We start from the raw sequence: 57,474 nt of genomic DNA on the forward strand, positions 1-57,474 counted from the left end.
CAACCTTCAATTCAGACAGGAACTTCCCCTGTCAACTTGGATGTAAAGTTAGACATCGATTGTACTGATGTCCTCCGGCTTTGTCAGACGTTACCGCCTGGGTTGAGCCGGAAACAAGTCACACTTCTCCATACCATTTTTGCATAGATGCCACTGCTCTGCCTGGATCTACAGATTTAGGGACATTGGCCGTAGGCCCAATCAAAGTCCGTACCCGCTGTGCTAGATCCAGCAAACCGTATGAGCCGATAGTATTCTTCTTTCCTGCTTGTTTCATGAAATCGGTAAAGCCATACGTCGCCACGTATTTCGCTGTATTAGTCAGCTCCGTTGAAGGGACGTTCCGCATCCGGCTATTCAGGACCATGCTGCGGGTCACCGTATCCTGACTCGAACCGATCTTCACGAACTTTTGCCCCGTGGTCTGATTGTGATAGTACAGATCGACCTTTTGCCGTTTGGCTCCGTCTTTACTCACGAAATAGAATGTCGGTACAACCTTCACATGGTCCTTAGGACCGAACATATTGCCCTTTGTCTTAAAGTCGAATTTGAAATGATAGCCGGTCTTAATAGCCACATTTTTATAGCCTTCATTCGGATGGCTGCCAGGCAGAATCGGAAGAATGAAGGGCGGTGTATTCCCGCGGGCTGTGCCGTCAAGGGAATGGGGTCCGACCCAATAGGCTGCGCCGGTTGGCTCCGAGCTGCCCTTTTTCGTCCGGAAAACAGTCTCCCAGTCGTAGTCCACAATGTCTGTCACTTTGAAGTCATACAGGCGCCCGATCACTTCCACAGGAATCGTATTCACCGCGACGTGATTGACTAAATTCAGGTTGGCCATGCTCTCCCACGTGAAGCTTTCCGGTGCATTCTCGGCGATGGAGCGGAAGTGTACGGTGTACTTTCCTTCATTCACCCACACCGGCATCCTGAAGGTCGTCTCCAACTGTGTGATTGGAATATCGATCCAGGTATTGGCCGGAATGTATTTGCCCATATCCTCGTTGTAGACATCGAACTCGAACAATACCTGCTTGTACGCGGTATACTTGGCATAATCTCGGTTGCCATACCCTTTAATGTCCCGATGCGGGCCACTGGTCGGGATGGTGACGGTGAATGGCCTGTCCAGTACCAAAGCAGCGGTGCCTGCGGTCGGGTATACCTTCTGGTTATGCTCCTTGTCATTCGTGACGCTTGGGTACATAACCACCGGCGTATGGACCGTCACATTATTCAAATCATCGATCGGCTGCCGCATCTTTTCTGGATTGCCCAAGCTGCCGTCTAACGGTGAATATTCAATGGTGCCAGTGCTTTCGTTATCTGCCTTGTTGGTCTTGCTGACCGGAATAACGTTCTCCGGACGGTACAGGGCGTTTTCGTCAATACTGAGCGGCGTTTTGATGGCTCCAGGATCCTTGGTCTTGGTTTTTACCATGGAACCGTCCATCACAGTCTCTCCGTTAAAAATGAGCTTGTCGTTTCGCACATCAAGCTCCGGCGTCTCTTCCTCCGCATAGCTTTCAAGATCCTCATCCGGAACATCCGGCTCGCTGCTGCCGCCATCAATCGTCTCGCTTGGAGCGGAAGCCGATACCGGTGACGGCTCCAACAGATTTACCACTTCCGTTTCCACATCCATCGTCGGCACGTTGTAGGAGCTGCCTGGCTCGATGACGATGCCGTTGCCCTGGAAGGCATAATTATAGAGCTTGGCATTGTCGATTTTAAACACCTGCAGGCCAGGAATCGTCCAATAGGAATAATGCCGTATAATGTCATAGGATGGGGTCACGGTAACGCTGCGTGACTTGTTAACATCACGCGACTTCGTTTCGCCCTTGCTGTTTTCATAATCTTCTTTTTCCGTCCATTTCAGTTTGTAAGTCTTGCTCACCGGAACCGTAAACGTACACGTGCCGGTGAACTTCTCGAATTTGTTGTTATACAGATATTCCTTCGCCAAGACGTTTCCGTATAAGCTTTCCGAAGTTGGGATGCCTTTGGACACTTCAAACTTTTCAGATCCCCGCGTGTCCGCCTTGATCTTTCCAACCGCACTGCTGTTCAACAGGCTGCCGGTCTTGACTCCTGCCGATTGTGGAGGGGTGCAAACCACGGCTGGTTCTTCTGGCTCCTCCGGAAGTGGGACGCCGCCTACTGCTACGGCAACGGTATCCGTAAGCCAATACGTTTCGTTTTTCCATTGCACGGTGATCTTGGCGATCCCAGGGTTTACCGCTTTGACAAGACCCGTCTCCGGATTTACGGATGCTACTCCATTGTTATCCGAAGACCATTCAGTTTGTCCTGGGCGTTGAGTAACGTCTACCAAGTCCCCATAAGCCGTCTCCCCCGGAGCTTGGGTAGCTACTTCTCCTTTGAATTGCGCTTCCTGTCCGACCTCCATTTGTTGCACGCCCGTTGCAAGTATTTTCTTTTTTTCAACAATCGTACCGCGCCATTCTAAATTTAATGGAGTAAGATACATCGCCGTCTTTTTGGGATATCCATTAGGGCGAGTAGATAACTTACCGTTAACTTCTTGCTGATCGTTATACTCTTCTCTATATAGTCCAGTGCCACTTTCTCCAGGGGTCACTTCACCTGTTTCTGAAGTAATGGAAATAAAATATAAATCCTTAACTTCAAGTTCAGTGATATCTGAATTTCTCCCTTGATAGGTAGGAATAGTCTCTGTTTTAGCAATATGGGCATTAGTCACAAGTTTCGAATGCCTCGTGTTATCACTGGCGTCTTTATATCCATCAGGTTTATAAGCATCCTTATTCATATCGATTTTGTCAGAAACTTCACCTACTCCTGGCCAAGGATGCTGATCAGACCCAACATTAGGTACTTCTTTTTTGCCATTGGGAGCTCGATAGGAAGTGGCCGTCCACTTCCCATCATCCCTTTGAACCCAGTAAACTCCAGGGTTTGCATCCTTGTATCCTCTCACAGGGATCACATACTTCTGCTCTTGTACAGGCCCTTCTGGTGTAACATATGGGGTCTTGAGTTCTAATTGATCCTCAATATTCCCACTCACTGCTGTTACCTGCCCAGCAGCCTTTACTTGCAGATTCCCATAAAAAAGGAAAGGGAGCAAACCGAGAAGAAGAAGGGATACCTTCATAATTTTTTCCAAGCATCATCCCATCCTCTCAGTGTTTGTTACTTCAATACTATAAGTGTAGATTTACCGTTTATTGTAATTTGTTCAGATGCTTTACCACTACTAGCAATTGATGTATACATCCAAAACTTTCTTTTTACGCCTTCCTTAAAAAATCCAGAGGAAAGATAATTGGCATGAGGTAAATTTGTAATTCCGTATGTTTTGACTGTACCCGTCTCAAAGTTTGAACCACTCAAAAAACGGTTCCCTGTTGCATTTGCAAAAGCAAGGTTCGACAGATTATCTCCATTAGGGATAAGTGTTGTTTCTGTAAACACATGGTAAGCGTCCCCATTAATCGGCCAATCAAAATCTTTATCTATAAACATTTTTCCGTAGAGATTTGTCGGCTTCTTATCACTTCCAGACTTGATCACAATTATGCGATGAATAGTCTGTGTCCCTAGATTATTACGAAGCTTGAATTCTCTATCTCTAATTTGGCTAAAGTCTGCCGGCTTTCCGGTAGCTCCATCGGTTCCAAACTTATACGGTGTCAGCGAGGTCATGTTTGTCCCAGTCAGCCCTACCTCTCTCATCTCATTCAAATCCCGAAAATCCGTAGCCTTTTTTTTCTGTACAGATTCATATCGACTCAAAATAGCAGCCACCTCAGCACGGGTTGTCGTCTTGGCCGGGCCGAACGCTCCATCCTCATAACCCGTCATCAATCCCGTTCCCAAAGCGACTGACACAAACGGATAATCCGCCTTGTTCAGCCCACCCTTGTAATACTCAGCGACGGGAACCAGTGTATCCCCCGTATCAGACAAAGCAGTCTGAAAATCCTCTTGTGCCGTAGCCAGACCGGACGCCATCCACTTTGCCATTTCGCGGCGGGTCAAAGATGTCGAAGCCTTAAATCCATTAGTATAGTCACTTGGAGCAATGAACCCCATCCCGATCGCTTTGGTGACTTCCTCCTCACTCCAGTTGCCTGTCAAATCTGCAAAATTTCCTTTACCTTCGACAACTTCATTGCTAGAAACGCGAGACAAAATGGCAGCAAATTCTGCTCGTGTGACCGGAGCACTAGGGCGGAACGTTCCATCTGCATACCCTTTCAAATATCCGTTGTTAACCGCATCATCAATGGAAGCCTTTGCCCAATGGCTTGCCGGTACATCCTTGAACGCCGCAGCAGCAGAAACTTCTGAGCCTCCTCCCGGACCCCAAACCGCAGCCACAGCGAGCATACCCGTAAACACCGAAACTATCACTTTTTTCATCACCATTTTTTAACCCCCCAAATATTCTCTCTTCTCCTTTAGTTTAACCTCACCTTCCCATTCCTCCAAAAAATTACACTATTATTTGTCAGATTATTTTGAGAATATAGAATTTATACATTTTCAGCGGAGTTGAACCATTCTATAATCCGGGAAATAACCGGAAAAAGCACCTTTTTCTCACTTATGGATTTTCCAATGATTTCACCTGGATAATTGTCAGTAGCGCGGTATCTCATGTATCCCCGTTCGGACTCAGAACACCGCCCTACTCCGATCCTCAATAAATGTTAAATGCTTAAGTAAACGTAAGCGCTGATCACTCCGGGAATAACCGCCACCATAAAAGGAAAGCGCATCTGCGATTCCCGGCCCGCCAGTAACGAACTCCCGCTACGAAATAAAAGAAATCCCCCAATGCTGAACAGCATCCTGCGCAAACGGAGAAGAGCTTCGCGCTTCCATAGCACGATCATGAGGCCGATCAAACCAGCGAACAAAACGGAATACACGGCGGACTGAAGTACAAAAACCGAGCCCAACCAGGCGCCAATTCCTGCAAACAGCTTCACATCGCCTGCACCTACCGCCCCCATCCAGTACATAACAAGCAGTAAACCAAATCCCGTTCCAAGGCCTGCGCAGGCAAATAGCAGTCCTTCCCAACCGCCGCTGACCCCATGAACCGCCAAGCCGCTAAGGACAGCCGGCAGAGTGAGTTTGTTTGGAATTTTCATAGACCGCAAATCTGTAACAAGCGCTGCCGCCAGAAATACGGCACAGCCGATATACATAATCCCCATCATACACCCTCCCTGGCCGTATTTTTTTCTACAACTTCGAACTGCACCTCAATGTGCTGTCCACTCTCTGTTTCAATGACAAACGTCCAAATACCCGGTGTTGTATTGGTACCCACAAACCAATTCCATTCAACCATTCCCTGGGCGTCGGCTTGTGTCCATCCGATATGCTTGGCTGTACTGGAGCCTGATTTGTAGATAATCGACAAATTTGCAGACTCACCCGGAGCAATCTGAGCCTTAATGGTGTTGTAAATCCCTTTGATCGCAGGCTCGGGCTTGGAAATAATCTGTATGCCGTCGCTCGCAGCCCCCGGATCCGTACTGCTTCCGTCACCAGCTCCCTCACCCGTATCCCCGATCCACAATCTTTCTTCTGCCGCTGCCTGCAATACCGTGTCCCTATAGATGAACGGAACCTTCATCGGCAGCACATAAGACAGCTCAATTTTGAAGTATGGGCCGCCACCGTCTTCAAAGCCAGGGACAACGACACCTGTAATATGTATCCGTTCATAGTCCAAAATAGTGTCTTCGATAAAAGGCTTCAGCAGAGGCTTCATAACCGGGTCCATAACTGCTTCGCTGACCTCACCCCGAAGCTGTTCCAAGGGTTTCTTCCCTGCGACAATGGCTTCCTCAACCCAGGTTGCCGCAGGCTCTGGCAGTGTACTGCCAAACTCTGCGGCAAGCTCCTCGATCGTCAGACTTGGCACGATCTCCACCTGACCGATCGTGCCCGCTGCACCTTCAGCAGCCCCAATCGCAAGTGATACCGGGTATATACTGGATGCCACCTGTTTGGCCATTTCAGAAGCCGCATTTTGCAGAGCTGTCGATATCAGCGTCATCTGTACCATGTAAATAAAAAATAGGATAAAGAACAAAAATACAGGCAGCACCAGTGACGCTTCCAGAACGATGCTCCCATGTTCCTGCCCTGCCCTGCAACCGCGCATCCTGCTTCTCAAACGTTATACCGCCCCCCCTCTCATGCCATTCGCAATGGTTTAATAAGAAAAGACCGCTTGTTTGGTAACATAAAAAACACCCTTCTCGATCTCTTCTCCCTTGCCAGAAGCCGTACCCAGCATTTTCATCACACCGGGTAAAAACCACAGACGTATGCCGCTGCGTACTTCTCCGGAAGCGTAAGTGTCCCTTTCCGCCGGATTAACTCCCGTGTTGAAGCGAATGAGCGCCAGCATGCGGGACATTTTACGTTCGTTATTGCTGTGCAGCATCAGGAACAGCCGCAAATGGTCCTTATAGGTCATGTTGAAATTTATGTACTCCGACAACGGTACAAATCCTTTCTGCGCAAGTGCAATCATATCCGCGATCGCTTTTTCCACACCGTATACTACAGCTGCCGCCAGCACCAGCAGCGGGTTTCCTTTGGAACTGTTTTTGACCAGCCCCTCCATCGTCCGGATGGCAAGCCTCATACTGAATATTTCCCCGTATGCCGCGGCAAGATTGCCTGCAGGATTATGAAAACCGTATAAAATGTACTCAACCTCCTGTCCATTCACCTGTAACTGATCCCCCAATACTTCAGCCGCGTTGCCCGCCGTTTTGTTGGGACCAATCAAGCTTCCGAAACGGCTGAAATCAACGTGCTCAAATCGGGAAAGCGCATATTCGTTTTGAAAAAATTCATCACCCAGCTTGCTCATCATACCCGCCGCCGAACCATACATTCCGTCCATTCCGTCCATGGCGCCGCCGACAGCATCGTAAGAATCGTAGGATATCCCCGGAGTTGTCCCCGTTTCGGCGGATGCTTCATTAAATTGTAGGTTTTCGAGATAATATTGTTCGAGTTCGTTAAATTCCTCGCTTCCCTGTGCCAGACTGGATAGCATGTCAACAATTTGGTAAGCCTCTTTCAGTTTGTCTTGCGACCGCTTCTCCAACGCCTTGCGTTCTGCATCGGACCCTCGCCTGCTCTGCAGCAGGTTTGCCGTCTGCGTTAGCTTGTTATTGTCCCCCTGGCGAACATATGCCTTCAAATAAACGTCCAGCGCATTCCGTGCGCGGATGACCTGATTCTTCAAGGTGTCCGACTCCGCTGTTCTGTCCGAAATACTTGACAACCCCGAAGTCAAAACCCTAACCTGGCTGTTCACCGCATGGATCGCCTGCTCCTGCCCTCGTATACCAGATCTCAACGCATTAAATACAGAATCAGGTGTAAGCAGATCCTCGGCCTGCTGTCTGGCACTTGCAATGGTACCGTCGGCAGACGCAGCGCTTCCGCCGGATGTCTGCGCGCGCGCCACCTCGTCATATGCGGCATTGGCGGCACGCTCTTTGTATTCAGCGATAACCTGTTTCATTTCAGCGTTGATCTTCTCCGCTTCATTCAGCATCGTTTCTGCCTCCTGCAGCAGACTGCTTTGCTTCTGTAAAATCTTGTCCATCTCTTTCGTAATGTTGGTTCTCAGCTTGCTGACCTTCGTGCGGTAAGCCTGCAGATCTCGCTCCTTTCTGGCGCTTGGGTTATCTTCATTCTCCTCATACAGTTCCAAATAAGGGTTGTATTGCGCAGCAGCTTCTTCGGCGGTTTCAGGCTTATCGACATACCGTGCATCGTCAATATCATTGTAGCCGTTATCCATAATCAGCTTGCGCAGATTACCTGCGCTTTCACCCGCTTCCTTCTGCTTCTGCAGCATACTGTCGAGCTTCGCTTCCCGCTTTTCATACAGCTTCTGCAGTCTCTTCAGCAGATCAACGGTATGGGCCGCCTCCTTCATGTTCTGAGAAATCGGCTTCAGCTTCTCCAGAATTTCAAAGGTAAAATCCACGGGCGCTTTATATTTCATTTCCTCGCGCACCTGATTATTAAAAATTTCATAGGTGCCCAGCTTGCGTTCCATACTGAGGGAACTGCTGTCCAAGCGACTGTACATTAAAGGAAGAGCCCCTTCCCGTGGGGTTCTTTTGGCGCTGTCGTTCAGCACCTTCGCCATGATCCGGTCACCCGTCCCCTCTCCATAAGCAAACAGGCCATATCTACGCTGAAGCGCCGGATCATAAGCAGACATCACCGATCTGAGCGCAGCGTGAACGACCTTCTCAGTCTGTACATGAAGCGCCGCAACGCGTGCATAATCAATGAAAATGGCGACAAATGCAAATATAAAGGCCAGAACCATGATCAAAAAGACGGTAACTGCTCCTTCTTCATCCTTTCCTTTACGAAACATGCCTCAGCTCCTTTCAGCAATACTGATCCATATAGAATAGAATACACAGGATGGTCTACATGCCTGATTGCCCATACTGCTGCAGGACGTTTCCGGCTGCTGCCGGCGTCACCCGTGCTCCCCCGCCTCTGCCCGAAAATTTCGCGCCATAATAACCCAGCAGATCGACTGTCCGGATAAACTCAACCGGATCGACAATGCTTGTCCAAATTGATGATTTCATTTCAGGCTTAGTCATTATTGAATTCAACAATGGAATTTTCGCCATATTCTCCAGCTCCGTCGTAATTGTACGTTTGATCAAGCTATTACGATAGCTCATCTCTCCATTAAGCTCTGACGGGAGGCCTTCAGCGGCCTGCTGCATTTTTTGCACCGTTAGCGGACCGTCCTCACCAGCAGCACCCGATATGGAAATCTTCACCTCATTTTCAGCGCCTGCCCAGCCAAACAGTGCCCCAAGAGCAGCATCGTCTTTCAACCTCCAATACAAGGAATCCCGCTCACCTTGTGCGAACGCGCCGTTTACCGGATGTTTGTGGCTGTTGTCCCAGTTGTATGCGGAACGTTCCGACGCAGTGGAGGCCAACTGGACAAGGATTGTTTTTTGGTACAGATAAATACAGAAAAAAAGAAGCACAAAGATAAGCAGCAAAATAACCGGCATGACCAGGGAAGCTTCAAGCGAGAAGCTTCCCTCCTCTTCTTTTTGCAGAGGCTCGATCATTAGGAATCCATAAAATCGTTACTTTTTTGATCCGCTTTGTCCAAGAGGCCAGAGATAATCTTTGTAATCTGCTCTCTGAAGATAATCGCCACTGCAATGAGAATGGCAATAATCAAAATCATCTCCAAGGTCCCCAAACCGTCTTCTTCTTCCCATAATTGCTTCAATCCGTGATTAACGTTCATTATCACCTTGTTTTCCCCCTCACATATTCATCATCATAAATGCTGGAGCACCAACCAGCACAATAACAGTCAGCAAAATAACCGCCATCGGAAAAACCAGCTTGGACGAGGCCTGCTCGCCAAGCGTCCGGCTAATTGCCGTCCTCTTGTTCCACAGTGATTGCGAAAGCTCGCCCAATGCCATTACAAAATCACTCCCGCCCCGCCGCATGTTGAGCAGTACGGCGGTTGTAAACACGCTCACTTCCTGAATCCCGCACCGGCGGCTCAACTGCTCAAAGGCTTGTTGGAAGGAATACCCGCTCTCCCATTCTGCAATCGTCTGCGTCAATTCTCGATACAACGGGTGTTCCAACTGATCCTTTTTCCGTTCCGTACAATGGATGATGGCCCGCTGTACCGTCTCTCCGGCTCCCACAAGCAGCATAATTTTACCCAGCAGCTCGGGCAGCTCCATAATAATTTGCTGATCCCGCTTACTGACCTTCGCATGAAGGTCCTTGACCAGCGCGGCGGGTACGAGAATGCCAAGCCCCAATCCAAGCATCAGTCCCGACGCGTCTCCTCCCATGGCCAGCGTTAACAGACAGCCTCCCCCCAGCAGCAGAAAAAAGTACCCCGCCATTTCGGCGAGAAATAGCATTGTCTTCTCCTGGCTGCTGCGCATTCCGTACAGCTTTTGCACAGACCTCTGCAGCCTAAACATAAGCAAGGGGAACTTTTGAAAGATACGGAATTTATACAGAATATACAGAAAGGGAGCGGCCATTTTTTGCAAACGTAGTCCTTCAACCCGCACCGTTTTAAAATCTTCATACTGCTTGCCGTGCCGCCGGTACAAAAGCAGCCAGCCGCCGGTTTGCAAAGCCAGTATGAAACAACTGATAAGCAACACCATTGGCTCCCCCTACACGTTAATTTTCATGATTTTGTTGATCCATAAGAGACAGCAACCCAGCAGCAGCAGACACACTGTTGAAATCATTCTTCCGGTGCCAGTATAAAGCGGAGTCATATAATCCGCCGCCGAGATATTCATGAACAGCACGAATAAAAAGGGGGCAGCAAACATGACACGTGCCTCAAAACGCTTTTGCGCGATCATAACACTGATTTCCTGCTGGATATCCATTTTCTCACCGATTACGGCCGAGGATCTCCGCACCACTTCGATGAGGTCTCCTCCGGTACGCTTACAGGTTGCAAATACGTCGGAAAAATTAATAATATCCTCCATATCCGCACGCCGGGCAAAATCCTGCAGCGCCTCCTCTACCGGCTGGCCGTACTCCATCTTGGCACTGATCATACTGAACTCACGAATCAGATCATGATCTCCGTCAGGGCTAAGCAGCTTCATGTCCGCTACCGCTTCGCGAAACCCGTTCTCTACGGATTTCCCTGCAGCCAGAGACGAGGAAAGAGAATAAAGCGCCTGCTTAAACTGCATGCTTAGAGCAGCCCTCCGCCGCCTGAGCAGGAACCTGCTGTAATACCGGGGAACCAGCAATCCGGTAAGCGATACAAAGCTTGCAACGATCCAATGATGATAAAAAAGAAAGCCAACACTGTAAAAGACCAGCCCGCTAAGCACGATGCAGATTAGTTTTTGACCTGTCGGCAAGCGGTAAACGTTATAGCCCTGTACCTGTCCCCCGGTTGCCTTCTCCTGAGTAGGGGAATCTGCTGCCGATCCTCGTTTTGCCGGGCGAATGGATATTCGCTGCCGAGTACGAGAATGCGCACGCTTTTCACCCTTGTTATGAGCTGTTCTTCCTGGTGATCTTGACCTTATCTCTGTCCTCGAAACGATGTGCGGATGCTCTTCCGGACGAAATTCCATGTTATTCTTCTGGTCTCTGTTCATTGTTTTCACCTCCTTCACCCCACGTAAACAGTTCTTGCCGAATACCGGCCATCCGCAGTTTGTCCCTGTGATACAGACCTGATCCGGCCCGCTCCAGACTCCCCTCAATCCGGCCCTCCTTTTCGGCATATTCTTTAAATCGAAATAATGGATTAAGCACGACTTCTCCGTCCTGGTATCCGATAACCTCACTAATCTCTAGAACACGCCGTGATCGGTCACGCAGCCTGGACAAGTGGACAAAAATATCTATGGCCGAACTGATCTGCTGCCGCACAACACCCAGAGGAAGCTCCGCACCGCTGAGCACCATCGTTTCCAGCCTGCTAACCATGTCGGCAATGCTGTTAGCGTGCCCTGTTGATAACGAGCCCTCGTGTCCTGTATTCATAGCCTGCAGCATATCAAGGGCCTCGCTGCCCCTTACCTCGCCGACGATAATCCTGTTCGGTCTCATCCGCAGTGCGGACCGGATCAGATCACGTATCGATACTTCACCCTTTCCCTCTGTGTTCCGATTTCTCGTCTCCAGCGAAACCAGATTGGGAACGGTCGTAATTTGCAATTCTGCCGAATCCTCAATCGTGATCACACGCTCTGATGTCGGAATGAATTGGGAAAGAGCATTCAGGAAGGTCGTCTTGCCTGATCCTGTACCGCCGCTTATAAAAATGTTGTATTTGCTCCGCACAAGCTGCTGCAGCAGCTCGCCTGCCTCTGCACTCAAAGCATCCTTTCGAATCAGATCCTCCATCGCCATCGGTGCTGCCGGGAATTTTCGGATCGTCATGGTAGGACCTTTAAGCGCAATCGGCGGCAGTACAATGTTTACCCTGGAACCATCCTTCAAGCGTGCATCCACGATAGGGGAGGATTCGTTAACAATCCGGTTCACGCCAGCGACGATCATCTGGATAATATCCTCCAGCCGCTCACGGGACTCAAAGGCGGTCGGCAGGCGTACGACATCCCCCTCTCGTTCTACAAATAGTTCAGTGTGGCTGTTAATCATGATTTCACTAATGTCCGGGTCGTCCACAAGCGGCTGCAGAACATCCAGTCCCCGGAATGAGTCAAAGATGCGGCGGACAAGTGTATACCTTTCCCGCGAGGTCAATTCGTCAAGCCTTGCATCAAACAGCACCCTGTTCTCGATTTGCCGAATCAACTCCTCATCGGTAACAGATGAAGTAAGGTCCAATCCCGCTCGGATCTTCTGTCGCAGCTCCTGAAATAATCCGTTGTCCATTCAGTCCTCCTTATGCACGGACAGGTTCCTCCAATGCCACGGCATCTTCATTCAGAAGCATCCTGCATAGCTTGCGGATCTCCCGCTGATAAATGGGAGAGTTCAGCATCAGTTCTTCCCTGTCCATCTGTTTCCATGAAGGAATGTACGGCAATATACCGTGCAAAGTCATCCCCTCATATGGCAGATCATTCACCTGTTCACCGGCACATCTGTTCAACACAAACAGGGTTTTGTCCAGCAGCATGTCATAACCGTCTTTATTGGAAATCTGAAGTTGATTCAGCCGTAGCCTGCATTTATGCATGCTGATCAAATCGTCGGACAACAGCCAGATCAAACGGCTTCCGGTCTTCAGTACGGCCTCTGTCCGGGCGTTCAGCTCGGCGTCGGTATCCACGATAATCACGTCGTACTGACCGGTTCGGGCCAGCACATGGATCAACTCACAGGATTCCGTATAGCTCATCTCGGCAATTTCCTTACGGTTGGCCAGCGGCTGGAATATATCAGCTTTGAAATCGTGCTGCCGTATACTGTAAGCGGCGGCTGACCCAAGATCATAGGTCCCTTGAGTCTTCATGTCATAAAGAAGACGTGAAAGCCCCGTCATTCCTTCGACTGTTGGTGTGAACAGTGAACTCGAGTCTGCCGTTTCCATGTTCAAATAGAACACAGAGTAACCTGCGCCGCCGAGCTGCTTGGCCGCGTTAAGGGCTGCTGTAGTTTTGCCCGCGCCACCGGAAGCGGAGACAAAGCCCACTACCATCGTCTCCTCACGGCTGCTCATGCGTATATCTCCATCTAACCGGCGTCTGCACTCGTCCCATATGGTTTCCAGTAAATGGGAAACAGGCTGATATTTCCGCAAGGGCACCACTCCTGGCTCCGAACGCCCCTCTTCACTCAACAGGAAACAGCTTACGCGCGATTCCTCCCGCTGCCTCCAGCCTTCGAAGAACACCGCTTCGCCCACCACTGCATCCGGCATTTTGCCATCGATCGGTTCCCGCATATACTGGTAAAAAGCATCCGGCTGCGAAAAAGCCGTCACCCTGATCCGCTTGGCATATTCGCTCCCGTGCAAATAGTCTAGCAGCGGTTCAATATATTCCCTGCTTTGCACAGCCAAAACTACCCTCAACGCCTTCATGCCCTTCCCCTTCCTACCAGAAACGCAAAAAAAGCACCGTTCATCAGCCGCTGTCATGCGGCTGGTGAACGGTGCTTCCGTCACGTCCTATATTTTTACGGTTAGAATATCACAGTCCTGCAATCCAGGCAAGCTGTTTCTGTAAAAATCTTGCGGCTCCTAGTTTCAACAGGCTCGCGGTATTAGGGAACTTGTGCTCAAATTTCTACTTTCTGATATCATTAAGAATGGCCAGATTGGATCGGCAGCAGGAAAGGTGGGCTAGTATGAGCTTATATAAAAGCCGCTCTATTCGGTTCAGCATTGCAGCAGCATTGCTGCTGCTTCTCTGCTCCTGCGCCAGAGGGGATGCGCATGCGACCGTACATATAGACCGAAGCATCGATTTGGACGTTGAGGTCAGCGTAAACAAAAACGCATTAAATTCGCTGTATTTGCAGAAATCTTTAGAGGAATACGTACGCCCTCTTGAACAATACGGGATTCGGATTGAACCGCTTCAGGAAAGCGGCCGAGAAGGCTTCCGTTTTCACCATACCTTCACGGCTCCCAAGTCCAGCGGCAGTACAGGTGCCGCTGATGCGCTGGATAAACTGCCACAGCGGCTGCCCAAGGGCTTGACGTTATCCTCTATGGTTGAGAAGCATTTCTTCACCACGGAATATCAGTTGCAGTTGACTGCCGATTTTCTGCAAATGCTTCCGAACGGCGGTAGCACAGTGACGGATAAATTGGAGAATATGAATTTCATTTCCAAGAGGCTGCTGTCAGAGCAGTTGGATTTCAACTTCAGTCTGACGCTCCCTATCCGTCCGCAGGCCCATAATGCGGATCGGGTGTCGGATGACGGCAAAACCATGACCTGGAACATCTCCCCGCTGAACGAGAACCACCTTGAGTTTTCCGTCGGGGTGCCAAATATGGGACGTGTTGCCGCGGCTGTGGCTGCGGTACTGCTGATTGTAATGGCCTTTGTGCTGTTCTGGCTGCGGTGTAGGAGCAGACGCTCAAGCTCAAGCGATTAACCTGGCCCGGAACAGCCTGACACTTGCTGGTCCGATCTTAAATTCAACCATCAACAACATGCAGACAGGAGAACAAATGAACACAAAGAACACAATGCCAAGGCTGATTTCATCCATCATTGGACTGCTCGCGCTCTTGCTGATTGCAGGATGCGGCACCACTTCCCGGATCCAGGTAAACAGCACCACACCCGCTACTATTGAGGAAACCAGCCAAGCGGAGTATCCCCGGGTAAAGGTCAAACTGGACAAAGCCGTAGACGGCGATACGCTACGCGTGATTTATGACGGCAAACAGGAATCGGTTAGAATGCTGTTGATCGACACGCCTGAGACGTCGCATCCACGCCTGGGGGTGCAGCCTTTCGGCCCTGAAGCCAAAGCTTATACCAAGCAACTCCTCGAACAGGCACATTCAATTGAACTCGAATTTGATGTCGGACAGCAGCGGGACAAGTACGGACGCTTGCTTGCCTATGTATATGCGGACGATGTCATGGTGCAGGAAACTTTGCTTAAAGAAGGCTTAGCTCGTGTAGCCTATATCTATCCGCCGAATGTCCGTTATGTGGACCCATTTGAAGAATTGCAGAAAGCCAGCATGCAGAAGGGAATCGGGATCTGGAGTGTTGAGAATTACGCCCGGGAGGACGGTTTTCACCCTGCTACAGCCGAAAATAGTTCAGAAAGCTCTGCCGGAAACAAAACGTCCGCTGATACAGCAGCGAAGTCAGGGACAGAAGAGGCCCCTCCCTCTGCAGCTTGTGCTATCAAAGGAAATATCAGCTCCAAGGGGGATAAAATATACCACACCCCGGAATCGCCCTCTTATGAGCGCACTCAGCCGGAGCAGTGGTTCTGTACAGTTGCCGAAGCAGAAAAAGAAGGTTTCCGTGCTCCAAGGTAACTAGATAGTGCAGCGTAAGACAGGAAGCCCATTCCGAAATTGCAGATTGGGGTTATGTTACACTCCTGTTTGGGGTGTGCAATGACACACAGAAAAAAACGCCGAGGCGCAGGCGCAGCCTCTGGCGTTCTTTTGCTTCTTCCATCCTGATCTGCCGTTACAGAAACCTTTTCCTTACCTCGGGTGAAGGAATCCGGCATTGCACCCCGTCGCCGTCATCCTTTCCGAACCAGCGGTACCGGTTGCGGGCGATGTACCGATATAGAGCATCCCTTATTGGACGGGGAACCAGAATAAACATATAAGCAAGCGGGTACGGAAAACGCAGATGTCTGGCAATCCGCAGAACCGCTGTAGACATGGTGTAATATACGCCGTCTTCTACTAATACAAGCGTATCGAGTCGATCCATCGACATACGACCTGCCTTCAGCAGTCGCTTCCCCTCCTCGGATTGGAGGGAGCCGAAGTGGTGTCTACCTCCCGGGTCACGTTCAATGATGAATTTGGTGGCTCCCTGACAAAAGTGACACACACCGTCCACCAGGACAATGGGATGCCCCTCATGCTTCTTATCCAGACTTACGGTCGCCTCTCCTCCAGTCAATTGAACCACCTCCTTCTAAAGCCTATCATATACCTGTTCAAGCTCACCTGTCCCGTTGTATGCACAAAAAAAGCGCCGGAATTTTACAAATCCGCCGCTTATCCATGTCCCCCAAAAAAATCCTGCTTACTCGGCCGCTGCCTTCTCCAGCCAATTATTGTCATGCAACTGCTGCTCCAGATCACTTTTATACTGATCCATACACTTGCAGATGTAGTCCTTGCGACACACAGGGCAAGGCGTCTTTTGCAAACGGCTGATGTTCGTCATTGTCCATTCCGGATACCGTTGGTAGAATACGCGACACTCCGTGCCATCCGCCAAATGCATCGTAAATTCATAGAGTCCATCCTTTTCACTGCTACTGGCTTTTTTAAAGTTCACAATATTCGGTTTGTAAGAAGACATAACATCACCTGTATTTTCAAATTTGGTTCGTACCTTTGTCGAATCCAGCCGGAATTTCGATTCTGAATCACCTAAGTATATTAAAGAATTTTTACTTTCATGTCAAATGTACATTCATCCATGTGAAATGTACATTTGGAAGGAAGCTACTTTTCATGGATATGCAAACGGACATCACCGCGCCTGCCTTTTTCAGATATTGAACTGCTTCTGGCGCAGACTGTTCAATAGTATAAAACTCTTAACCAAAAAAGAGCCCTGTAACGTATACAGGACCCTTCTTCTTTGTTATGTATGCGGTCGAGAGGACTCGAACCTCCACGGGCGTACGCCCACTACCCCCTCAAGATAGCGTGTCTGCCATTCCACCACGACCGCTCATTCAGGCAACAGATTTATTATACTCTCTCCTGCCGCTTTTGTAAACATTAAATCAACAAAAAAATAAATAAGTACAAATGTAATAATATATAACATTAATAAATTTGATTTCATTAAAAATCGGCAAAACAATTGACAATACGCTTGTATAAATGTAAAAATAAATTACACAATCAACATGTTTAACAATTCCTGCAACACAAATAATGTTAACAAACATAACGCATATATTGCATTTTGTTTTAAGGAGGCGGACCATAATGAGCAAGAGCAGCCGATTGCTCCATTATGCGTATGTATTAGATCCCTGTTTGCCCGTCGGCAGCTTCCCTTTTGTTTCCGAATTGAAACAGCATATTGCTGAAGGAAGCATAAAGGCACTGGAAGATGTCGAAGCCTATATGAAGTGTCACATGCACTGCCATCTGGTCAGTACGGATGGAATGGCCATAAAGGGCATTTATGCCGCCTCCAAGCAATACGACGGGTGGCGGATCGCTCTGATCGATAAAATGCTGCATGCGCAGCGGACACCCCGTGATCAGTTGAGCAGCGCCCGCACGTCAGGCCAGCGGCTTCTCAAACTCGGCCAAGCCTTATACCCTTGGATCGACTTTAAGGAGTTAGAAAAAATACTGCAGCGCTACAAAGCAATTGGCTCGCTTCCCACAGTCCATGCCTGGATCAATTTTCAATTGGGTGTGGATATGGAACAGGCAGTCAGCGGTTATTTAAATACAGCCGTCAATGCCTGCGTTGAGGAAGCCGCCAAACAGCTAAACGAAACACAGCCTTCGAAAAAAGCAGTGCTCCAGAGAATACTAAAGGATATGGAGCAGGAATGGGGAAATTCCAAAGACGCGGAGCCCGTTCATTTCATCAAGCCTTTTCCTGCCTGGAATGTAAGAGAAGCCTATGTTATGAATCCATTACACCTTAACAAGCGTATGCTACCAATCCATCCGTGATCCCCAAATTTTATATATATTCCTCACATGAAAAAACACTTCAATCGCTGTTTCCCCCTGCGATCGAAGTGTTTTTTTCATTTTTTTAAATAAGATATCAGGATTCGGATTTGCCCTTATCATGCCGATATGACACAAATTCAATGTACTCCCTTATAAACCACTGCTCATCCTTCGACAACTCTCGTTTCTGACCATAAATGTTGGCCAGGAAGGATTCTGAGTGATTTTCCAACGTTCCTTTTCCTAAAACGAGCCAATCAAGGCTAACGTCAAAAAAAGCGGCAATTTCAATCAACTTGCTGGTGCCAGGTTTGGATTTCCCCCTTTTCCAATCTCCCAGATTTCCCGTACTGATAGAGAGCTGCTCGCAAAATGCCTTTTTCGTCATTCCTCTTCGATGAATCAGCGTCTCAATGCGCTCATAAATGGGCTGCATATACACCCGCCTTCCTAAAAAAATCCAAGCAAGACGACGCACGTAAGTAATTATCGATTGTAAAATGACGTAAATAAGTATATAATGAGCTTCAGATGGTTCATTATAGCATGTTTCAAGACGAATTACAGCACAGCTAGTATCGGAAAAGCGGTTAGGAGTGAAACTTCTTGAAGAATAAAAAGCCGATCACTCCATTCGGGTGGGCAATTAAACAGAGACTTACCGAGCTACAGATGGATCAGAAAAGCTTTTGCGAGTTGCACGGGATACCTCCATCCCGTCTCTCCAATCTGATTCACGGCACCCGGAAAGCCGCCCGCCACAGACATCTGGTTGCCAGACTTCTCGATATACACCCGAATGAAGTAAAATGACTTACCTCACCCGCCTCAAACTGCAGGAAACAAGGGTTACTCAAGCGTCGAATCAAAATCATTCACGGCATGCTGCCGCTCTATGCCGTATGCAAGGACGAGCGCAATTCATAAAGACTTGTCAGCGGCGATCCGTTGCAAGCCTTTATGAACCTTTAGTCTGTCTCCTCTTCCTTCATCATCTTTTTGCGGTAAGCAGTAAATTCAATATAGTCCCGTATAAATGCTTTTTCCTGCTGTGTAAGCTGATCAACTTGGCAATTCAATTGCCCTAAATCGTCAAAAAAATATGACTCCTTCTCCTCATTTACCATTTCACGCTGTGGATTTCTGCCCATCATTAGCCAGTCCAAGCTTGTATCAAAAAAAGTGGCAATCTCAATCAGCTTATTGGTGCCAGGGGTTGTTTTCCCTCTTTTCCAGTCGCCAAAATTCCCGGTACTAATCCCTAACTGTTGGCAAAAAGCTTTTTTCGTCATTCCCCTTTCAGCGATGAGCGCCTCAATCCGTTGATAAATCGATTCCATAGAATACCGCCTTTCATCTAAACTTTACATACATTTTTTCGAAATTCGGATATGTATACGCAAAACATTATAGCACACGATATGGCAAGACCGTTCATTTTCCATAATGAACGGTCTTTTTTCGCGGCATATTATTCAGCCGGATGATCCACCTTCAGCAAAATACACTTCAGCTCATCCAAACACTTATTCATTCTCATGAGATCTGCCTCAGATAAGTTTGACAGCTTCTCCTTAATTTGCAACGCCATCCTCTTACCTAGCTCCTGAACCAATTCATCACCCTGGGGAGTGATCTCGACCTCTACCACCCGCCGATCCGTCTCGCCTGTCTTCCGCGAAACTAGATCATATTTAACCAGCTTATCGAGCAACGGTGTCATATTGGGACGTGAAATATTTAACTGTCTGGAAAGCTCGGACACTGTCGAATGACGCATTTCGTGCAAAAGAAATAATGCATGATAATTACTATTTGATAACGGCAACGAAGAATCATTAATTGGGGATGGAGCTAATTTTTTTCTCACTAATGGAAAAAGTCCCAACAATCCCTGTGATATATTATTCAAAAGATGGGGCTTCATACACTTTCACCATCATTCCTTCATTATTTAGCCTTATTAGCAACCCGACGATTGTTCACTGTTTATTTATTTTATAGCATTTAATCGTATGATTATACTCCGTGATCTGTTTTTTTGTAAACATGCATGCCTTTCAAAGCCAGTTTTCAAGCACCTCTTAACTAGAAAGAGTCCGGCGCAATCGCAAGTGATTGTACCGGACTCTTTGTGCTGTTATGCGGTAGAGAGGACTCGAACCTCCACGAGCGTACGCCCACTACCCCCTCAAGATAGCGTGTCTGCCATTCCACCACTACCGCATATAAAATAAATTGTAAAAGCTATGACCCGTAGGGGATTCGAACCCCTGTTACCTCCGTGAAAGGGAGGTGTCTTAACCCCTTGACCAACGGGCCCTATCAGCATATCGTTCTCGTGACGACAAGATAGAGTATACCAAATAGAATTCCAAATGGCAACTATTATTTTTATTTTTTAGTTTATAGAAACAGAAAGTCAGAAAGTATTGCCTTTTCACTTATAATCACTTAAAATAAATCCATAATCACTTATTTAACTTAAGTATTTATCTGTCAGGAGGTCCTTAATGTATCAAGAAGAACGGATGCAGCTGATTTTGGATCATCTTCATAGCAAGAAGCGGATTTCCATCGAAGAGATTTGCTCCTTGTTCGACGTGTCCCGAGACACTGCACGCAGGGATCTTGTCAAACTGGACGAACAAGGGTCCATTATCCGCACCCGTGGCGGTGCTCTCCTGCCCAACCCTCTTCAGGATAAAATCGGAAACTACAATGAACGGCTTATGACCGTATCTGAAGAAAAGAAAGCTATCGGCCGGATGGCCGCGCATTTTATACGTAATGGAGAGCATGTCATTCTCGATTCCTCCACCACGGTTCAAGCATGCGCCGAATTCATCGAGCAGCAGAACTGCTTTATCATTACCAACTCGATTAACCAGGCAGACGTCTTATCGGACAAAAAAGGGGTATCTATTCACCTGCTCGGCGGTCAATTGGAGAAGGAACACAGATATGTGTACGGATCAGCGGTTATTTCCACCCTGTCCAACTATTTTGTTGATAAAGCATTTATTGGCGTCGGCGGCATATCCGCTAACGGCTTTACTTCCGTTCATGATGAGGAAGGCTTATTAAAGCATCAAATGATGAAACAGGCCCGCCAGGTATTTGTGTTGGCCGACCATTCCAAGTTCGACAAGGATTTCCCTTTCCGTTTTGCCGGGCTCTCCGAAGTCGATTTCATCGTAACCGACCGCCTGCCTGACCCCAACATGCTGGAAATGCTGCAGCGTCATGGAATCGAAGTGCTGATTCCCGATCTTAAAGATGAAGAGGAGTTGGAAGTATGAAATTAATTGCTGTGGATTTAGACGGAACTCTTTTGAACGCAGACAGCCGTATCAGCGCAGTGAATGCCGCGGCCGTACGAAAGGCACAGGAATGTGGAATTATCGTGGCTATAGCTACGGGGAGGGCGGTATATGACGTGCAGGAGAAGTTGAAGGAAGCAGGACTGACCATGCCTATCATCTCTGCGAACGGCGCAGCCGTGCATGATGAGCAGAACCGCCTGCTGGCATCCTATCCAATGGACCGCAGCCAGGGCTTCTCCGTCCTGGATTGGCTTGAGCAGAACGACTACTATTATGAGGTAATGACAGACCAGGCCATCTTTTCACCGCAGCAAGGGCATCAGATTTTAACGATCGAAATGGATCGTGTACTAAGCGCCAATCCTGAGATCACCTTGAAGGAGCTTATTTACGCTACTGAAAAACAATACTCGCAGGCCGGCATTGTACCGGTCGCTTCTTATCTGCACATTCCGAAGGAGGCTGAAATCTATAACATTCTCGCGTTCTCCTTTGAAGAGCATAAGCTTGAAAAAGGACGCAGCCGCTTCCGTCATGATTCCTCATTGACCATGGTGATATCCTCGGATCGTAACTTTGAGGTTGAGGATATCCGGGCATCCAAAGGCAACGCCCTCTCCTATCTAGCCAACCATCTGGGTGTCTCAATGGAGGAGACGGTCGCCATAGGAGACAGCTATAATGATATATCCATGCTGACCTCTGCAGGCAAAGGAATCGCCATGGGAAATGCGCACGATGAGATCAAGCTCCTCTGTGATGAGGTGACTTTAACCAATACAGAGAACGGGGTTGCCCATGCCATTGAGCACCTGCTGAAAGAGGCATGTCCATCTCCGTCGAACCTCTAAGCGGTGACAAAGTTGCAAATTAGGCCAGCCAGAAATTTCTCTGGCTGACCTTTTTGCAGGTGCCTCAAGATGGTACGTTACGATGGTACACTACCAAATACAAGGCTGCAGTACGAGCGAAGCTATGGGGTAAGTAGGGGCATGCACGGAGCAGCGGAGAGAACGAAGCAATTCCGGACAAGCGGCAGCGTTCGCCTTTGGCCCGGAGGGTCAACAGCGATGGGAGGAATGCTTCGTTCTCGGAGCGTCTCACAACAACAAAGCAGCGCCCAGATCAGCCTCCATCTCGAACCGGAATCCCGAAGTCAGGTGTTCCGTCCTCCTTCCAATGAAAAACCTGAGCACGAGTATGACGGTTCGGATCATACAGCGGATCCCCGGTAACTTCCTTATAGTTCCGCGCATGGTAAATGAGAACGTCCTCCCCGTCTTCATTCACGGTGAAGCTGTTATGGCCCGGCCCGTACTGCCCCGTCTCTTCGTTGGTTTGCAATACCGACTCAGGCTCCTTGATCCAGGAGGCGGCGTCCAACAAATCGGCGTTTTCATCCGCCCACAGCAATCCCATGCAGTAGTTAAAGTCAGTGGCACTGGCCGAATACGTAATGAATATCCGCCCGTTCCGCTTGAGAACTGCTGGTCCTTCGTTTACGCTGAATCCGATCACCTCCCAGTCATGCTCGGGCGTGGCAATCATCGTTTGCGGCCCGGTTAAAGTCCAGGCATTACTCATTTCCGATATGTAGAGATTCGAATTGCCCGGAATGTCCAGGTCTTTTTGCGCCCATACATAATACCGGATACCCCGATGCTCAAAGGAAGTGGCATCCAAAGCAAAGGATTCCCACGCTGTCTTAACCTGCCCCTTCTCGATCCACTCCCCTTCCAGCGGGTTTGCAGATTCATTTTCCAGCACATACATCCGGTGATCGAATAAACCCTCCTTCGTTTCCGTCGTGCGGGCAGCCGCGAAATAGATATACCACTTACCGTCGATAAAATGGATTTCCGGAGCCCAAATATTCGCGCTGAGCGGTCCTGTATCGTATTTACGCCAAACCACAACCGGTTCAGCCAGGGACAAGCCTTCAATTGTGGCTGCGCGGCGCACCTCAATCCTGTCGTATTCCGGCACGGAGGCCGTGAAATAGTAGTAGCCGTCCGTATGTTTGTACACCCACGGGTCCGCACGCTGTTCGATCAGCGGATTTTGATAACTTTTAACGGTTTGCATGTCCTATAACCCCTTTCCATTGCCAACATATAGATCCTAGATCCGGTCTAACCTTTGACAGCCCCAGCCGTCATCCCGTCAATAAAGTATTTCTGGAAGGCCACAAATAAAATGAAGATCGGCAAGATGGAGAAAAACGAGCCTACAATCAGTAAATCATAGTTATTTCCATACGGGGTGAGCAGCGTTTTCAAGCCGATGGGCAGCGTGTACTTGCTTTCATCACTCAGAACCATGAACGGCCACAGAAAGTTGTTCCAGCTATTCATCCCGTTCAGGATGGCCATCGCTGCAAATGACGGCTTCATGATCGGCAAAATAAGACGGAGGTAGATGCCGTACTCGCTAGCTCCATCAACCCGGCCTGCAGCGATAATCTCCTTGGGCACTCCGCTCAGGTACTGACGGAAGAAGAAAATGGTGGCCGCGCTCGCGATCCCCGGCAGAATAATGGCCGAATAGGTGTTCATCATGCCCAGATTGTTAATCAGCGTGTACAGCGGCAGCAGCAAAATTTCAAACGGCACCATCATAATCAGCAGCACGCATACAAAGAGAAAATTTTTACCTTTAAACTCATAAGCCGAGAAGCCATAAGCGACCGTTGCACTGACGAACAGGGTCAAGACGACCTGCACAATCGTAAGCAGCAGCGAATTAAAAAACCAGCCGAAATAAGCATGATTGCCAGTAAACAAATAGATGTAGTTGTCAAAGCTCATGACAGACAAATCAAATTTCAAATTCAATCCGTATCGGATCAACTCCTGCCCCGGCTTGAAGGAGGAAATGGCGATCGCATAAAACGGAAGCAAAATAAGGACACAGACGGCAATGAAAAATACAAGCAGAATGATTCTTGCAGCGAGTCCTTTCCCCACACGAGCCTCACTTTCGCGGACAGACGCATGTACACCTGTGGCAAGCTCCTTTTTCATTACCGGTCCTCCTTCTTAAACAGCCCGGAAAACGCCAGCTGCGTCAAGTTAATCAGCATCGTAATCGCCAGGAGCACAATGCCAACTGCCGCTGCGTAGCCAAGATTGTTCTTCTCAATGCCCTGGCGGTACAGATAACCGACGATGGTAAGACCGATATTTTTGGGTGAGTTGTTGCCGTTCCACAGCATCATGCTTTCAATAAACATGGCCAAACCGGCATATATACTGATCGTCACCACATAAATCGTCGTTGGCTTCAACAGCGGCATCGTAATCAATCTGAATTTTTGAAAAGCGGAAGCTCCGTCAATCGAAGCGGCTTCATAATAATCGTCAGGAATATTTTTGAGGCCTGACAGGAAATACAGCATGTTCACACCGGTCCATCTCCAGGCAGCAAGCGCCAGCAGAGCGATAAACCCGGTGACCTGGCCCTTCAAAAACTTGACAGGCTCTATGCCAAACCAGCCTAAAATGCTATTGATGAGCGAGCCATCCATTTCCCCGAACATGAGGCGGAAAATCGTGCCTGCCACCACGACCGAGGTGAGCGCCGGGAAGAAGAAGGAGGATTTGAAAAATTCTCTCCCCCACATGAATTTATTGTTAATCAGAACCGCAAACAGCATCGGGAAAGGAATCAGAATCACCAACGTGAGAACCATATAGATGGCGCTGTTCAGCACAGCCTTTAGAAAGATACCGTCCCCCATGAGCTTTGTATAATTATCAAACCCTACCCAGCTGGCTTCCTGTCCGAGCGAAATTTTCTGGAAGCTCATTTCGAAGGAGCTCAGCAGCGGATAAACCCAGAACACGGCGAAAATGATAACAAACGGCAGCACAAATACATAAGGAGCAACCTTTTGCGAGTACAGGAAATTTTTAATCATCTCTCTCACTCCTTTCTTCAAAACCGAGCTGCCCCTGTGCAGAGCAGCCCACTTTTCCATCCTTCCGGTTATTGCAGCTCTTGTTCGATTTGCGCCTGCGCGTCATTCAATGCTTCCGTAATATCCCTTCCGTCCTCGAAAATTTCGTTCAAGGTTACGGTAGTGAACACATTACTGATAGTAGGAGTAGCGGAGGTCGATTTGATCAACTGAATTTCATCCTTGATTTCATTCAAGACATCGAACGGATTGTTGACAAAATATTTCACAAACTGGTTATCAGGATTATGGGTAACATCCTTCATTTCCCAAATATCCATGTTAACCGGATCAAACCCAAGCGTATTCCAGATTTCGATATTGGCATCCTCCGACAATTTAGCGAAAGCAACGAATTCCTTGGCCAACTGTACATCCTTCGCTGTTTTAGTAACCACAGTTCCGGTTCCGCCGCCACCCAACGACCTCGGCATTCCCTCTTCCATGACCGGAAGGGGAGCCAAAGCAATTTTCCCTGCCAAATCCGGCATATAGTTCGTATAACGCGACATCATCCAAAGCGGCATAAAAGCGGTGGCATAATTTCCGGAGTTAAACTCCCCGTAAGCTTCCTCGGTATCCGGTTGTCCTCCGGCAACTGTTGCAATGACATTGTTATCCTGCAAATCCTTCAAAACGGTGAGTCCCTTGATCATTTCCGGAGAGTTCACCACAGGCTTGGCGCTGTCATCCGTAAAATCCGCTCCCTGCTGGGCAAGCATCATTCCCGCCTGCCAAGTCGCACTGGTGTCGGCTGTGGCCATATACTTGCCGGTCTTTTCATAAACCTGGATGCCGGCTTTCTTGAAATCGTCCCAGGTTTTGATGGTGGTATAATCCACACCGGCTTCCTTGAGGATTTCCGTGTTATAAAAAGCTACCGTTGCGCCTACATGAGTCGGAGCGCCGTAGTTCACACCGTCTTTGCTGTACAAATCGAGCCTTGACTTCACGATCGTATCCCGGTATGGATCCACGACATCGTTAAGCTGCTCCAGTTGGGGGGTTCCGGCCAGGAAGTCCGGAAACTTGCCAAGCTCAATATCCGAAATGTCCGGAGCGCCCGTCCCCGTCTGCAGGGCGATCGACAGCTTGTTGTGCATGTCATCATACGGCATGACATTAACATTCAGCTTGATCTGCCGATCCGGGTTGGCCTCGTTCCACTTGGTCAGCATTTTCTCAAAATGCTGACCATGCAGCTCAACAAAGGTCCAATAAGAAAGCTCCGTAGCATTTTCACCTGCACCGCCATCAAGAACTTTGGTTTCCCCTCCTGCACCCTTATTGCTGGAAGAGTTACCACAGCCCCAAAGGAAGAAAACCATCGACACCACCGTGAGTACAACAAACCATTTTTTCTTCATGCTTGACCCTCCCTATCTGTAATTAAAAAATTCAATTGATTGTATCCGCTTACAGGAATAAAATAGCATAGAAAAGAATCAGTTGTAAACATTAAAATATAAAATGATTTATAAAAACATAAAATTGTTATACTTTTTGTATTGTAAAGACAAAATTTCAGTAAAAAAAGCATAAAACACGGTATTATATTTTATGTTTTTTTAAATTAAATATTTATTACCGGCTTTAACACCCGATATTTTTATTGTTTTTCATAAAAACAGGTTTGTTTATTTCTTTTTTTATCGATTAAGTTTATACTTGTTTGAAATAAAAGAATTGTGGAAGAGGGTACTGTAAAATGATCTACATTAAGGATCTGATGAGCGGTATTGATATTTTCAAGGCGCTCAGCTCCGAAATTCGCATACAGATTCTGGAGTTGCTTGCCAGCAATCAAGAGCTGAATTTAAATGAAATTGCGCGGAGGCTGAACCTCAGCAACGGGGCCATCACCATGCATATCAAAAAATTGGAGGACAGCGGACTTATTGAAATTAACACCTCTGTCGGCAAGCACGGCATTCAAAAGGTCTGTTATTTAAACAAGGATAAGCTGATGGTCGATCTGCGCAGCAAGGACACGGACAATTTGTATGAGGTGGAAATTCAGGTAGGTCATTACAGCAACTATCAGGCCTTCCCGACTTGTGGTCTTGCGACCAAGGACAGCATTATTGGTGACTTTGATGACCCTCGTTATTTCGCCGATCCGCAGCGGATCGACTCAGGGGTTATTTGGATGAGTGAGGGTTTTCTGGAATACCGCATCCCCAATTACCTGAAGCCAAACCAGTCCTTCCGTGAAATCCAGTTTTCTCTGGAGCTGGGCAGCGAAGCACCCGGTTATGCCGATAATTATCCTTCCGACCTTTATTTTTACATAAATGGTACGGAAATCGGCTATTGGACCAGTCCCGGGGATTTCGGGGATATGCGCGGAACCTTCAATCCAGATTGGTGGCCACCCCACCTGAACCAATACGGGATGCTGAAGCTGATCCGCATCAACAAGGATGGCAGTTTCATTGATGGCTGCCGCATTTCAGATGTAACTTTGCAGGATATTGAGCTGAATTATAAAAGTGAGCTTACGTTCCGGATTGCCGTTACCGACAAATCGGTCAACAAGCGCGGAATGACGATTTACGGAAAGCATTTTGGCAACTATAATCAGGACTTGCTTGCCCGTGTGCTGTACGATGAGCATGAGGTTAAGGAGACACGGAACACTTCGTTGAGGGTGAATGCAGAATAAATAACAGAAAGACCGTTCATTGACTCTGGCCAACGAACGGTCTTTCTTATGCTCTGACGAACCCAGTGGGTTCAATCCCATGCAGGGATGTTATCCTAAACGGAGAGAGAGGGATTCGAACCCTCGCACCACTTACGCAGTCTAACCCCTTAGCAGAGGGTCCCCTTGAGCCACTTGGGTATCTCTCCATGCTGGCTCCCCGAACAGGACTCGAACCTGTGACAACTCGATTAACAGTCGAGTGCTCTACCGACTGAGCTATCAGGGAAAATTCATTTATTATATCGTTTAATTTATCATGATTGAGTTACAGCGTCAAGATGGAGGAGCTGCAGCTGACCGGAGCATTTGCCGCAGCGGTAGCGCGCCGGATCCATCTTCCGTTTGCGTAGATATTCCTGGCCGCAGGAGCGGCATAACAGCTTGTAGCGGAAAGGCAGCTTCCGCGCCTTCTCCCTCCCTGGCAGCGTACGGCAGTGTCTGCTCCCTCCTACCTGCGCAAGCAGCCGTTTGAAGTCCTCGTCCCGGTGCTTGTATCCTCTGCCGCTCAAATGAAGATGGTAATGGCACAGCTCATGCTTGATAATGCTCTCCACCTCGTCATGCCCGTAAGCGGTCAGCTGATGAGGGTTGATTTCGATGTCGTGGCTCTTCAGAAAATACCTGCCTCCCGTCGCTGTCAAACGGGCGTTAAATACGGCCCGATGACGGAAAGGAACGCCGAAATAATCAACGGATATACGCTCTACCCAGCTCTGAAGCTCTTCGTTGCTCATTGACTGCATGACTTCCGGCCCACTCCTTCCCATGTCATCCTGTTCTGTTGTATCACTACATTTGAATCATAACCTCCGCCCACACCGTTCTGTCAAGCACACCTTTCTGGAACACATCACGGTATTCGCCCATATGCTAACCATACATATGATCGAATGGGGAGGGGATTGCGTTGCCTCAATGGCTCAGGAAGCAGTTAATGCGCGCCTTCAACAAAAGAGACCGCAGTCAGGTTCGCTTGCTGAATGATTGCTGGTTTTTCTACCTCAAAAATCCCGGTAAACCACTGGATTCTCGGAACGACAAGTCACTCTGACTTACAAAGCAAAATAACCGGTGCCCCAAGCAGGAGCACCGGCAGTATATCATGATGAAATATTAGGCGTGTGCCTGCTCTTCAGACGGATCTTTCATGGTCAAACCGACTCTTCCCTTTTTCAAGTCCACATTCATCACCCAGACCGTTACGTTATCACCTACGGATACTACATCCATCGGATGTTTGACAAATCCGTTCTTGAGCTGTGAAATATGCACAAGGCCGTCACTTTTGATCCCGATATCGACGAATGCACCGAAGTCAATAACATTCCGTACCGTTCCCTGCAGCTTCATGCCTGGAGTCAGGTCTTCGATCTTTAATACATCCTTACGGAAAACAGGCAACGGCAGCTCATCTCGCGGATCTCTGCCAGGACGCTGTAAACTTTCCAAAATATCACGAAGCGTAGGAACACCTACACCCAGCCTCTCCGCCAGCTCGTTTGGATTCTGTGAAGTCAGTAGGTCTGCAACCTGTTTGGAACCAAGCTCCTGCTTGTCGATCTTCAGTTCCTTGAACAGGCGATCCACCACCTCGTAGGATTCCGGGTGAATCGGCGTTCGGTCAAGCGTGGTGTCTCCGCCCGTGATTCGCATGAAGCCGACGCATTGCTCATAGGTTTTGGCTCCGAGACGGGGCACCTTCTGCAATTGACGGCGGTTGACGAATTTCCCGTTCTCTTCACGGAATTTTACGATATTTTTGGCGATGGTCGCATTAATGCCCGCTACATAGGACAACAGCGAAGGCGAAGCTGTATTCACGTCAACGCCAACATGGTTCACGGCCGATTCGACCACGGCTTTGAGGCTTTCTTCCAAATGCTTTTGCGATACATCATGCTGATATTGTCCGACACCAATCGCTTTCGGATCGATTTTGACCAGCTCTGCCAACGGGTCCTGTACACGACGGGCAATGGAAGCCGCGCTCCGCTCCGCCACATCCAGATTCGGGAACTCCTCCTGGGCTAGCTTGGACGCCGAGTACACACTGGCACCCGCTTCATTTACGATCAGGTAAGACAGCTTGTCGTTGCTCAGCTCGGCGATCAGATCGGCAACGAATTGCTCCGTTTCCCGGGAAGCCGTGCCGTTGCCGATAACGATCAGTTCCAGATCGTATTTGGCGATCAGCTCCTTGAACTTCTCAGCGGCTTCTTTCTTCTTGTTATTGGGGGGAGTCGGGTAGGTAACCGCCACTTCAAGCAGCTTGCCGGTGTCGTCCACCGCGGCCAGCTTGCAGCCTGTACGGTATGCAGGATCCACCCCGAGAACGCGCTGCCCCTTAATCGGAGCCTGCAGCAGCAGGCTGCGCAGGTTGCCGGAGAAAATGGAGATCGCCTGGTTCTCCCCTTTTTCCGTCATTTCCGCTCTGACCTCACGCTCAATAGACGGGGCGATCAGCCTTTTATACGCATCTTCAATAACAGCAGTCATTAAATGGTCAACCACCGATGGACTTTTCTGAATTTGCCCTGCAATATAGCGGTGAACCGGCTCCGACGCTATATCAAGGCCAACCTTCAGCATGCCTTCACGTTCCCCGCGGTTAATCGCCAATATCCGGTGCGGCGGCATTTTCTTGGCCAGTTCACGGTAGCTGTAGTAATTTTCATAAACCGATTCCACTTCCGCGTCCTTCGCTTCGGAGGTCAGCATGCCGTGATCCAGCGTGTAACGGCGCACCCATTTGCGAATGGTCGCATCATCGGCAATATTCTCAGCCAAAATATCAAGCGCTCCCTGGACTGCTCCTGCAGCAGTATCCACACCCTTTTCCGCGTCGATATAACGCTCGGCCTCCTGGAGCACATCCCCTTGCTTAGGCTGATTCCAGATCCATACAGACAACGGCTCAAGCCCTTTTTCCTTGGCAACACTGGCCCGTGTTTTGCGCTTCTGGCGATAAGGGCGGTACAAGTCCTCTACTTCCTGCAGCTTAATCGCATTTTCGATAGATCTCTGGAGCTCCTCCGTCAGCTTGCCCTGCTCCTCAATAATCCGGATGACTTCCAGCTTACGGTCCTCCAGATTGCGCAGGTACTGCACCCGCTCTTCGATTTGACGCAACTGGTTCTCATCCAGCTCTCCCGTCATTTCTTTGCGGTAACGGGCAATAAAAGGGATCGTGTTTCCCTCATCCAGCAAACCGGTTGTTGTACGCACCTGCTTCAGGGACAGCGATAATTCCTCCGCCACCTGCTTAATAATGCGCTCCTGGCGCTTCTGTTGTACTTCGTCAACTACATTAGACATGTTACTAAAACTCCTTCCAGTCCCATAATGAAGCTTATTCTTCATGCAAAAGTCGTTTCTAATTCGTCAGTTCAGCTTCATTTTCCTGCCCTAAAAATCGTATGGATTCTATTATAAGAGAAACATCTATCGACGTACACCTCAAAGATGACAGACCGCACTTAGCGGAAGTTTCTCTTGCGATTATAGAATCGTTCAGCTCCGCTGAAAATTTATAAATTCTATAATCTTAAGAGAAACATCTATCGTCGTACACCTCAAAGATGCCAGATCGCACTTAGCAGAAGTTTCTCTTGCGAGGTAAGGAAGCTATTCCGCCTCAGTTATAAAGACGCAAAAAGAGCCGCACTTGTCAGTACGGCCTCTTGCCATTCTTCATCCGTTCGATGCTAAAAATCAATCAATCCAAGACTGATTTGAAGCGCATCGCTTACTTTGCGCATGGTTTCCTCATCCAGGTGGGTTATTTTGTCGGTGAGCCTTTGCTTGTCGATCGTCCGGATTTGCTCCAGCAGAACGACAGAGTCACGATCAAAGCCATGCGTCGCCGCATCAATTTCCACATGCGTCGGCAGTTTTGCTTTCTGGATTTGGGCAGTAATCGCCGCTACGATCACAGTAGGACTAAAGCGGTTGCCAATATCATTCTGGATGATCAGTACCGGCCTCACCCCTCCCTGCTCGGAACCGACAACGGGTGAAAGATCTGCAAAAAAAACGTCGCCGCGCTTAACGATCAATATTGATTACACCCCGCTAACTGTGCGGCCCAGAGTGCTGTCTGCATCTTCCTCCGCGTGAAAAGCCTCAGATGCCATGGTTAAATTAATCTTCGCCATTTCCATGTATCCCCGCTGCATCGCTTCACGAATATACCGTTTCTTCCGTTCGCTCAAATACAGCCTCATGGCTTGTCGTATAAATTCACTGCGGTTGGAATTTTCCATAGCTACGATCCCGTCCACTTCCTGAAGAAGATGATCAGGCAAACTGATCATAATCCTTTTGGTGTTCTGCAAATTAGCCAACTTCCCTTCCACCCCCAAAACCTTGTCGCCATTGTACCATTATAACGTTATTCCCGGTAATTTATACAAGAGATATATATGATGCGAGTATATCAACTATGCTGCATCTCATTATAAACTACCCAGGACGTTCGCGTACAGTGCGTAAGCTGCCAAAAACACCCCTCTGCCGCCCGTTCACTCCCAAATTATGCGCCAGAATCGTGTTCACTAGCTTTCAGATAACATAATTCGAGACACTCTGCGCAAACTCCTGCCTGTTTATATCGTTTCTCTTGTCATTTTCTCGTTTTTTGTTACAATAGCGGATTTATGCGGGTGACTAACTGGCCTCCGCGCATATAGACACGCGGGACCCTGTTGGCAATCATGCAAACCACCTCATAGTTGATGGTCCCTAACCAGGAAGCCAGTTCGTCCGCGGAAATACTGGCGCCGGACTGCTGGCCGATGAGAACAACCTCCTCGCCGGTGTAAATTTCTCCCGCCTCATCAGCGAAAGATTCCAGAGATATCATACACTGGTCCATGCAGATGGTGCCTAATACCGGAACACGTCGGCCGCGTATCAACACTTCCGCCTTACCACTCAACATCCGCGAATATCCGTCGGCATAACCGATCGGAAGCGTGCCGATGAGTTCCTGGGAAGTTGTTGTATATTTGGTCCCATAGCTAATACCCCATCCCGGAGGAAGGGTTTTGACATACGACAAATTAGTCTTCAGCGTCAAAACCGGGAACAATTCAACAGCCTGACGGTTCACCTCATAAGAGGGATATAAGCCGTACATGGCAATCCCGATCCGAATCATGTCAAACGACAGCCCTGGCATCTCCAAAGCCACTGCGCTGTTCCCCGTATGTATGATGGGAATGGAATAGCCTTTCCCCTTCAACGCTAACGCCACGACCTGAAATTTCCGGTATTGCTCCAGTGTATAGCTTTTATTTTCTTCATCCGCCCGGGCAAAATGAGTGTACATTCCTTCCAGCTCTGCCTCTTCAGTTTCCCAGACCTTCTCAACAAAGGAGAGGGCCTCCTTATCCGGCAGTAAGCCAAGACGCCCCATTCCACTGTCAATCTTGATATGAACCTTCAGCCTGCGCAGGCTTCCTTGACGGTCAAGCCCTCTAATAGCCTCCAGCACCTCTGTCGTGAACAGCGTCAAGGTGATCTCGTTCTCCCATGCCGTCTGCACGGCCTCCGGCGATGTATAGCCGAGAACCAGAATAGGCAGGGTAATCCCTGCCCTGCGCAGTTCAAGAGCTTCTTCCAAAAAAGCCACGCTGAGATAGTCTGCCCCAAGCTGCTCCAGCTCTCTCGATACTTCTACCGCTCCATGACCGTAAGCATTGGCCTTCACGCACACCAGCAGCTTCATGTCCTGCGGCAGGGCATGGCGAAAGCTCTCATAATTGGAGCGCAGATGATCAAGATTGATTTCAGCGCGGGTTGGTCTATGTTGTGCTTGCACTGTATGTCACCTTCTTCAAAGTCTTGAATCCAAGCCGAATCGCACCAGGCGATGTAAGCTGAATAGTTATCATGGTAATGTTCCGTGCGACGGCTGTCAATGAAGCAAGGTTAGGCAGATGCAAATACAGGAGAAAGGCGGATGAAAAAAAAGGCAGACAGTGCTGCCGCAGAGCGAATAAGCTCCACCAACCGTCACTATCCGCCTATACTGATTTATTTACCCGATTGATCCTGCATAGACGCGGCAATTTGAATCATTTCCTGAACAGGCAGGTCCGCGCTTGTAATTCTGAACTCTACACCGTCCATCATCCAGGTTAAGGTCTGCTGCTGATCCCCTGTCAATACACCTACCACTCCAAAGCCCATATCAATCGGATCGCCTGCGGCGAGGGACACAGCCCGGTCAAGTGGTCTGGTCTCTACTATCGTATAATTATATTGTCCAGAATAACGCATCATAACCGTATGGGTCTCGCTGTCCCCGACTTCAGGCATATCTCTCATCTGTACACCTGCAGGCATATAGGCTGGCTCAATAATTCCGAATTCACCCATGGCCGGGTCCTCGCTCGGCTGGTCAGCATGATCCTCCGAATTTGGCTCCGCAGCCTCAGTACCCAGCGCACCGACCTGGGTGCCACTTTCTGCCGTTTCTTCTTTCGCTCCACTCTCTTCACCCGTGGCTGTCCCGCTGGAATCCGTAGCTGTCTGATCTAGAGCCCCTGCTTGATCCAGGGTTCCCGTTTGGTCTGTTTCTCCTGTTTCTGCATCAGGCTGTGTGTCCTTCTCCGGCTGCTTGGCCGGATCCTCCGCATCCCCTGAATCCGCTGGGGGAACAGCCGTGCTGCCAGCGGACATGTTACGTTCCATATCAAAGACATCCTTGTCAAATTCGGTTCCGAATTTGAAATCGCTGAATTTTAGATCAACCACAACTTTGGCATTAGCGTCTGATACCTGCACCTGCTGCGGGGCATAATTATCTTTGTTCAGCCAAATTTTCTGGCGGACCAGCGCATGGCTGTTGTAATTGGCGGCGACATCGAAGACATAAGCATTTTCGTCGTCGGCCAACTGACGCGTTTCATCTCCGATTATACTGCGTGCCAATGTCTCATACAGATAGACCTGCCCCTGGTTATCCGGCCAATCGCTTTTGAAGCGGAAGCTTTTGTTCAGACTTGGTGTAAGAACGAACACCCCTTCATCATTCCGGAGCACAATCTGGGTAATATCCTTCTTCTCATTGGTCATAGCGATACGATAATAAGAAGGTTTACGGTAGGAAACATCGACGGTATATTCCTGGGGTGTCTGGCCGGTATGCAGAGTCATCTGCGCCGTACCATGATAGCTGTCCATCCCGCTTACCACATCACTCAAATCTTTAACCACATCGTCCGCACTTTTCTTGCCGCAGCCAGCCAGCAGCACGGTCACGCACATGATCATGGCAAGTATCCATGAACTCCGGCGCATGTCATCAACCCCTTCAGCATGTTTTAATTCGAATTAGTACATGTCTATGAGGGACTTGTTCGATTTATGCTGACAAGCCGGTTTTCAAAATATATAGCAAGAGCATTCTGTCCTGGGCACCATGAAAATTTGATAAAATTACATTTCGTTTATGTAATTTTCACTGGACGTGGCAAACAAGTAGCTGTAGAATATATATTATCTAAAAAAACGGAATAAGGATCTTCGGGGTAGGGTGAAATTCCCGACCGGCGGTATGGCTCCTGGAGCCGAGCCCGCGACTCTGCTGTCTTGAATCTAAGCAGCGGACTGATTTGGTGAGATGCCAAAGCCGACGGTACAGTCCGGATGGAAGAAGATCACATGATAAACCATGTTTAACGAGGTTGAAGGGACAGTCTGCGTCTTTTTTTGCGCAGCCATACCTTTGAATTTTCGTCACGCCCTGGTTTATTCGATCACCCCCGCCCCGTGTCTTCATACACGAACGGGGGCTTTTTGCCTCTACGGTCCTTTATCCACAAAGGAGCTAGCCATCATGAGTGATACTACTGTTCCATCCAGAGCTTTTTTGCGGGAGACACCTGTCAAAAGCGGCTTCTGGCTGGTCGTCATCGGTGCGGCTCTATGGGGCATTGACCCCCTGTTCCGCATCCTCCTGCTGGATGCTCTGACATCCACGCAGATCGTGCTGCTTGAGCACGTTATTCTGTTTATTTGCGCCGCACCGGTTCTATGGAAGCACCGCGAAGAGCTAAAACGAGTACGGCTGCGCCATGCCCTGGCTCTGCTGTTCATATCATGGGGCGGGTCCGCACTTGCCACAGTGCTGTTCACCATGGCCCTGTCCGACGGCAACCCGAATGCGGTACTCCTGCTGCAGAAGATGCAGCCGCTTTTTGCCATTATTATGGCCAGAATCATGCTGAAGGAGCTGCTTCCGCGTTACTTCGGCATTCTGCTGCTAGTCGCGCTGGTCGGCACGTATATGCTGACATTCGGCTGGTCGATGCCGTTCAGCCATGTCAACGAATTTATTCAAATTGGAAGTCTGCTCTCATTAGGTGCTGCCGCTTTATGGGGAGGTTCGACCGTGATGGGCAGATATTTGCTCGGCACGATGAAATATGAGACTGTAACCTCGCTGAGATTTATGCTGGCCCTGCCCTTGCTGCTGATTATGACTTCGATAGAGCATGCCCCCTGGCAGCTCCCGTCAAGTACATCGGCTGCAGGAGGCGTCATCCTGAATCTGGTGCTGCAGGCGCTGCTTCCCGGACTGCTCAGCATGGCGCTCTACTACAAGGGCCTAAGCTCAACTAAGGCCTCCTTTGCCACACTGGCCGAGCTCAGCTTCCCGATGATTGGCGTGTTGATTAACTGGGTTGCCTTTCGAGAATTAGTAACCCTTCCCCAACTCACCGGCTTTATATTGATTTGGGTTACGCTATTCCTCATTTCCAGACAGCCCAAAGATCTTTCCGCCTGATGGTTTGATCCATCTAAAGTATACAAAGCGACCGCATCCCGTCCTCGGGACACGGTCGTTATTTGTATTCACTATGGAAATTCGAATCGAAGTTCAATTCTTCACCGCAGTGATAAAGAGACGTCTTTTCTCCGCATCCGGATCCTGAACCACTGTGATCTCGCGGTCAAAAATGACAGTTGCCCGTTCCTTCGGTTCATATCCCGGCCACTGCAGCTCCGGAGTGGAGGGGTTCCCGCTGCGTGCAAAGGACACCCAGGCCTCCTGCATCATCCGGGCCAGACGCTCCATTTCCTCGGTTAGCTCGATATTCAAGTTCTCCATAAGCTGCAGATTGTGAAATACAAACGCAATTTCAGCGCCATGCACCGCCTGACCCAGGAACGGATGACCAGGCAGGCACCAGTCAAACCGGTACATCCAGACTGTCCCTTGACCGGCTTGGCCTGAAGCATATTGCACCGCCGAACGCCAGAAGTACAGGTCTGTCATTAACTGCGCCTGCCCTTCTATACTTACCGGGTATCGGCCGGAAAGCTCCGCCGCATTAGACAGCCCTGTCATCGCATGTATGGCTTGGGCAGCAGCCTCAGCACTGATCAAATGCTCAGGCCCTCTCACGAAATATGCGCCTTCGTCACGATTGGTACCGATCATCATAGCAACACCTTCAGCAGCCCCGTGTTCAATGGCTTTGAGCGGTTCCTCCGGAAGCCATTTGCCATCAACAACGGGTTGAAAGAGCATCGATACCCCGGCAGATCCGATTTTTTCATATAGTCTGTTCGCAGCCGCTGCAATATCCTCTGTTGAAAGTGTGAACAACCGGTCTCTGTCGGATGTATCAGCCCCAAGCTCATTCAGCAAAGCGGCCGCAATTCCTTCAGCGTGTGCCGGGCTAAGCGCCTGAGATGCCCCGCTCTGCAGCACGGCCTTGCGGAACAATCCCTTGGCAGCCGGCATAGCCAGCAACGCGGCAATACTCATGGCGCCCGCCGATTCACCAAATATCGTGACATTATCCGGATCGCCGCCGAATGCCCGAATATGATCCTGAACCCACCGCAGAGCCGCGATCTGATCCAGCAGCCCCGCATTGGAGGCCAGTTCTTCTCCAAAGGGCGAGAGATGCAGGAATCCGAATGGACCTAAACGATAGTTGATTGTGACGACCACCACACTGCCGTTTCTGGCAAGGGTCGCCCCATCATATAAGGACATGCTCCCAGAGCCTGTAACAAAGGCTCCACCATGGATCCATACCATTACGGGATACGAAGGAGCATCTGCGATCGGAGCCCATACGTTCAAATAAAGACAATCCTCCGATGGAGCAGGTTGTCCCGTACGCGATCCAAAGATGCCTTCGGCAGACCTCCCCGGTTGGGGACAGACGGGACCGAACTGCGAAGCATCCCTGATTCCTTCCCATGCTTGCGGGGGCTGGGGTGCACGGAAGCGGAGATTCCCTACCGGCGGCTGGGCATAAGGTATGCCTTTCCATGAAATCGTACCGTCCGCTGCTGTACCCTGAAGCTCACCGTTCTTCGTGCTGACCCGTATGCTCACCATCCGAATCTCCCCCTTGAAAATAAGCATGACGATGCTTCTTCCTTTTGCAGAAGATAGCCGCCATGCTTGATTTAGTTATTTGTATACTCTGCCTCTATTTTATGAGTACGGCACATATAACACAATCCTCCCGAGTTCATCAACGCAGAGGAGCATGCCAGATTATTCTTCTTCCTTCGGAACCAGCTCGTAAATCTTCTCATCCTCCATCGCATCAATGAGCCGGTCAAGCCATTTATAGTAGGATACAGCCTGCTTCATTTTGTCACGGTCACGTTGCAGTACCTCTGTCACAGCTTCACTGGCGACCTCATCCATCAGCAGCTTGTCTACTTCAGAGATTGCCTTCCGCAGCACCTGCAGGTTCGTTTCCACGGCTTTACGCCACTTGATGGCAAAGTAGTCGGTAAAGGTCTGATGCCAGTCAAATTCTACCTCATATAAGTCCTTGCGCGAGCCCTTGGTCCAAACCTTATTTACCATTTTCAAATCCAATAGCGTGCGCATACTCGTGCTCATGCTGGTCTTGCTCATTTCCATTTCCCGGCCCATATCATCCAGCGTCATCGGTTTATCGGCAAAAAAAAGCAGGCCGTACAAATGCCCCGTGGAAAGTGTTACTCCATATAAATCCATATTTTTACCGATCGCTTCTATTACTCTTTTTCTTATCTTTTGCAGGGATTCCTGCTGTTTTTCATCCAAATGGTCCAAGCTCATGCTTGCAACCTCCTGTTCATATGCTAGACGGGAGCCGCTTTTATTATGTGCAGTATCATCCGTTGTAAGTTTAAATCTTTGTCTATTTTAAAAAAACCTGAATCTGTTGTAAAGAAACGGGCTATGGAGCATCCTAAAGTATAATGGAGCAAAACACACCATTGGTTTGTACAGTTTTTTCTGTACGTTCATTATGAACAGAATTTTCATTTGATCGAACATCAAATGCTCTGTTACAATGGTTTACGTTGTCAGTCGGAGCCAGCCACTGACCGTGTACAATCCATTGACTTGAGTCAATCGCCATACAAGCACCGTGGGGTTAATGGAAAGCGAAAGATAGAGAAAGAGGTGGATTACATGACCATTTTGGAAGTAAAGAATGTGAGCAAGCTGTTTGGCCCCCGGGCAGAGCAGGGAGTCGCTCTCCTTGAGCAAGGCTGGACGAAGGAAAGACTTGCCAAGGAAAAACAAATTACTGTCGGTGTAAACCGTGCAAGCATGGAAATCCGGCAGGGAGAAATTTTTGTCATTATGGGCTTATCCGGCAGCGGTAAATCTACGCTGGTACGGATGCTGAACCGCCTGATCGAGCCGACCTCCGGGGAAATACTCGTTCATGGCAAGGATTTGCGCAAAATGAGCAAGGAACAGCTGCGCCAGGTACGCCGCAAAACCATCAGTATGGTTTTCCAAAAGTTCGCCTTGTTCCCGCACCGGACCGTGCTGGAGAACGTGGAATACGGGCTGGAAATTCAGAAGGTGGATAAGGAAGAACGTGAGGAGCAGGCCCGCCAAGCGCTGGAACTGGTCGGCTTGAAAACCTGGGCTGATAAAATGCCTGATGAGCTGAGCGGCGGCATGCAGCAGCGTGTCGGTCTGGCCCGGGCGCTTGCTAACGATCCTGAGGTACTGCTGATGGACGAAGCCTTCAGTGCGCTTGATCCCCTGATCCGCCGTGATATGCAGGATGAACTGTTGGAGCTGCAGGATAAGATGAAAAAGACGATTGTTTTTATAACCCATGATCTGGACGAAGCATTACGAATCGGCGACCGGATCGCGCTCATGAAGGACGGGGCCGTTGTACAGATCGGAACACCGGAAGAAATTATGATCCAGCCGGCCAACTCCTATGTGGAACGCTTCGTGGAGGATGTGGACCTGTCCAAGGTGCTGACAGCCGCCCATGTGATGCGCAGACCTGAAACGATCACCCTGGACCGTGGGCCGCGCGTTGCGCTGGAGCTCATGCGTGAACGTGGAATTTCAAATCTGTTCATTATAGACCGTTCCAAGAAGTTGCTGGGCGTTATTACGGCCGAGGACACATCGGCTGCCCTTAAAGATAACAAAAAGCTGGACGACATTTTGATTACGGATGGTCCGCAAGTGGCGCCCGAAACCGTCATGAATGATTTATTTGAAATTTCAAGCTCGGCCAAAGTGCCGCTGGCTGTTGTTGATAACAATGGCAGACTTCAAGGGGTTATCGTGCGTGGTGCAGTGCTTGGCGCACTTGCCGGAGAAGTATCCATCAGGGAGGTGAATGCCGATGCTGCCGAAAATACCACTCGCTGAATGGATTCAAGCTCTTGTCGATTGGATGAGTCTCCATCTTGGCGGATTGTTCAACATCATCTCAACCGTTATTCAAAGCGTGGTCGGGTTCTTTGCAGGCTTGTTCCTGATGCCCCATCCGCTGCTCTTTATCCTGATCATAGGAGTTATCGCCTATCTGATCGGAAGATTGCCGCTCACTCTGTTTACGGTAATCGGCTTTCTGCTGATCGATAACCTGGGCTACTGGACCCAGACGATGAACACACTGGGGCTTGTTATTACCTCCGCGTTAATTTCTATTTTACTGGGTGTGCCGCTCGGCATATGGTGTGCCTACAGCAGAACCGCTTCGCGCATCATCACCCCCCTGCTTGATTTCATGCAGACGATGCCTGCCTTTGTCTATTTGCTGCCGGCTGTAACCTTCTTCAGTCTGGGCGTAGTGCCTGGCGTTATCGCCTCAGTTATTTTCGCCATCCCACCTACGATCCGCATGACCAATCTGGGGATCCAGCAGGTATCCGGCGAGCTTGTCGAAGCGGCTGACGCGTTCGGCTCTACACCAAACCAGAAGCTGTTCAAGGTTCAGCTTCCGCTCGCTATGCCTACACTAATGGCCGGGATTAACCAGACGATCATGCTGTCCCTGTCCATGGTGGTCATCGCGTCCATGATTGGGGCACAAGGCATCGGTGCTGAAGTATACCGGGCTGTGACCCAATTGCAGATTGGTAAAGGCTTTGAAGCCGGTCTGGCTGTTGTGGTGCTGGCTATTGTGCTCGACCGTTTCACACAAAATCTGTTCAAGCCTGTAAGGCGTGCCAAGAGCCGGGTCAAAGGCAAGCAAAAGGCTTGGATTGCCGCTGCTGTCGCCGTGCTGATTCTTGCAGTCGGATTTACCCAATATATTGACTTGTCCAATTCCTCTGCTGACGACAGCAATACAGCCTCAGCCGTAGGCGAAGAGGTCGGTTATCAGATTATCGGAATTGATGCCGGTGCAGGTATTATGAAATCGACTGCTCAAGCGATCAAGGATTATGGCTTGACCGATTGGACACTTGTCGAAGGCTCAGGCGCCGCAATGACTGCTACTCTCGACAAAGCTGTCAAAAATCAGGAACCCATCATTATTACAGGCTGGACACCTCACTGGATGTTCAACAAATATGATCTCAAATATTTGGAGGATCCGCAGAAAACCTACGGCGAAGCCGAGGAGATTCACACCGTTGCCCGTAAGGGACTGCAGGCTGACCACCCAACCGCGTATGAATTCCTTGATCGGTTCAACTGGACCTCTGATGAAATGGGTGAAATGATGGTCGCCATTCAAAATGGCACAAGCCCCGAGCAAGCGGCTCAGGATTGGGCAGTCAAGCATACCGATAAGGTTGCCGAGTGGACGAAAGGTCTGCAGCCGGTGAACGGCGATACGCTCAAGCTGAGCTATGTTGCCTGGGACTCGGAGATTGCCAGCACGAACCTGCTCAAATATGTGCTTGAGCACGAATTGGGCTACAAGGTGGATGCGCTTCAGGTGGAAGCCGGACCGATGTGGACCGGCGTAGCAAGCGGTGATGTTGATGCTTCCCCTGCCGCCTGGCTGCCATTGACCCATGCGGATTACTGGGCCAAGTATAAGGATCAAATTGATGATCTGGGACCCAATATGACGGGGGTTAAAACCGGACTTGTGGTGCCTGCTTATATGAATATTAACTCCATTGAAGACCTGAAAGGCGCACAAGCTCAAGCTCCAGCGGCGAATGCCGTTGGTGACGAGGTGAACCATCAGATCATCGGCATTGATGCCGGTGCGGGCATTATGAAATCGACCGCGCAGGCGATCAAGGATTATGGGTTGGCCGACTGGACACTGGTTGAAGGCTCCGGGGCAGCGATGACCGCTACCCTCGACAAAGCTGTCAAAAACCAGCAGCCGGTTATCGTCACAGGCTGGACACCTCACTGGATGTTCAGTAAATACGATCTCAAATATTTGGAGGACCCAAAGAAAACCTACGGAGAAGCGGAAGAAATCCATACCATCGCCCGTAAAGGACTGCAAGCGGACCATCCAACCGCATATGAATTCCTCGACCGGTTCGCCTGGACCTCCGAGGACATGGGCGAAATGATGACAGCCATTCAAGAGGGCACAAGCCCTGAGCAGGCAGCGCAGGATTGGGCGGCCGACCATGCCGATAAGGTTCAGGAATGGACGAAGGATCTGCAGCCGGTGAACGGCGATACACTCAAACTGAGCTATGTTGCCTGGGATTCGGAGATCGCCAGCACGAACCTGCTCAAATATGTGCTTGAACACGAGCTGGGCTACAAAGCCGAAGCGCTCCAGGTGGAAGCCGGACCGATGTGGACCGGTGTGGCAAATGGTGATGTCGATGCTTCCCCTGCCGCCTGGCTGCCGTTGACTCATGCCGATTACTGGGCTGAGTATCAGGATCGAATTGATGATCTGGGACCCAATATGACGGGCGTGAAGACGGGGCTTGTAGTCCCTTCCTATATGAATATTAATTCAATTGAAGATTTGAAATAACTACATTTATGACCACAAGGAGCCAAAGAACAGAGCAAAACTCACCTCTGTTCTTTGGCTCCTTCATTTCAGTCCAATGACTTTGAGGCCAGCCATTGCATCAGCGTGATATTTTTTCCGTTGATTACCCTGGATACTTCGTTGTTATGCACATAAATCCAGGAGCTGTGGCCGGTGTATTCATACGGTGTTCCGTCACTTTTCTTATACAAGCCGGAAGTATCCGCTACCTTATCAAACAATGACAAATGAACATCCTGCGCTCCCGCATTCACTAAACGGTTGTATGTCGGAACCGTATGGTCATCGGGCGGGACCAAGGTATCGGTTTTCGCTGCAACAAACCAGATCGGCAGGTCCTTCATTCCGTTGATTTGCTCATCGGTAATGAGGCTGTCCTTCAAGGCTTCACATACAACCATGGCTGCGGCAAAATAGTCTTTATAGTCACGGATCATCAGCAAGGTCATATAACCGCCGTTGGAGTTACCACCAATGTAGATCCGATTCGTATCGATGTCTTTGTTTTGGGACACGTAATCCTTAATTAAGGACATCAGCGCTGTCTCATATTTCGAGGTTCCGTCTCCGAAGCCTGTAAAACCATCCATCCAAAAGGTCGGGGCCTGAGGTGCCAGCACATAGGCTCCGTCAAAATAGGATTGAATGTCCTCGGAGGCCAAATTAACTGCTTTATTGGCAGAGATCGGAATCGTAGGATCTGTACCTCCCTCCCCTCCGCCATGCAGCCAGATCACCAAAGGATTTTTCCCTTTGTCCTTGGCTGGCGTATAATCCGCGTAGGTAAAAGTAACCCCGTCATAAGAAGCTTTGCCGGTTGTAAATTCATCAACAAGCTCCCTTGCCTGCCCTGCGGAGGTGTCCACCTTCAAGCCGGAAATCGTACCCGAGTCTGTTGTAATATCTTTTTGTTGGGTGATCGTGTATTGGTTGTCATTCCATGCGTTAAATCCAGAGCCTTCATTATCATAATACATGGCCGAGCCCAGAGTTAAGTCAGGTCCTATCTCCATTTCCAGTACAACATATCTTCCAGTTTGTTTTACAGGCCTGCCGTTTTTGTCTGAAACATAGGCCTTGGTAACCTTACGCTCGCCTTCCTCAATAAATGTATTGGCGAGCCTATTATCACTTCTCTTCACATGCACCTTAAATGTATGCCGGGTTATCGCATCCTTGGGCACCGGTTTATCCAGATCGACAATCACTTTCGTAATGGTAGCCCCCCAATCCTCGACCTCCACCACCGTCCGGTATGAGGCATGACCTGTCTTGACCTCCTTAGCCCAAGCGCCTGAACTGAAAGCAAGGGTCATACCGACAGCAAGAGTACAAAGTAGAGTTGTTTTAGCAGTTTTTTTTAATCGTTTAAGCATGGTGTCTTACCTCCCTGGTTTCTTTTCGAAAGCGCTTATATTAATCTATACTGTTATGCCAACAGCCGGTTATGTATACCGATTCACTTGAGGGAGATACATACAAAAAAATGGCTTCAGCAGAATGCCGAAACCATTTCAACTTGCTAACTTGTTACCTGTTCACTACCCGTTCGATGTGGATCGTTAAGTAAAGCATCTCTTCATTCGTGAGCTCGTGCTCGTATTCCTTTTTGACGAATTTTTTGATTTTCTCCGTACAGCCCGCTGCCTCTATATGCTTCTCTTTAATCATCGTATATAAGGAATCATAGTTATTTTCATAATGGGTGCCTTTAAAGACACGCTGGGCAAAAAACTTCAAGTGTGTGATAAACCGGAAATAGCTTAAGGAATCCTCGTCAAATTCCGTTTTGAAATGATATTTCACAATCGTCATAATTTGCTGAATGAATTTGGTAATGTTCATGGTATTCACTACTTCTTCATTCATCTCGGCATTGATGATGTGAATCGCGATAAATCCAGCTTCGTCTTCGGGCAGCTCGATATTGAATTTCTGCTTTATTTGCTCCACTGCCTTCAGGCCAACCTGAAACTCCTCTTTATATAACTGCTTGATTTCCCACAGCAAAGCATTCTTGATTTCCAGGCCCTGCTGATGTCTTTCCATGGCAAAATTGATATGGTCGGTGAGAGAAACGTAAATATTTTCGTTCAGCTTTTTACCCAAAGTATTCTTGGTATAGTCTATAATTTCTTCAACAACGACGACCAGATCGATGGGAACCTCACGCAAAAGCATTTTGAAATTATCGGATGTCTGTTTGTTCTTCAAAGCAAAGACCTTTTCGATCTTGTCCTCCTCCACGTCATCCCCAGGCTTTTTCTTAAAGGCCAGTCCTCTTCCCATCACTACCAGCTCAGCGCCATCCGCCTGATTGACGCTTATCACATTGTTGTTAATGACCTTTGCTATCTTCACGATCTTTCGCCCCCGTCTTTATATCCCAGCATCGCTGATCCTAGGATCATACCCTGTTTTTTCTCTGTATAAGCATATAAAAAAAACCTAAGCAAAACAAAATCAATAAGACCCTTTGGATCTTAACATTTTGTAGCTTAGGTTTTGCCTGCACGAGCAGTAACAATCCTAATGCTATTCACTTAATTAAGTTAAGTATATAGCGGATTCAAGAGGCATGTCAACGCTTTCATTCAATACAAAATAAAAAAACAAAAACGAAAACCCTTATGCATTAAGGATCTTCGTTTTGAAACCATCTTAGTCGGCAGGCCTACTCATGGCCTAAATTTGCGCCGTTGGATTGAATCACATTTTTGTACCAATGAAAGCTCTTCTTCTTTCTTCTCTCCAGGCTTCCCTTGCCTTCGTTATCCCGGTCCACATAAATATAGCCGTAACGTTTCTTCATTTCCCCGGAAGAAGCGCTCACGATATCGATTGGCCCCCAGCTGGTATACCCGATAATCTCGACCCCATCCTTGATGGCTTCGCCCATTTCAGCAATATGCCGCTGGAGGTAATCTATTCTGTAATCATCGTTGATCTCCCCATCAGGTGAAACTTCATCCGAGGCTCCAAGCCCGTTCTCCACCACAAACAGCGGTTTCTGGTAGCGGTCGTGCAACTGGTTGGCTGTAATGCGGAAGCCTTTCGGATCGATCGTCCAGCCCCATTCGGACTTGGCCAGATAAGGATTAGCGACTGAACCGAAGACGTTGCCGCTGGTCATATTTTTGATGACTTCCGGATCGGTGCTCGTTGTCCGGCTGGAGTAGTAGCTGAATCCAATATAATCCACCGTATGATTTTTCAAAATGTCCGCATCTTCCGGCTCCATCACAATGTGCAGATTATGATCCTCGAAGAAACGTTTGGAATATCCTGGATATACTCCACGTGACTGAACGTCGATGAAGAAATAGGACTCACGATCCTTCTCCATTCCCTGGAAGACATCTTCCGGGTTGCAGGTATAAGGATAAAAGCTGCCCGCAGCGAGCATACAGCCGATCTTCCCGTCCGGAATGATCTCGTGGCATGCTTTCGTTGCCAGTGCGCTAGCAACCAACTGGTGGTGCGCTGCTTGGTACTGGATTTCCTTGATATTGTCCCCTTCCTTAAAGACGAGACCTGCACCCAGGAACGGAAGATGAAGCAGCATATTAATTTCATTAAAGGTCATCCAGTATTTCACTTTTTCTTTATAACGGTTAAACACAGTTTTGGCGTAGGTTTCAAACAGGTAGACAAGCTTGCGGTTTCTCCAGCTACCGTAGGTTTCGATCAAATGAACCGGCACATCAAAATGGGCCAGTGTCACAACTGGTTGAATGTTATGCTTGAGCATTTCATCAAACAGATCATCATAGAATTGCAAGCCAGCTTCATTCGCAGTCTCATCTTCTCCGCTCGGGAAAATACGAGCCCAGGAGATCGAGACACGCAAGGCCTTAAATCCCATTTCGGCAAATAAGGCCATATCCTCTTTATAGCGGTGATAGAAGTCGATCGCTTCGTGGGAAGGATAGAATTCTCCTTCCAGAGGAGTGAAAGCTGGGACATTCCCCTTCATAATCGATCTTCTGTGTTCACCTGTAGGCAGTAAATCAACGATGGTTAAGCCTTTGCCGCCTGCAAGATAGGCTCCTTCCGCCTGATTGGCGGCAATGGCTCCGCCCCATAGAAAATCACTAGGAAAGACGTTATTAGACATAGTTAAATCCCCTTTGCTGAGTATTTGCTAAGCATGGAGGGCTGAATAAATTTCTCAAATCCAATAAAAAAACCTGAGCCGAAATTGAATACACGTGTTGTGTAATCAAGTCGATTCAGGTTATGCCCTCTCGGTAACATTCCATGAAACCTATTCACTTACGGTAACTCTAACAACTATTTTAGGCAAAGTCAATAAGGAAGCGGATACACTGCCAGGAGACCTTGGTTATGTTTCCTTCTTCCGCAGCCAGCGATCCAAGCCATATAAAGTGTATAATATAAGTTGTATCAGGTTTTTATTATCAATTTATCCAACTGATGGTCGATATTATAAGGAGGTATTATATTGAACGAAACGGATCGGTACCTTACGGATGAAAATCTAAGAGTTTTCACCATGAAAAATTATTTTGTAGATTCCAGACACAGAAACGCAAAAACCCATTGGAACTGGGCCGCATTTTTCCTGACCCCTTTTTGGCTGTTTTACAGAAAAATGTACCTGTTAGGCTTCGTCTATTTAATATTTACAATGCTGGTTCAGGAGCTTATACCATCCAGTCTGGCTGTTTTTATTATTAACTGGACGGTTTCCATTTTCATCGGGTTATTCGGTAATACCATCTACATCAAGCATGCGGAAAAAAAGATAACCCGCATCTGCGAAACTCATGACGATGATTTTGCGCGCATCCAGGAATTTTATGAACAAGGTGGTACGACCCTTAGAGCAAGCATCCTTATTCCACTGGGAGTCGGTATGATCCATGCAGTTGTTGTCTATAGTTTTCTTTAAGCCTCGGAAAAGGGCTTATTTCCTGACCCATGATATTTTGCTTCACACGAATCAATGGTTGGCTAACAAGTAGAGCATTGAGCCATCCCAATTAAAGGAGAGATGAGACAGTAAGCACATCCACCCTAAGTTTTCAGCAGAGCTGAACAATTCTATGATCGCAAGAGGAACTTCCGTTAAACGCGGTCTGGCTTCTGTGAATGTACGTCGATAGACGTTTTTCTTATGTTGATTCTTTTCGTGTTACGTGAAAACAATGCGTATTCTGTGCGCTACGACGGTATCTGCGAATTCGATTGTAGGATATAATATTGAAGAGAGCATTTCCATGTCATTTTCGATTCGTACTTAACGTGAAGGAAGGTGAACACCGTGAATTTTGTCAGAAAAATCACTCATAGCGACACACTCAAGCATATCGTCGATCTTCCAGAAGACATGCGCAATCAGGATGTGGAATTAATTATTTTGCCTCTTCAAACTCCGTTTTTAGATCAATCACAGCTTTCTTATATTAGCGGTTCTTCACTTAGAGGGGCAGCCAGAGGGGCATTGAAACAATTTGCCAATTCAGACCTGCAGCAACATGAGAAAAATGCCTGGATAAAAGGTGTGCAGGAAAAACATGAACATCGTTGATGCAAACCTTATTCTCCGGTATTTGCTTCAAGATGCTGTTCAGTTTATTGATCAGGCTAATGAGAAGATGGAACGTTACTCCATTTTTATTCCCAATGAAGTGATTGCCGAAGTCGTGTACGTACTTGAAAAAGTATACAAGGTGGATCGACCCCAGATTTATGATTCATTGCGGAATTTGCTGGGATACAGCAACATCACCACACATGATCATTCTGTTCTGATTGAAGCGCTAAAAGTCTACAGCGAAATCAAAATTGATTTTGTGGATTCCCTGCTGTTTGCTTATTCAAAGATCGCCGGGCACACTGTGTTTACTTTTGATAAGAAGCTTAATCGGATGCTTGAAGAGTTGCACAAGGCTTGATGAAAAAGGCTCCCTCTCGGGAGCCTTTCATTATGGGGTATTACAGGTTTTTTAGGCCTTTTGTTACATCATGCCGCCCATGAGACAAAAGCGTTTTTATGTGTTTTTCGAGTCTTTTTCTGGCGATTTTATCCGATATCCTTCAGAAATTAGTCCAATAAATACTTGTGAGTATGGTATGTGCGTAGAGTTCGTGGGCGAAATGTGGGCAAGTTGTGGGCACTAACATTAACCCCAATAGCGGGTCGGCACCCACTTACGCTAGCAAGACTCCCCTCGGGGGAACCATTTTAAATGAGTTTACACAAAAATATTGACAGACCCTAATCCAGCGAGCGAAACCTCTAATCGACGGGATAGAGGCCATAGAATTTAAGCCTCTGGGGGGACAGGGGCTCCCACCATTATAGCAATTTGTCTCCATGTTTACTGTGTAAAAAGATGCTAAATGCAAGCATCAAGGATAATGCTTCATACACTATCATAGCCGGAGGGTTCCCCGAGGCTTGGGAAAGATATATTATTCGAGTACAGGTCGCATAAAGCTTCTCTCATAACTCAAAATACATTTAGTATCCTCTGCAAATTTATATGCTTCTTGACATTCTGCATCTAAAAGCATTTTTCCTCGATACTCTTCATATGCTGCTAGACTTGGGAATGTGAATAATGCATAAGCGATATTATTAGCACCCTCATGTGGAAGAAAATAGCCATGATGTGTACCGCCCAATTTATTAACTAATCTAATCCATATTTTACCGTATTCCTCGAATTCATTTACTTTATAAGGATCAATAACATATTTCAGGTAACATGTAACCATTTAAAGTCCTCCTCAACATTTTTTAGCAGTTTGTATAACATTACAATATTAAGTTATGGCTCAACCTAAAAATTAGCGATAGATTTTTGACCCGAACGGCTTGGACATTTTCAATGACGTAGCCGTCCGGGAGAGCTTCCTGATGCATTCGCTGTACGGTGCTGGAAGGTGCTTCTTGCATTCTTGCGCTATGAGCCGTCGTTGAACCCAATGCCCGATCTACGGTCTACTGATGAAAAAGCCTGCTATATCGTCGTTGTTTGGGGCTAAATTCATAGCTCCAAACAACGACGATGCGGCAATGGGAGCAAGCCAGCCGAAGAGAAGGAACATGCAAGAAGCAGTTTCTGCCAAAGACGCTCAGGTGCCGAACTTTACGCGTGATGTTTCAACCGTCACGCTTCACATTTTGCTTAGAGTTACAAATCGGGCAAGGCTGTTTGTCTTCCACAGGTAATGCCTCCAGATGGACCTCATGAGAATCCATGGAGACGATTTTGTGAAGTTGTAGCTCGGGTAATTCGATCAATTCGTTGATATACTGGAATGGCATCTGTCATATCCTTTTGTTGTTTGGTAGGACTTACAACAATACAGGATTTACAGATGTTTTTACATTTTTTCCATCATTTTTACACGCAACTGAATTTCCCCACCGCTAATTTTGGTTTTGAGCCAAATAAAGGTGGCAAAATTTTAATTATCTATGCGTAAGATAACTTGCTATGCTAAGTGTGTGATAACAAGATGTGCTGAAACAGGTCTTGTTCCTCCAGCGAGAGGAGTAATAGTAAGTGCAGTGGAATTGCCAGCAGGATTTCGAACAGTCAGTATGGAGTTAATGACAGTCGTTTGCACTAAGGCCATTTCCACGATCTGTGATGTTCCTGTTGCACGTCCAACTACAGTATAGGCGAGATCCGCACCATTGAGTGTCAGGATTAGTTGTCCAGGTTCGGTTACGCTAACCTGAGAAAGCACCTGATAAGTCCCTATTGCCGCTAAATTAAAAGAGCTAGGACCGATTCGGGTAATAGTAGTTCCACTGGTAGGGCCATCTTGCGGAAAACTTACGTCTGTACCCGGAGCAACAGTAGCTGCATTATCAGGGGGCATCAGGGCGAAGAAATCAGCAAAGCCCAATACCGTTCCGGCATCACCCGTTGCTCCGGTTGCGCCAGTAGCTCCTATTGCTCCCGCCGCTCCTGTCGCTCCGGTAACTCCGGCATCACCCGTTGCTCCTGTCACTCCTGTTGCGCCGGTAGCTCCTACTGCTCCCGCTGCTCCTGTCGCTCCAGTAACCCCGGCATCACCCGTTGCCCCGGTTGCGCCGGTAGCTCCTACTGCTCCCGCCGCTCCCGCCGCTCCTGTCGCTCCGGTAACCCCGGCATCACCTGGTGCTCCGGTTGCCCCGGTAGCTCCTACTGCTCCCGCCGCTCCTGTCGCTCCGGTAACTCCAGCATCACCCGTTGCCCCGGTTGCGCCGGTAGCTCCTACTGCTCCTGTCGCTCCGGTAACCCCGGCATCACCTGGTGCCCCGGTTGCGCCGGTAGCTCCTACTGCTCCCGCCGCTCCTGTCGCTCCGGTAACTCCAGCATCACCTGGTGCTCCGGTTGCCCCGGTAGCTCCTACTGCTCCTGCCTCTCCTGTCGCTCCAGTAACCCCGGCATCACCTGGTGCCCCGGTTGCGCCGGTAGCTCCTACTGCTCCTGCCTCTCCTGCCTCTCCTGTCGCTCCGGTAACTCCAGCATCACCCGTTGCTCCGGTTGCGCCGGTAGCTCCTACTGCTCCCGCCGCTCCTGTCGCTCCGGTAACTCCAGCACCACCCGTTGCCCCTGTCACTCCTGTGGCGCCGGTAGCTCCTACTGCTCCCGCCGCTCCTGTCGCTCCGGTAACTCCAGCACCACCCGTTGCTCCTGTTGCCCCGGTTGCTCCTACTGCTCCCGCCGCTCCTGTCGCTCCGGTAACTCCAGCACCACCCGTTGCCCCTGTCACTCCGGTTGCCCCGGTAGCTCCTACTGCTCCTGCCTCTCCTGTCGCTCCGGCATCACCTGTCGCTCCGGCATCACCTGTTGCCCCGGTTGCGCCGGTAGCTCCTACTGCTCCTACTGCTCCTGTCGCTCCGGTAACCCCGGCATCACCCGTTGCTCCTGTCACTCCTGTGGCGCCGGTAGCTCCTACTGCTCCCGCCGCTCCTGTCGCTCCGGTAACTCCAGCACCACCCGTTGCCCCTGTCACTCCGGTTGCCCCGGTAGCTCCTACTGCTCCTGCCTCTCCTGTCGCTCCGGCATCACCTGTTGCCCCGGTTGCGCCGGTAGCTCCTACTGCTCCTACTGCTCCTGTCGCTCCGGTAACCCCGGCATCACCCGTTGCTCCTGTCACTCCTGTGGCGCCGGTTGCTCCTACTGCTCCCGCCGCTCCTGTCGCTCCGGTAACTCCAGCATCACCCGTTGCTCCTGTCACTCCTGTCGCTCCAGTAACCCCGGCATCACCTGGTGCCCCGGTTGCGCCGGTAGCTCCTACTGCTCCTGCCTCTCCTGTCGCTCCGGTAACTCCAGCACCACCCGTTGCTCCTGTTGCCCCGGTTGCTCCTACTGCTCCTGCCGCTCCTGTCGCTCCGGTAACCCCGGCATCACCCGTTGCACCTGTCACTCCTGTTGCGCCGGTAGCTCCTACTGCTCCCGCCGCTCCTGTCGCTCCGGTAACCCCGGCATCACCCGTTGCACCTGTCACTCCGGTTACCCCTGTCACTCCTGTTGCGCCGGTAGCTCCTACTGCTCCTGCCGCTCCGGTAGCTCCGGTAACACCGGTACCACCCGTTGGGCCTGTAGGACCGGTTGGGCCCGTGCCACCGGACGGATAACCCTCATAGTCGGTGGCACCAGTAGGCCCGGTCGGACCTTGTAATGTAGTCGCAGACAAAGCCATTTCCAATTTGTTGGTGAGCACCCACTCCTTCTTGACCGTTTCCCGGAGGGTCTTCCTCACACTTTCATTAATATTGAGCAGATCGCTAATGGTTGCATTCGGTGAAGTCACGCCTGGGAGAGTACCCAGTACGTATTGCAGCTTCTCCCCCTCTGCATTCAAAATATGACTCAGACCCAGTTCCTCCATCGCTATTGATGAGATGATTAACGATATCGCTTCTTCTCTCGTCAATGTGATCGTTGGCGTTATGTTGGGCAAATTCGATTGGGACATATTTAATCTCTCCTTTCATTTCATTGAGTCTGATTAATATATGTCGCCATGGTTTCAGGGGTATGAGTCATATACCTCAATTTTCCTACAGGTTGTCTATCAGTAAATAACACCTGCAGCAAATGGGGTTAAATGAGAGTGATCCGAACAAAATTATTAATGGAACATCTGCCCTAAACGCCGGTGACGTTTGAGATAAATGGAATTCTTAATACTTAATGATCAATCAAAAATAAAATGCGGCTAGTTCTTTACGCTGTCATTGAAAAAGGCTCCCAAAAGGGAGCCTTTTAAATAGCGGTATTACAGGGTTTTCAAACCCTTTATCACATCATGCCGCCCATTCCGCCCATGCCACCCATATCAGGCATAGCCGCTTTTTCCGGTTCTGGCTTGTCAGCGATAACCGCTTCAGTAGTCAGGAACATAGCCGCAACGGAAGCAGCGTTTTGCAGAGCGGAACGAGTAACCTTAGCAGGGTCAACGATACCTGCTTCAATCATGTTTACCCATTCGCCATTAGCTGCATTGTAACCTACGCCTACTTTTTCGCGTTTCAGACGCTCTACGATGACAGAGCCTTCTTCACCTGCATTTGCAGCGATGGTGCGGACTGGGGATTCCAGTGCACGCAGTACGATGTTCACGCCTGTTTGCTCGTCGCCTTGCAGTTGAACAGCGGCAACAGCGTTGTATACGTTCAGCAGTGCTACACCGCCACCGGATACGATGCCTTCCTCAACCGCAGCGCGGGTTGCGTTCAGGGCGTCTTCGATGCGCAGCTTGCGTTCTTTCAGTTCCGTTTCCGTAGCCGCACCGACTTTAATTACTGCTACGCCACCGGACAGTTTAGCCAGACGCTCTTGCAGCTTCTCTTTGTCGAATTCGGAAGTGGTTTCTTCCAGTTGTGTGCGGATTTGGCTTACACGTGCGTCGATGTCAGCTTTGTTGCCAGCGCCGTCAACCACGATGGTGTTTTCTTTCGTTACGCGCACTTGACGTGCAGTACCCAGCATGTCAACTGAAGCGGATTTCAGGTCCAGACCGAGCTCTTCTGTGATCACTTGACCGCCTGTCAGAGCAGCGATGTCCTGCAGCATAGCTTTGCGGCGGTCACCGAAGCCAGGAGCTTTAACAGCAACAGCGTTGAATGTACCACGCAGTTTGTTCACTACGAGCATAGCCAGCGCTTCGCCTTCGATATCTTCAGCGATCAGAACGAGCGGTTTACCTTGCTGTACGATTTTCTCAAGCAACGGCAGGATTTCCTGCGTGTTCGTGATCTTTTTGTCCGTAATCAGGATATACGGGTTATCCAGCACAGCTTCCATTTTGTCTGTGTCTGTGATCATGTAAGGGGAAATGTAGCCGCGGTCGAATTGCATACCTTCAACCACTTCCAGCTCTGTAGCGAATCCTTTGGATTCTTCTACAGTAATAACGCCGTCTTTGCCCACTTTTTCCATAGCTTCAGCGATCAGTTCGCCCACTTCTTCGTCAGCAGCGGAGATTGCGGCAACCTGAGCGATGGATTGTTTGCCTTCGATCGGTTTGGAAATAGACGCCAATTCAGCTACAGCCGCTTTAACCGCTTGGTCGATACCTTTGCGGATGCCGATTGGGCTTGCGCCTGCAGTTACGTTTTTCAAGCCTTCTGTGATCAAAGCCTGAGCCAGAACTGTAGCTGTAGTTGTTCCGTCACCAGCCACGTCGTTTGTCTTAGTAGCTACTTCTTTAACGAGCTGGGCACCCATGTTCTCGAAAGCATCTTCCAGTTCGATTTCCTTAGCGATGGTTACACCGTCATTTGTGATGAGCGGGCTTCCGAATTTTTTCTCAAGCACAACGTTACGACCTTTAGGTCCGAGTGTTACTTTAACAGCGTTAGCCAATGCATCTACACCGCGCAGCATCGAGCGACGAGCGTCTTCACTGAATTTAATGTCTTTAGCCATTATGGTAAAACCTCCCTGTGGATTATGGAATATTCAATGCGGGTTTCACAAAAATCCCGTTATGCTATAGTTCAGGTCTTACGGGACCAGTTCCCGATTAACCGATGATGGCGTGGATATCGCTTTCTTTCATAATCAAATACTCTTTACCTTCGTATTTGATTTCTGTTCCGGCGTATTTGGAGAAAATCACGCGGTCGCCTTCCTTCACTTCCAGAGGAATACGGGCACCGTCTTTCAATGCTCCTGCCCCAACCGCAATTACTTTGCCTTCTTGCGGCTTCTCTTTAGCGGAGTCCGGAAGAACGATACCGAAAGAGGTTGTTGTCTCCTGCTCGATCGCTTCCACCAATACGCGTTCACCCAAAGGTCTGATCATGAAAAATAGCCTCCTTATTCAAATGTGTATTCGGATATACGGTTGTTCTCATATGTATTAGCACTCAACTCACTGTAGTGCTAACAACCAACTTCATGATACTCAACTTGGCAATTAATTTCAAGTCCCCACGACAATTTTTTCTCGGTCCTCAACAAAAAAAGATGTCCCCGGCATGCCCGGAAAATCTGCCGATGGGACATCCCCCTTCCCATTGTATCCTGCTCCACCTCAAATATGCCAGTTTCATGCAGCGCAGCCCACCTGAAAGTTGTTCAGTCCTTACTTGGATCGCTGCGCTGAAGCTGTCTCCGGTACACAACAGCCGATATATATACACTGCACTCGTAAAGCAGCAGAAGAGGAATGGTGACGAGCAGGTCAGATATAAAATCCGGCGGTGTGATGACCACAGCTATAAATACAAGCAGGAAATAAGCAGGCTTTCGCCATTTGCGCATCCTCCCGGGAGTGAGCAAACCAACACGGGTAAGGAACATGACCATCACCGGCATTTCGAACAATGCCGATACCGGCAGCACGATGTTGAATACAAAGCTGAAGTACTGGGCAGCACCGTAGGTTTCAAGAAGACCCATGCTCCGGTTTACAGAGGCCGTAAAGTAAAGGGCCATCGGCACGACGACAAAATAAGCAAATACGACCCCAGCGACAAAAAGTAAAAACACGTAGGGTACACAACGCAGCGCGGCTGAACGCTCAATCGGCTTTAGGCCGGGACTGACGAACTTCCAGATTTGATACAGCATAAAAGGAAGGGAGGCGGCCAGCGCCAATATAAACGAAATTTTCATATAGATGCCAATGCCATCCCACAGTGAGAGCGCATGAAGCTCGATGCTGACTCTCCGCTGCCCCGTCGACAATATCCAGCGATAGACAGGCTCTGCCGCCGACAGACCCGCAATGAGCGCCAGAGCAAATACAAGCAGGACCCGAAGGAGGCGGCTTCGCAGCTCGTTCAGATGGCCTGCTATCGTCATTTCCTGTTCTTGCGGCTCCGGCATGCATCCCACCACCCCACTCGCGAATTAACAAGAAAAGCCCTTCCCGAAGAAAGGGCCATAAAGCCTATTATGGCTGATCCGTCGTCCGGCCTTCCCCGGTGCGGACGGCGCCGTTCGAGCTACGAACCGTGGAAGAAGGATTCCCGGCCGCAGATTCATCCTCGGACATCAAATCCCGCGCTCCGTTCTTGAATTCGCGAAACGTGCGTCCTACAGCCCGCCCCAGCTCAGGGAGCTTACTTGGGCCGAACAAAAGCAACGCCAGCACGGCAAGCAGAATCATTCCGGATGCCCCTATACCTCCGAACCCCATACGGCATTCCTCCCTAGTTGCTTGAATACAGCGGAATCCGACCAGACTTCATGCTGTTACTCTATCGGCCCTTTTCAGCTCCGCTGCTAAACTGTCCTGTGACCATGAGCAGGGCTTCCGGCAGTTGGTCCATGATGGCAGCCAGGTTCTCATGCACGCCCTTCGGTGTTCCCGGCAGGTTCACGATCAGCGTCCGTCCGCGAATGCCCACAGTGCCCCGAAACAGCATGGCAGCCCGGTTTTTCTGCATGACCGTCATCCGCATCGCTTCAGCCATGCCGGGCACTTCCCTTTCAATCACCCGGCGGGTCGCTTCCGGCGTAACATCCCTGATCGCAAGCTCCGTCCCGCCTGTCGTCAATACCAGATCCGCATGAAAATAGTCCGTCATTTCTATTAAAGCGGCAATGATTTCATCAGATTCATCGGGAACGATTCGGTATTCGATGATTTCGCCACCCAACTCTTCTTCCACCAGTTCCCGGATGACCTGTGCGCTCGTATCTTCACGTTCTCCGCGGGCCCCTTTATCGCTGGCCGTCAGAATCGCTGTTCTCCACACCATAAGATCACCCTTCTCTTATCTTCATCCTCTAAATTATGGCCAAGCCATAACCCAAGACCTGTTTAGATATCAAGCCTGCTAGTTGCTACCGGTTATATCGCGGTGCCGCCACGCCTGAAGTCGCCGTTCTTCCCACCGGTCTTGG

Annotated in this window: 55 protein-coding genes, 5 tRNA genes and 1 riboswitch (1 of these 61 only partly in view); of the genes, 14 read left to right on the top strand and 46 right to left on the bottom strand. The window is 49.0% G+C overall.

What is annotated here, in order from left to right; all coding sequences use genetic code 11:
* Window positions 1-118: 118 nt before the first annotated feature.
* From OIN60_RS19205 to OIN60_RS19255, 11 genes are all read right to left on the bottom strand, one after another.
* Window positions 119-3,058, bottom strand: coding sequence for a DUF5704 domain-containing protein (locus OIN60_RS19205; RefSeq protein WP_305756488.1), 2,940 nt, complete (start codon window positions 3,056-3,058; stop codon window positions 119-121).
* A 125-nt stretch (window positions 3,059-3,183) separates the two neighbouring features.
* Entirely contained in the window at window positions 3,184-4,422 is a 1,239-nt protein-coding gene (locus OIN60_RS19210; RefSeq protein ID WP_305756489.1) for an S-layer homology domain-containing protein, read from the bottom strand.
* Between the two features lie 284 nt (window positions 4,423-4,706).
* The gene (locus tag OIN60_RS19215; protein WP_305756755.1) at window positions 4,707-5,219 is read right to left on the bottom strand and encodes an A24 family peptidase; all 513 of its coding nucleotides are present in this window, start codon (window positions 5,217-5,219) and stop codon (window positions 4,707-4,709) included.
* Window positions 5,219-6,190 carry a TadE/TadG family type IV pilus assembly protein gene (locus OIN60_RS19220; RefSeq protein ID WP_305756490.1) on the bottom strand — a complete coding sequence of 324 codons (972 nt, stop codon included), beginning with the start codon at window positions 6,188-6,190 and terminating at the stop codon, window positions 5,219-5,221. The genes OIN60_RS19215 and OIN60_RS19220 overlap by 1 nt, the downstream gene beginning before the upstream one ends.
* A gap of 39 nt (window positions 6,191-6,229) precedes the next feature.
* Window positions 6,230-8,434 carry a hypothetical protein gene (locus OIN60_RS19225; protein WP_305756491.1) on the bottom strand — a complete coding sequence of 735 codons (2,205 nt, stop codon included), beginning with the start codon at window positions 8,432-8,434 and terminating at the stop codon, window positions 6,230-6,232.
* Window positions 8,435-8,489: 55 nt separating this feature from the next.
* Window positions 8,490-9,161: a TadE/TadG family type IV pilus assembly protein gene (locus OIN60_RS19230; protein WP_305756492.1), complete on the bottom strand. Its 672-nt coding sequence runs from the start codon at window positions 9,159-9,161 to the stop codon at window positions 8,490-8,492.
* Window positions 9,161-9,346 (bottom strand): Flp1 family type IVb pilin, encoded by a 186-nt coding sequence (locus OIN60_RS19235; protein WP_370872567.1) that lies wholly within the window; start codon window positions 9,344-9,346, stop codon window positions 9,161-9,163. The genes OIN60_RS19230 and OIN60_RS19235 overlap by 1 nt, the downstream gene beginning before the upstream one ends.
* Window positions 9,347-9,365: 19 nt before the next feature.
* Complete coding sequence (locus tag OIN60_RS19240) at window positions 9,366-10,244, bottom strand: type II secretion system F family protein (protein ID WP_305756494.1); 879 nt, start codon at window positions 10,242-10,244, stop codon at window positions 9,366-9,368.
* Between the two features lie 9 nt (window positions 10,245-10,253).
* The gene (locus OIN60_RS19245; RefSeq protein ID WP_305756495.1) at window positions 10,254-11,213 is read right to left on the bottom strand and encodes a type II secretion system F family protein; all 960 of its coding nucleotides are present in this window, start codon (window positions 11,211-11,213) and stop codon (window positions 10,254-10,256) included.
* Window positions 11,191-12,462: a TadA family conjugal transfer-associated ATPase gene (locus OIN60_RS19250; RefSeq protein WP_305756496.1), complete on the bottom strand. Its 1,272-nt coding sequence runs from the start codon at window positions 12,460-12,462 to the stop codon at window positions 11,191-11,193. The genes OIN60_RS19245 and OIN60_RS19250 overlap by 23 nt, the downstream gene beginning before the upstream one ends.
* 10 nt (window positions 12,463-12,472) lie before the next feature.
* Window positions 12,473-13,615, bottom strand: coding sequence for a P-loop NTPase family protein (locus tag OIN60_RS19255; protein ID WP_305756497.1), 1,143 nt, complete (start codon window positions 13,613-13,615; stop codon window positions 12,473-12,475).
* 266 nt (window positions 13,616-13,881) lie between these two features.
* Here OIN60_RS19255 and OIN60_RS19260 point away from each other — a divergent pair, with 266 nt between their 5' ends.
* Together OIN60_RS19260 and OIN60_RS19265 are read left to right on the top strand one after the other, a co-directional pair.
* Window positions 13,882-14,640, top strand: coding sequence for a DUF3153 domain-containing protein (locus OIN60_RS19260; protein WP_305756498.1), 759 nt, complete (start codon window positions 13,882-13,884; stop codon window positions 14,638-14,640).
* Window positions 14,641-14,716: 76 nt separating this feature from the next.
* Window positions 14,717-15,547 (top strand): thermonuclease family protein, encoded by an 831-nt coding sequence (locus tag OIN60_RS19265; protein ID WP_305756499.1) that lies wholly within the window; start codon window positions 14,717-14,719, stop codon window positions 15,545-15,547.
* 157 nt (window positions 15,548-15,704) lie between these two features.
* Here the strand turns inward: OIN60_RS19265 and OIN60_RS19270 are convergent, their stop codons facing one another.
* The 3 genes from OIN60_RS19270 to OIN60_RS19280 all read right to left on the bottom strand — a co-directional run bounded on the left by OIN60_RS19270 (window position 15,705) and on the right by OIN60_RS19280 (window position 16,940).
* Window positions 15,705-16,154: a thiol-disulfide oxidoreductase DCC family protein gene (locus OIN60_RS19270; RefSeq protein ID WP_305756500.1), complete on the bottom strand. Its 450-nt coding sequence runs from the start codon at window positions 16,152-16,154 to the stop codon at window positions 15,705-15,707.
* Window positions 16,155-16,280: 126 nt separating this feature from the next.
* Window positions 16,281-16,562, bottom strand: coding sequence for a hypothetical protein (locus OIN60_RS19275; protein WP_305756501.1), 282 nt, complete (start codon window positions 16,560-16,562; stop codon window positions 16,281-16,283).
* A 295-nt stretch (window positions 16,563-16,857) separates the two neighbouring features.
* Window positions 16,858-16,940, bottom strand: a tRNA-Leu gene (locus OIN60_RS19280).
* A gap of 263 nt (window positions 16,941-17,203) precedes the next feature.
* Between OIN60_RS19280 and OIN60_RS19285 the strand changes: the two genes are divergently transcribed.
* On the top strand, window positions 17,204-17,911 hold the full coding sequence (locus tag OIN60_RS19285; protein WP_305756502.1) for an urease accessory protein UreF: 708 nt from the start codon (window positions 17,204-17,206) through the stop codon (window positions 17,909-17,911).
* A 97-nt stretch (window positions 17,912-18,008) separates the two neighbouring features.
* On the opposite strand, the gene OIN60_RS19290 is transcribed toward OIN60_RS19285, so the two are convergent.
* Entirely contained in the window at window positions 18,009-18,350 is a 342-nt protein-coding gene (locus OIN60_RS19290; RefSeq protein WP_305756503.1) for a helix-turn-helix domain-containing protein, read from the bottom strand.
* A 170-nt stretch (window positions 18,351-18,520) separates the two neighbouring features.
* Between OIN60_RS19290 and OIN60_RS19295 the strand changes: the two genes are divergently transcribed.
* Entirely contained in the window at window positions 18,521-18,727 is a 207-nt protein-coding gene (locus OIN60_RS19295; protein WP_305756504.1) for an XRE family transcriptional regulator, read from the top strand.
* Window positions 18,728-18,882: 155 nt separating this feature from the next.
* On the opposite strand, the gene OIN60_RS19300 is transcribed toward OIN60_RS19295, so the two are convergent.
* From OIN60_RS19300 to OIN60_RS19315, 4 genes are all read right to left on the bottom strand, one after another.
* Window positions 18,883-19,254 (bottom strand): helix-turn-helix domain-containing protein, encoded by a 372-nt coding sequence (locus OIN60_RS19300; protein ID WP_305756505.1) that lies wholly within the window; start codon window positions 19,252-19,254, stop codon window positions 18,883-18,885.
* A gap of 131 nt (window positions 19,255-19,385) precedes the next feature.
* The gene (locus OIN60_RS19305; protein WP_305756506.1) at window positions 19,386-19,841 is read right to left on the bottom strand and encodes a MarR family winged helix-turn-helix transcriptional regulator; all 456 of its coding nucleotides are present in this window, start codon (window positions 19,839-19,841) and stop codon (window positions 19,386-19,388) included.
* 216 nt (window positions 19,842-20,057) lie between these two features.
* Window positions 20,058-20,140: transfer RNA gene (locus tag OIN60_RS19310), tRNA-Leu, on the bottom strand.
* Window positions 20,141-20,164: 24 nt separating this feature from the next.
* Window positions 20,165-20,236, bottom strand: a tRNA-Glu gene (locus OIN60_RS19315).
* 191 nt (window positions 20,237-20,427) lie between these two features.
* Here OIN60_RS19315 and OIN60_RS19320 point away from each other — a divergent pair.
* Together OIN60_RS19320 and OIN60_RS19325 are read left to right on the top strand one after the other, a co-directional pair.
* A complete protein-coding gene (locus OIN60_RS19320) occupies window positions 20,428-21,216 on the top strand; it encodes a DeoR/GlpR family DNA-binding transcription regulator (RefSeq protein ID WP_305756507.1) in 789 nt (262 codons plus the stop codon).
* Entirely contained in the window at window positions 21,213-22,091 is an 879-nt protein-coding gene (locus tag OIN60_RS19325; protein WP_305756508.1) for a Cof-type HAD-IIB family hydrolase, read from the top strand. The genes OIN60_RS19320 and OIN60_RS19325 overlap by 4 nt, the downstream gene beginning before the upstream one ends.
* Window positions 22,092-22,365: 274 nt before the next feature.
* On the opposite strand, the gene OIN60_RS19330 is transcribed toward OIN60_RS19325, so the two are convergent.
* From OIN60_RS19330 to OIN60_RS19345, 4 genes are all read right to left on the bottom strand, one after another.
* Entirely contained in the window at window positions 22,366-23,325 is a 960-nt protein-coding gene (locus tag OIN60_RS19330; RefSeq protein ID WP_305756509.1) for a glycoside hydrolase family 43 protein, read from the bottom strand.
* A gap of 47 nt (window positions 23,326-23,372) precedes the next feature.
* Window positions 23,373-24,263 carry a carbohydrate ABC transporter permease gene (locus OIN60_RS19335; protein ID WP_305756510.1) on the bottom strand — a complete coding sequence of 297 codons (891 nt, stop codon included), beginning with the start codon at window positions 24,261-24,263 and terminating at the stop codon, window positions 23,373-23,375.
* Entirely contained in the window at window positions 24,263-25,159 is an 897-nt protein-coding gene (locus tag OIN60_RS19340; protein ID WP_305756511.1) for a carbohydrate ABC transporter permease, read from the bottom strand. The genes OIN60_RS19335 and OIN60_RS19340 overlap by 1 nt, the downstream gene beginning before the upstream one ends.
* 68 nt (window positions 25,160-25,227) lie before the next feature.
* Complete coding sequence (locus tag OIN60_RS19345; RefSeq protein WP_305756512.1) at window positions 25,228-26,565, bottom strand: ABC transporter substrate-binding protein; 1,338 nt, start codon at window positions 26,563-26,565, stop codon at window positions 25,228-25,230.
* Window positions 26,566-26,906: 341 nt separating this feature from the next.
* On the opposite strand from OIN60_RS19345, the gene OIN60_RS19350 reads away from it, so the two are divergent.
* Window positions 26,907-27,863, top strand: coding sequence for an ArsR/SmtB family transcription factor (locus tag OIN60_RS19350; protein WP_305756513.1), 957 nt, complete (start codon window positions 26,907-26,909; stop codon window positions 27,861-27,863).
* Window positions 27,864-27,963: 100 nt separating this feature from the next.
* Here OIN60_RS19350 and OIN60_RS19355 read toward each other — a convergent pair.
* The 3 genes from OIN60_RS19355 to OIN60_RS19365 all read right to left on the bottom strand — a co-directional run bounded on the left by OIN60_RS19355 (window position 27,964) and on the right by OIN60_RS19365 (window position 28,639).
* A tRNA-Ser gene (locus OIN60_RS19355) sits at window positions 27,964-28,051 on the bottom strand.
* Between the two features lie 4 nt (window positions 28,052-28,055).
* Window positions 28,056-28,131 (bottom strand) — tRNA-Asn (locus OIN60_RS19360).
* 28 nt (window positions 28,132-28,159) lie between these two features.
* Window positions 28,160-28,639: a SprT family protein gene (locus OIN60_RS19365; RefSeq protein WP_305756756.1), complete on the bottom strand. Its 480-nt coding sequence runs from the start codon at window positions 28,637-28,639 to the stop codon at window positions 28,160-28,162.
* Window positions 28,640-28,812: 173 nt separating this feature from the next.
* On the opposite strand from OIN60_RS19365, the gene cmpA reads away from it, so the two are divergent.
* On the top strand, window positions 28,813-28,956 hold the full coding sequence (gene cmpA, locus OIN60_RS19370) for a cortex morphogenetic protein CmpA (RefSeq protein ID WP_305756514.1): 144 nt from the start codon (window positions 28,813-28,815) through the stop codon (window positions 28,954-28,956).
* A gap of 62 nt (window positions 28,957-29,018) precedes the next feature.
* Here the strand turns inward: cmpA and OIN60_RS19375 are convergent, their stop codons facing one another.
* The 5 genes from OIN60_RS19375 to OIN60_RS19395 all read right to left on the bottom strand — a co-directional run bounded on the left by OIN60_RS19375 (window position 29,019) and on the right by OIN60_RS19395 (window position 35,210).
* A complete protein-coding gene (locus OIN60_RS19375; RefSeq protein ID WP_305756515.1) occupies window positions 29,019-31,220 on the bottom strand; it encodes a Tex family protein in 2,202 nt (733 codons plus the stop codon).
* A 389-nt stretch (window positions 31,221-31,609) separates the two neighbouring features.
* Window positions 31,610-31,960, bottom strand: coding sequence for a type II toxin-antitoxin system PemK/MazF family toxin (locus tag OIN60_RS19380; RefSeq protein WP_305756516.1), 351 nt, complete (start codon window positions 31,958-31,960; stop codon window positions 31,610-31,612).
* A 6-nt stretch (window positions 31,961-31,966) separates the two neighbouring features.
* Window positions 31,967-32,248: a CopG family ribbon-helix-helix protein gene (locus OIN60_RS19385; protein ID WP_305756517.1), complete on the bottom strand. Its 282-nt coding sequence runs from the start codon at window positions 32,246-32,248 to the stop codon at window positions 31,967-31,969.
* Between the two features lie 296 nt (window positions 32,249-32,544).
* Window positions 32,545-33,726 carry an alanine racemase gene (gene alr, locus OIN60_RS19390; protein ID WP_305756518.1) on the bottom strand — a complete coding sequence of 394 codons (1,182 nt, stop codon included), beginning with the start codon at window positions 33,724-33,726 and terminating at the stop codon, window positions 32,545-32,547.
* Window positions 33,727-33,941: 215 nt separating this feature from the next.
* Complete coding sequence (locus OIN60_RS19395) at window positions 33,942-35,210, bottom strand: DUF4367 domain-containing protein (protein ID WP_305756519.1); 1,269 nt, start codon at window positions 35,208-35,210, stop codon at window positions 33,942-33,944.
* A 217-nt stretch (window positions 35,211-35,427) separates the two neighbouring features.
* A riboswitch (FMN riboswitch) is annotated at window positions 35,428-35,574 on the top strand.
* A gap of 174 nt (window positions 35,575-35,748) precedes the next feature.
* Between OIN60_RS19395 and OIN60_RS19400 the strand changes: the two genes are divergently transcribed.
* The gene (locus OIN60_RS19400) at window positions 35,749-36,699 is read left to right on the top strand and encodes a DMT family transporter (protein WP_305756520.1); all 951 of its coding nucleotides are present in this window, start codon (window positions 35,749-35,751) and stop codon (window positions 36,697-36,699) included.
* Window positions 36,700-36,792: 93 nt separating this feature from the next.
* Here the strand turns inward: OIN60_RS19400 and OIN60_RS19405 are convergent, their stop codons facing one another.
* Window positions 36,793-38,271: a carboxylesterase/lipase family protein gene (locus OIN60_RS19405; RefSeq protein ID WP_305756521.1), complete on the bottom strand. Its 1,479-nt coding sequence runs from the start codon at window positions 38,269-38,271 to the stop codon at window positions 36,793-36,795.
* Between the two features lie 162 nt (window positions 38,272-38,433).
* Window positions 38,434-38,991 (bottom strand): GbsR/MarR family transcriptional regulator, encoded by a 558-nt coding sequence (locus OIN60_RS19410; protein ID WP_305756522.1) that lies wholly within the window; start codon window positions 38,989-38,991, stop codon window positions 38,434-38,436.
* 360 nt (window positions 38,992-39,351) lie between these two features.
* Between OIN60_RS19410 and OIN60_RS19415 the strand changes: the two genes are divergently transcribed.
* Complete coding sequence (locus tag OIN60_RS19415) at window positions 39,352-40,572, top strand: quaternary amine ABC transporter ATP-binding protein (protein WP_305756523.1); 1,221 nt, start codon at window positions 39,352-39,354, stop codon at window positions 40,570-40,572.
* Complete coding sequence (locus OIN60_RS19420; RefSeq protein ID WP_305756524.1) at window positions 40,547-43,117, top strand: glycine betaine ABC transporter substrate-binding protein; 2,571 nt, start codon at window positions 40,547-40,549, stop codon at window positions 43,115-43,117. The genes OIN60_RS19415 and OIN60_RS19420 overlap by 26 nt, the downstream gene beginning before the upstream one ends.
* Window positions 43,118-43,185: 68 nt before the next feature.
* Here OIN60_RS19420 and OIN60_RS19425 read toward each other — a convergent pair whose 3' ends face one another.
* The 3 genes from OIN60_RS19425 to ascB all read right to left on the bottom strand — a co-directional run bounded on the left by OIN60_RS19425 (window position 43,186) and on the right by ascB (window position 47,255).
* Window positions 43,186-44,514, bottom strand: coding sequence for a prolyl oligopeptidase family serine peptidase (locus tag OIN60_RS19425; RefSeq protein ID WP_305756525.1), 1,329 nt, complete (start codon window positions 44,512-44,514; stop codon window positions 43,186-43,188).
* 154 nt (window positions 44,515-44,668) lie between these two features.
* Window positions 44,669-45,499 (bottom strand): BglG family transcription antiterminator LicT, encoded by an 831-nt coding sequence (gene licT, locus OIN60_RS19430; protein WP_305756526.1) that lies wholly within the window; start codon window positions 45,497-45,499, stop codon window positions 44,669-44,671.
* Window positions 45,500-45,812: 313 nt separating this feature from the next.
* Window positions 45,813-47,255: a 6-phospho-beta-glucosidase gene (gene ascB, locus OIN60_RS19435; RefSeq protein WP_305756527.1), complete on the bottom strand. Its 1,443-nt coding sequence runs from the start codon at window positions 47,253-47,255 to the stop codon at window positions 45,813-45,815.
* Between the two features lie 348 nt (window positions 47,256-47,603).
* On the opposite strand from ascB, the gene OIN60_RS19440 reads away from it, so the two are divergent.
* The 3 genes from OIN60_RS19440 to OIN60_RS19450 all read left to right on the top strand — a co-directional run bounded on the left by OIN60_RS19440 (window position 47,604) and on the right by OIN60_RS19450 (window position 49,059).
* A complete protein-coding gene (locus OIN60_RS19440; protein ID WP_305756528.1) occupies window positions 47,604-48,053 on the top strand; it encodes a DUF2628 domain-containing protein in 450 nt (149 codons plus the stop codon).
* Window positions 48,054-48,425: 372 nt separating this feature from the next.
* The gene (locus tag OIN60_RS19445; RefSeq protein WP_305756529.1) at window positions 48,426-48,692 is read left to right on the top strand and encodes a hypothetical protein; all 267 of its coding nucleotides are present in this window, start codon (window positions 48,426-48,428) and stop codon (window positions 48,690-48,692) included.
* A complete protein-coding gene (locus OIN60_RS19450; RefSeq protein WP_305756530.1) occupies window positions 48,679-49,059 on the top strand; it encodes a type II toxin-antitoxin system VapC family toxin in 381 nt (126 codons plus the stop codon). The genes OIN60_RS19445 and OIN60_RS19450 overlap by 14 nt, the downstream gene beginning before the upstream one ends.
* A 404-nt stretch (window positions 49,060-49,463) precedes the next feature.
* Here OIN60_RS19450 and OIN60_RS22685 read toward each other — a convergent pair whose 3' ends face one another.
* The 10 genes from OIN60_RS22685 to moaC all read right to left on the bottom strand — a co-directional run.
* Complete coding sequence (locus tag OIN60_RS22685; RefSeq protein ID WP_370872568.1) at window positions 49,464-49,544, bottom strand: putative holin-like toxin; 81 nt, start codon at window positions 49,542-49,544, stop codon at window positions 49,464-49,466.
* 35 nt (window positions 49,545-49,579) lie between these two features.
* Window positions 49,580-49,885 (bottom strand): NIPSNAP family protein, encoded by a 306-nt coding sequence (locus tag OIN60_RS19455; RefSeq protein WP_305756531.1) that lies wholly within the window; start codon window positions 49,883-49,885, stop codon window positions 49,580-49,582.
* Window positions 49,886-50,111: 226 nt separating this feature from the next.
* Window positions 50,112-50,270, bottom strand: coding sequence for a transposase family protein (locus OIN60_RS22690; protein WP_370872569.1), 159 nt, complete (start codon window positions 50,268-50,270; stop codon window positions 50,112-50,114).
* A 338-nt stretch (window positions 50,271-50,608) separates the two neighbouring features.
* On the bottom strand, window positions 50,609-53,089 hold the full coding sequence (locus OIN60_RS19460; protein ID WP_305756532.1) for a collagen-like triple helix repeat-containing protein: 2,481 nt from the start codon (window positions 53,087-53,089) through the stop codon (window positions 50,609-50,611).
* A gap of 326 nt (window positions 53,090-53,415) precedes the next feature.
* Window positions 53,416-55,044: a chaperonin GroEL gene (gene groL, locus OIN60_RS19465; protein ID WP_305756533.1), complete on the bottom strand. Its 1,629-nt coding sequence runs from the start codon at window positions 55,042-55,044 to the stop codon at window positions 53,416-53,418.
* Window positions 55,045-55,141: 97 nt separating this feature from the next.
* Window positions 55,142-55,423 (bottom strand): co-chaperone GroES, encoded by a 282-nt coding sequence (gene groES, locus OIN60_RS19470; protein WP_305756534.1) that lies wholly within the window; start codon window positions 55,421-55,423, stop codon window positions 55,142-55,144.
* A gap of 275 nt (window positions 55,424-55,698) precedes the next feature.
* On the bottom strand, window positions 55,699-56,451 hold the full coding sequence (gene tatC / locus OIN60_RS19475; protein WP_305756535.1) for a twin-arginine translocase subunit TatC: 753 nt from the start codon (window positions 56,449-56,451) through the stop codon (window positions 55,699-55,701).
* A 67-nt stretch (window positions 56,452-56,518) separates the two neighbouring features.
* Window positions 56,519-56,764, bottom strand: a complete 246-nt coding sequence (locus tag OIN60_RS19480; protein WP_305756536.1) for a twin-arginine translocase TatA/TatE family subunit — start codon at window positions 56,762-56,764, stop codon at window positions 56,519-56,521.
* 61 nt (window positions 56,765-56,825) lie between these two features.
* On the bottom strand, window positions 56,826-57,329 hold the full coding sequence (locus OIN60_RS19485; protein WP_305756537.1) for a MogA/MoaB family molybdenum cofactor biosynthesis protein: 504 nt from the start codon (window positions 57,327-57,329) through the stop codon (window positions 56,826-56,828).
* Between the two features lie 92 nt (window positions 57,330-57,421).
* A protein-coding gene (gene moaC, locus OIN60_RS19490; protein ID WP_305756538.1) for a cyclic pyranopterin monophosphate synthase MoaC crosses the window boundary here: on the bottom strand, window positions 57,422-57,474 show its end. 433 nt of this gene lie beyond the right edge of the window; only the last 53 of its 486 coding nucleotides appear in the window; its start codon lies beyond the right edge, outside the window — the gene reads right to left on this strand; its stop codon occupies window positions 57,422-57,424.

The organism is Paenibacillus zeirhizosphaerae, from assembly GCF_030705605.1.
GTDB lineage: Bacteria > Bacillota > Bacilli > Paenibacillales > Paenibacillaceae > Paenibacillus > Paenibacillus zeirhizosphaerae.

What these genes read in the sequence shown, in the direction of transcription:
- OIN60_RS19330 (WP_305756509.1), bottom strand. Translation starts at nt 23,325, where the DNA reads ATGCAAACCGTTAAAAGTTATCAAAATCCGCTGATCGAACAGCGTGCG.
- OIN60_RS19210 (WP_305756489.1), bottom strand. Translation starts at nt 4,422, where the DNA reads ATGGTGATGAAAAAAGTGATAGTTTCGGTGTTTACGGGTATGCTCGCT.
- OIN60_RS19460 (WP_305756532.1), bottom strand. Translation starts at nt 53,089, where the DNA reads ATGTCCCAATCGAATTTGCCCAACATAACGCCAACGATCACATTGACG.
- OIN60_RS19255 (WP_305756497.1), bottom strand. Translation starts at nt 13,615, where the DNA reads ATGAAGGCGTTGAGGGTAGTTTTGGCTGTGCAAAGCAGGGAATATATT.
- OIN60_RS19350 (WP_305756513.1), top strand. Translation starts at nt 26,907, where the DNA reads ATGATCTACATTAAGGATCTGATGAGCGGTATTGATATTTTCAAGGCG.
- OIN60_RS19215 (WP_305756755.1), bottom strand. Translation starts at nt 5,219, where the DNA reads ATGGGGATTATGTATATCGGCTGTGCCGTATTTCTGGCGGCAGCGCTT.
- OIN60_RS19325 (WP_305756508.1), top strand. Translation starts at nt 21,213, where the DNA reads ATGAAATTAATTGCTGTGGATTTAGACGGAACTCTTTTGAACGCAGAC.
- OIN60_RS19260 (WP_305756498.1), top strand. Translation starts at nt 13,882, where the DNA reads ATGAGCTTATATAAAAGCCGCTCTATTCGGTTCAGCATTGCAGCAGCA.
- OIN60_RS19410 (WP_305756522.1), bottom strand. Translation starts at nt 38,991, where the DNA reads ATGAGCTTGGACCATTTGGATGAAAAACAGCAGGAATCCCTGCAAAAG.
- OIN60_RS19285 (WP_305756502.1), top strand. Translation starts at nt 17,204, where the DNA reads ATGAGCAAGAGCAGCCGATTGCTCCATTATGCGTATGTATTAGATCCC.
- OIN60_RS19365 (WP_305756756.1), bottom strand. Translation starts at nt 28,639, where the DNA reads ATGAGCAACGAAGAGCTTCAGAGCTGGGTAGAGCGTATATCCGTTGAT.
- OIN60_RS19320 (WP_305756507.1), top strand. Translation starts at nt 20,428, where the DNA reads ATGTATCAAGAAGAACGGATGCAGCTGATTTTGGATCATCTTCATAGC.
- OIN60_RS19340 (WP_305756511.1), bottom strand. Translation starts at nt 25,159, where the DNA reads ATGATTAAAAATTTCCTGTACTCGCAAAAGGTTGCTCCTTATGTATTT.
- OIN60_RS19415 (WP_305756523.1), top strand. Translation starts at nt 39,352, where the DNA reads ATGACCATTTTGGAAGTAAAGAATGTGAGCAAGCTGTTTGGCCCCCGG.
- OIN60_RS19300 (WP_305756505.1), bottom strand. Translation starts at nt 19,254, where the DNA reads ATGGAATCGATTTATCAACGGATTGAGGCGCTCATCGCTGAAAGGGGA.
- OIN60_RS19405 (WP_305756521.1), bottom strand. Translation starts at nt 38,271, where the DNA reads ATGGTGAGCATACGGGTCAGCACGAAGAACGGTGAGCTTCAGGGTACA.
- OIN60_RS19420 (WP_305756524.1), top strand. Translation starts at nt 40,547, where the DNA reads ATGCTGCCGAAAATACCACTCGCTGAATGGATTCAAGCTCTTGTCGAT.
- OIN60_RS19395 (WP_305756519.1), bottom strand. Translation starts at nt 35,210, where the DNA reads ATGCGCCGGAGTTCATGGATACTTGCCATGATCATGTGCGTGACCGTG.
- ascB (WP_305756527.1), bottom strand. Translation starts at nt 47,255, where the DNA reads ATGTCTAATAACGTCTTTCCTAGTGATTTTCTATGGGGCGGAGCCATT.
- OIN60_RS19240 (WP_305756494.1), bottom strand. Translation starts at nt 10,244, where the DNA reads ATGGTGTTGCTTATCAGTTGTTTCATACTGGCTTTGCAAACCGGCGGC.
- OIN60_RS19265 (WP_305756499.1), top strand. Translation starts at nt 14,717, where the DNA reads ATGAACACAAAGAACACAATGCCAAGGCTGATTTCATCCATCATTGGA.
- OIN60_RS19400 (WP_305756520.1), top strand. Translation starts at nt 35,749, where the DNA reads ATGAGTGATACTACTGTTCCATCCAGAGCTTTTTTGCGGGAGACACCT.
- OIN60_RS19425 (WP_305756525.1), bottom strand. Translation starts at nt 44,514, where the DNA reads ATGCTTAAACGATTAAAAAAAACTGCTAAAACAACTCTACTTTGTACT.
- OIN60_RS19485 (WP_305756537.1), bottom strand. Translation starts at nt 57,329, where the DNA reads ATGGTGTGGAGAACAGCGATTCTGACGGCCAGCGATAAAGGGGCCCGC.
- OIN60_RS19290 (WP_305756503.1), bottom strand. Translation starts at nt 18,350, where the DNA reads ATGCAGCCCATTTATGAGCGCATTGAGACGCTGATTCATCGAAGAGGA.
- groES (WP_305756534.1), bottom strand. Translation starts at nt 55,423, where the DNA reads ATGATCAGACCTTTGGGTGAACGCGTATTGGTGGAAGCGATCGAGCAG.
- OIN60_RS19225 (WP_305756491.1), bottom strand. Translation starts at nt 8,434, where the DNA reads ATGTTTCGTAAAGGAAAGGATGAAGAAGGAGCAGTTACCGTCTTTTTG.
- OIN60_RS19235 (WP_370872567.1), bottom strand. Translation starts at nt 9,346, where the DNA reads ATGAACGTTAATCACGGATTGAAGCAATTATGGGAAGAAGAAGACGGT.
- OIN60_RS19230 (WP_305756492.1), bottom strand. Translation starts at nt 9,161, where the DNA reads ATGATCGAGCCTCTGCAAAAAGAAGAGGAGGGAAGCTTCTCGCTTGAA.
- OIN60_RS19335 (WP_305756510.1), bottom strand. Translation starts at nt 24,263, where the DNA reads ATGAAAAAGGAGCTTGCCACAGGTGTACATGCGTCTGTCCGCGAAAGT.
- OIN60_RS22685 (WP_370872568.1), bottom strand. Translation starts at nt 49,544, where the DNA reads ATGATAGTGTATGAAGCATTATCCTTGATGCTTGCATTTAGCATCTTT.
- OIN60_RS19375 (WP_305756515.1), bottom strand. Translation starts at nt 31,220, where the DNA reads ATGTCTAATGTAGTTGACGAAGTACAACAGAAGCGCCAGGAGCGCATT.
- OIN60_RS19275 (WP_305756501.1), bottom strand. Translation starts at nt 16,562, where the DNA reads ATGTCTTCTTACAAACCGAATATTGTGAACTTTAAAAAAGCCAGTAGC.
- groL (WP_305756533.1), bottom strand. Translation starts at nt 55,044, where the DNA reads ATGGCTAAAGACATTAAATTCAGTGAAGACGCTCGTCGCTCGATGCTG.
- OIN60_RS19305 (WP_305756506.1), bottom strand. Translation starts at nt 19,841, where the DNA reads ATGAAGCCCCATCTTTTGAATAATATATCACAGGGATTGTTGGGACTT.
- OIN60_RS19245 (WP_305756495.1), bottom strand. Translation starts at nt 11,213, where the DNA reads ATGAACAGAGACCAGAAGAATAACATGGAATTTCGTCCGGAAGAGCAT.
- OIN60_RS19250 (WP_305756496.1), bottom strand. Translation starts at nt 12,462, where the DNA reads ATGGACAACGGATTATTTCAGGAGCTGCGACAGAAGATCCGAGCGGGA.
- OIN60_RS19450 (WP_305756530.1), top strand. Translation starts at nt 48,679, where the DNA reads ATGAACATCGTTGATGCAAACCTTATTCTCCGGTATTTGCTTCAAGAT.
- tatC (WP_305756535.1), bottom strand. Translation starts at nt 56,451, where the DNA reads ATGCCGGAGCCGCAAGAACAGGAAATGACGATAGCAGGCCATCTGAAC.
- OIN60_RS19480 (WP_305756536.1), bottom strand. Translation starts at nt 56,764, where the DNA reads ATGGGGTTCGGAGGTATAGGGGCATCCGGAATGATTCTGCTTGCCGTG.
- OIN60_RS19345 (WP_305756512.1), bottom strand. Translation starts at nt 26,565, where the DNA reads ATGAAGAAAAAATGGTTTGTTGTACTCACGGTGGTGTCGATGGTTTTC.
- OIN60_RS19455 (WP_305756531.1), bottom strand. Translation starts at nt 49,885, where the DNA reads ATGGTTACATGTTACCTGAAATATGTTATTGATCCTTATAAAGTAAAT.